This is a genomic window from Sphingobium sp. GW456-12-10-14-TSB1 (assembly GCF_059424385.1).
On the sequence record NZ_JBWKZI010000002.1, the window covers coordinates 225,719 to 283,249 of the forward strand.

Below are 57,531 nucleotides of genomic sequence, written 5' to 3' on the forward strand. Positions count from 1 at the left end.
CCGTCGACAACAGCCTCACAGGTGGATCCTGCACCCTCATCGATTTTCATATGACGCTGCGGGTCAAGGATGCCCAAAGGCTACAGCAGGTACTTCTGACTCGCTTTGGCGGTGACGACTGGGCGCAGATACGGATCGATGGCGAACTGGTCGGTTCAGGTCCCGATGGCTGGAGTGGAACCGGACCGCCACCGGGCAAATGCGAGAAGAAGAGCGCCTTCTATGTCGATCCCAATCTCGATCTCACAGGAAAGCTCACGCAAGGCGATCACGATATCTGGCTGCGTGTCGCGGTCGCCGATGGCGGCGAAGCTTATGCCGCAATCGAAGCGACGGTGGACGCGGGTTGCAAGACGAGCGAGCAGCTTGTCGACACCTGTTCGGGCTATGCTGCCAATGATAAATGCCGCCTCGACGACGAAGAGGTCGATGGCGTCGTCACCTATCGCAACGGCGTCAAGACCGGGCTTAGCCCCCTGCCCCAGACCCGGTTGATCGGCACCGGCGCCTGCGCGACGCAGGTCAGCCGCGCCTTCTTCGAGCGCCAGCGCCGCTACGCCTGCACGGTCGATTTAGGCGCTGCCCCGCAGCCCGATCTCTCGCGCGGCGCTTATATCATCGATCATTCGACCGAGACTTTGCTCGCTGACCGGGTGAAGCATGCCGATGGCAGCGAAAGCCTGACGACCCGCAATTTTTCCTTGCCGGTGTTGGGCACCGTCAATGCCTGCGAGCCGATCTGCAAGACCCGCAAGCCGCAGGCCAACGCAGCCGTCGCACCCGATGGCGTGACGGGCGCGAAGCAGACCGACCCCATAGGCTGGGATAGTTTCTATCACGCCTGCCAGGACAGCAATGTCTGCCCCGCGGGCGAGGGCGAGGAACTGGTCCAGGGCTGTGGCTGCATCGATGATTTCCCCGAAGCGGTGGTGATGATGCAGACGGTACGCCTGGGCGGCGCCGACATGGTCTGCACGAGTGCCGTGCGATGAGGCGCGGACGCATCTTGCTCTTAGGGATGATCCTTCTCGTTGGCGGTGTCCCGCTGATGCCCAGCGCCGCATTCGCCCAGCAGCTCTGCGCGGTCGATCGCAATGGCAATGGCGACGCGGCCGACGACGGCGAAACGGCAAGCTGTCACCTCACCGGCGCGGGCGGATGGATGTGCCCCATTGGCGAAACCCTTTGTGAGGCCGATGGGACAGGTGTCATGCATTGCCCGCTGGGCGATCAGCATGCCTGCGCGGTGCCCGCGAGCGGCGGCGCGCCAAGCTGCTCGGCCAATGCCTGTATCGACACTGGCGCCAATCCCATCGTCGAGGAGCCCGTGGTGGATGATCCGGGCGTCGAGGCCGACGGCGGCGTCGATGCCGATGGTACTTGCCTTGGCACGATCGAGATTTTTTCCGGTCGTGCGGCGCGTTGCCGCCCTGCCGGTCTCAGCACGACCTTCCAGAATTGCTGCAAGGACAAGGGGAAAATCGTGAAGGACGGCATGGGCGGTTCGATCTCGTCGATCACGACGAAGATCGCGGTCGCCAAGGGCGTCTTCACCGGCATGAAAGCAGCCTACACCGCCTTCAGGGCCGGCGCGACCGCAAGCCAGGCGGCGAGCGCGGGCGCCAATGCGATCATCGTCGGCATCGATCCCACATCGATCGCGATCAGCCTTGCGGTCAATGTCATGATCGATCTGCTGCTCCAGGGTTGCGACCAACAGGATATGGAAGTGGGCATGCTGCGCGGTTCGGGCATGTGCCATGAGGTCGGCAGCTATTGTTCATCGAGCATCCTTGGCATCTGCGTGCAGAAGGCTCGGGGCCATTGCTGCTTCAACACCAAGCTTGGCCGTATCATCCAGGAACAGGGTCGCCCGCAACTGAAGGCCTTTAGCGCCATTGGCTGGGGCACCGCCAAGCAGCCCTATTGCCGCGGTTTTACACCGGAAGAATTCCAGGCGCTCGATTTCAGCAAAATGGACCTCTCCGAATATTACACGGAAATCGAGGCGCGTGCCCAATCCGACATCCAGATCGATATGAAGGACAAGATCGATGCCCATATGCAGACGATCAATAACTAGGCGCGCCCTGCTTCTGGCCGGGATCGTGTTTGCGCCCGCATGGCTCCAGGCGAGCCAACCGCAGACCCCGGCCGGTCAGCCGACGAGCGATAATGCGCGGACGCGGATTGAGGACCAGGGCGACGCGGCGCTCGAACGCGTAAAGCGCGCTGTCGGCAAAACCAGGGCATCCGCGCCGCCTTCGCCCGTTCTGCCCGCCAAAACTGACGCAGCGGCGCAACGGCGAGCTTTTAAGGGGATGAGCCAGCACAAGCATGACCCGGCCATGGCGGACCGTGTGCAGTCCGATGTTGCGGCCGCACGCCAAGCGCTGGAGACCGAGCGAGCCGTTGCAAGTCACCGGATCGCCCAAGCGCTCGGCCTCGAACAACCCGAAGAGGCGGCATTGGCCGGGGTCATGTCAGCCAACGGTGGGAAGAACCGGGTCCCGGTCCTGTTCGTGTCATCGTCCATGCCGGTCGAAACTTTGCGCACCTATGCAGGGCAGCTTGAACGTGTTGGCGGCGTGATGGCCTTTCGCGGCATGCCAGGCGGGATGCGGCAGGTAGCGCCGATGGCGAAATTGTCTGCCGCGATCCTGCGTATCGATCAGGGCTGCGAAGGTCCGGCCTGCGCCATGCGCGACGTGCAGCTGATCGTCGATCCGCTGGTCTTCCGGCAACATCGCGTCACACAGGTACCCGCGCTGGCGATGATCCCTGGCGATCCGACCAAGCCCTATTGCGAGCGCGACGAGGCCAGCCCCCGCGCGGCGCATCTCGTGCTGGGCGACGCCGCCCTGTCCGGGCTCCTGGAGGAATATGGCCGCCTTGGCGGCAAGGCGGAGGTGCAGGATGCTCTTGCTCGCATGGCGCGCCGGTAACCGGGTCTGGCACGAACTTAAGGATCTGCCGCTGCGCGCCGCCGTTGCGCTGGGCGCGAGCGGTCTGGGGCAACCGGCGCGCCCGGGGCAGCTCTTCAAAGCCTATGGGATCGTCCTGCCGATTGGTCTCTTCGCCTGGTGGGCGATGCCGCAGATCACTCTGGTCATGACGCCCTCTATCGATGCCTGGGTTGTGCACCGCTCGCCCGGCCCGGTCCGCCGCGGCGACCTCGTCTCGTTCATGCTCTCCGACCCGGTCGCTGGCCCCGCACCTGTCGCTGTCACCAAATATGCCTTGTGCATGCCCGGCGACCGGATCGTCATGGTCGAGAAGCCCGCCACCCTGGGTACGGGCCGCAACGGTTTCTATCATTGCAATGGCCAGCTCATGGGCGTCGCCAAGCCTGTAGCGCGCAGCGGCAAGGCGCTCGACCACTGGCGGCCGCAAAGTCCGCGCATTCCCGATGGCATGATCTTCGTCGGCTCAAGCCATCCCGATGGATATGATAGCCGCTATTATGGCCCGGTCGCGATCGAGCGGCTTACCCGCATGGAGAAGCTGCTGTGAAGCGCCTCCTCCCGCTGGCCGCCCCGCTCCTGCTGCTGCCGGTCAGCTTCGCAGGTGCGCAGGCCACATCGTCCGGTACGGGCGATCGCGGGGCGCGCGGCTATTGGTGGTATGAGACGCCCAGATCCGACGTTGCGGAAAAGGCTCCAGATGATGCCGTCCCCAAACCCGTCATTCCGCCGATGGTTGAATTGGCCAGATGGGCGCCGCCCCGGATCGCCAAGCTGATCGAACAGCAGCGCGATTATGCCGCGACGGTGTTGACCATCGACGCGGTCGCGGATTTCTGGCGGCTGCAGGACTTCGCCCGGCGCAAGGCGCGCGCCTTTGCCGGCGTCACCCAGCTTGCCATGCTGACCCACCCCGAACTCAATGCCCGCGCCGCCAATCCGATGGTAGGCGAAGCCCGCGATGCGCTCGGCGCGCAAAAGGATCAGGTCCGCCGCCACTATCTGCGCGCGCATGCCGGCGAATTTGCGCTCGTCATGTTCGCCCGGGAGTCCTGCGGCTATTGCAAGGTGCAATGGCCGATCGTCCAGCGGTTCCAGGACGAAATGGGCTGGCAGGTCAGCCTCATGGATCTTGATAGGAGGCCTGACCTCAAACAGCGCTTCGGGGTCGAGGTGACGCCGACAACCATGATCGTTCGCCGCAACAGTCCCCAGCGCATGGTGATCGCCGCGGGGGTCGAAACCTATCCCAATCTCGCGCAGATGGCCTATCAGGCCGTGAGACTACTGAGCGGCGATATCCGGCCCGAACAATGGCTGACGGGAGCCGGCGAGGAAGATGGCTTCTTCGATGCGCTCGCCAACGGGCCGGTCTCTTCAACTGATCCGCGCGTGATCGGCGGCGACCTCATCGACGCCCGGGAGCCCAGGCCGTGACGCGCTTCGGGAAAGCCCGGTTCGCCTGGGTGCTGATGGCGGTCTGGGCGCAGATGCAATCAATGGCCGATGCGCTGCACACAGATCGGGATCTGGCGAGGCGAGCGGCCATTCATCCGGTCTCGACAGCTGCGGACATGCGGCTTTGGCTCGCGCGCGTGCCGGCCACGCGCGACTTTCCTGCCGATTTCGACGTCATGCTGCGTGGCCAGGCCGCGCTCTACACTATCGAGATGAGCACATCGCCAGGCTGCCTGCCCTGCGGCGATCTGTGGAGAAAGTTGTCCACGTTCCGCGCCCGCTACGGCTGGCAGGTTCGGGCGCTGGGGCAAGAGGAAGCCATGCTGCGTTCCGGGCGCCTGGGCCTGCCGTGGGTCGGAAACCCGGTCGCTTGGGCGCGCCCGCTTAGCGACCCTAACCGCATGGTGCCGATCGCGATCGGTACCGATCATGGCGCCAATATCGCACGCAATGCCTGGCTTGCCGCCCGGATGCTGACGGGCACCAGGGCAGCAGTCGGCGTGCGCGCCATGTCGAAATTTACCGGGATCGTCGGCGTGAGGGCGCCGACCTCCTCCAGCCGAAAGCGACGCTGATCATGGCGGGGCGGCGTCGCTTGTCCATTTTCATGAGGAAGCCTGCCATGGGACATCATCCACATCGTCTGATCCTTACGCTCTCCATCATTGTCGCCTCGTGCGGTCACGCCGCCCCTGCCTATGCGCAAGGCTGGGCCGAAAGCTGGTTCGATAATGTCACCTATACTTCGCCCGGCAGCTTCGAGGACCAGACCCGCGGCTATGTGACCGCAGGCGGCATGTCGGGCCGGGTCGATGTGCACGACGATTATCTCATGAGCCTGACCCTGCCCAAGGTGAAGGCGGGCTGCGGCGGCATCGACATGTTTTTAGGCGGCATGTCGTTTCTCGACCCCGACTATCTGGTCCAGAAGCTGGAAACGATTCTGCAGGCCGCGCCGGCCGTGGCTTTTCAATATCTGCTCGAAACCCTGGATGAGAAGATGGGCAACATCATCTCGAAGATGGAAGCCGCCACCAATTATCTCAATTCCATCCAGGTGAACGACTGCCGTCTCGCCAACCGCATGGTCCAGATCGCCAAAGGCGACGATAACATGTCGGGGATAGTCGAGGAGATGACCGGCTACAAGTCGATCCGCGAAGGCTATGCCAATAGCTGGCAGCAGAGCCGCGAGAAGATCCAGGCGAATAAGGGCAATCCGACCGAAGATCTGAAAGATGCCCTCGCCAACTGCCCGGCCGAGGTCACCGACATCTTCAAGACCGGCTCACTGCTCGCCCATGCCGCCGCGCGCGTCGGCGCGTCCGACTGGGCAGGCGTGATGCGGGCGCGCGTGGGCGACGTCTATATGCGCTGGGACGCTAACGACAAAGTGCCGCTTTTCTCGGCCATCCCCGCCTGCCCGCGCCAGGACACCGAAAGCGCCGATGATTTCCTGACCGGGCGCGTACCGACCCGGGCGCTCAACATTCCCGCGACCGTCTCGGACTGCTCGGTGAACGGCGCCGGGCGCGGCGCACTGGTGCTGGCGCGCGAGCGGATGGACGCGATCGCCGTCAAGATCCGGACACGCGCGGCGCTCACATCTGAGGAAAAGCAGTTTATCGCCAATGTGCGGACCTTGCCGGTCTATCGCCTGCTCGAATGGGGCGTGCGGCAGGGCCTCACCGACAGCGTGATCGCCGATACCGACGAACTGGTCGCCCTGACCCTTGCCTATCAGATGCTCAACGATCTCACCCGCTCTATCGACTTCGCGCTCCAGAACGCCGAGCGCGGCGCGACCATAGCTGGCGCGGCAGACGCGGAAAACACCAACATCTGCCAGACCCGCATTCTGACCAAGGGCATCGAGCAGCTCCGCGAGCTGCGCGATGAGGTGCTGCGCCAGCGCGCGCAGATGCGCCAGTCCTATATGGCTGCCATGAGCCAGGCGAACCTGTCGGCAAGCTATGCCGGGGTCGTGCGCCAGCGTGACCGCGATGCCCGCGACGCCGCGGGCGCCAACGCCAACCGCAACCGGTGAGGCGAGCCATGCGCCAACTCATTCGCCTGGCATGCGTCCTGTTCGGCCTGCTGAGTGCCTCACCCGCTCTGGCCATCGATGCGAGCTATCACACCTGGGACGGCTTCTCCGAAACCGTCGATGCGTTTCACCTGGTGGCGATGATCTTTGGTGATCCCCGCTATGAGACGCTGGTCGTCATCATCGCGGTGGCCGGCATCGCGTTCGGCGCGGTCATCGCCAGTATCCGGGGATCGGGCATGGGCCTGGTCGCCTTCGGGTTCCAGATGCTGGTCGGCATCGGCCTATTTGCAGGCATGATCGCCACGACCGGCACCGTCCATATCTATGACCGGGTACGCAATGCCTATCAGCCGGTCGGCGACGTTCCCAATCTCATCGTGCTGGTGGCTGGCGTCACCAATCTGATGGAACGGGCGCTGGCTGAAACCATCGATGACAACACCACCGATCCCAATGCCAAGCTGGAATTTGGCGCAGGCGGCCATGCGTTCGACCTGTTCCTCAACGCAGTGTCGCCGCGCAGCCCGATCGTCGATACCTTCCTCGACGCGAGCGTGAAGGATTATGTGCGCCAATGCTATCCAGTGGCGCGTGTGTCTCCGGCCTATGGCGTCGATGACGATCAGCTGTTCCGGACCTCGACCGACCTCCCTGCCTCCTTTGCGGCGATGGCGGGCCCTGCGACCTTCTCGACCGTCTTCACGCCGAGCGACAAAGCGGGAACGACGATGAGCTGCGATGCAGCCTGGGCGTATATCGCCGACCGCCTGTCGGATGCCACATTGTTCGATGCCTATAGCGACCAGGTCTGCGCGCGCACCGGGTTCGATGTGAACCAGGCGAGCCAGCGCGATCGCTGCCGCCAGCAGATCGATGCGCTGGGTGACATGATGCTCGGCCAATCCATGAGCCGGCAAAAATTCCTCACCAACATCCTGCTCGGCCAGACCGTCGGCGACGTCCTGTTCGAGGATTCACCGGCGGCGACCGCGCGGGTAATGGCGAACCGGGCGATCGAGTCCAACGGGCTTGCGACGCTTTCGACGGCCAATGAGTGGATGCCGACCATCCGGGCTTCGGTGTTCGCGATCATGCTGATGATGATGCCGATCGCGCTGCTGTTCATCCTGACGCCGATCAACCTGCGGGTCGCAAGCTTTGCGCTGGGCCTGTTCGTCTTCGTCGCGCTGTGGGGCGTGATCGATGCCGGCATCTACCAGCTGACCCTGGGCCGGGCGATGGACGTGTTGGCCGAACTGCGCGCGACCAACGTCGCGGCCGATAGCTGGATCCTTGCGCCATCGGCCGCGATGAAGGCGCTCGCTATCTTCGGCTCGTTCCGAACAGCAGCGGCGGGCTTGGCAGGCGCGTTCGTGTTCACTGTGTTCCGCTTCTCGGGCAATATGTTCACCGCCTTCACGTCGGGTATGCTGGGTGTCCAGGGCCAGGGCAGCATGGCGGCGGCAACCGTCGGGACAAGCGAGGGCTACGCCTCCGCGCTCGAAGCGCAAGCTTCGGCCGGTGGCACGATGGCGCGACGCTCCACATCAGCGGGGTTCGGCGATTTTGGCGAGCGCAGCAGTTTTGGGCTCGATCGCGCATTTTCTTCAGCCGGGTCGGTCATCGGAGAACATGGCGGCGGCGCGACCGGAACTGCGGCGTTCGGGCTTGGCCGGGCCGATGCCGCGCGGGAACTGGGCGGGCTCTCTCCTGCCCTTGCCGGGCGGGATTTGAACGATCCTGCCACGGCCAGTGCGATCCGGGCCAATGCGGCGACCTCGGCGATCCACAATTTTGCGCAGGGAGATGCGCTGCGCAAGCTTGGCACGAGCTATTTCGGCGAAGGCCAGGGCGGCGAACGCGCTTTTGCCGCGTTCGCGCAGAATATGGTGCAGTGGAAGGCGTTCGGCGACAGCCAAGCCTATGAGATGATGCAGTCGGGCGCGCAGCGGCATTTTGAACGCAGTGGCTATGATGCAAAGGATGCGGCGCTCAAGGCGTCGACCGTGATCGCCCAGGCCGGTGCTGATCCAACCTTCGCCAAGATCACGGCCAACGCCTTCGATCAGGAACAGATGCTGCGCAATGACCTGACTGCCGCGCAGACGCAGGCTGGCGCGATGGAAGGACGACGGGACTATGCCGGCGACAGGGTTGCGGCGGTCGAGCGCGGCAATGTCGCGACGGAACAGGCCCATCGCACCGGGCATAATCAGGGGCAGCGCGAGGCCGCAGGGATGCTCGGCCTTTCCGTCACCGAGACCAGCCGGCGCATCGGGTTCATCAATGCGCTTTCGGGTGAAGCGCGATCGACCGCGATTAGCCAGTTGTCGCGTTCGACCGGGCGCAACGAGGCCCAGGTGCTCCGCGCCCTGGAAAGCTATAATGCCGCCGTGCAGGTGGGAACCGCAGACGGCGCTACGGCCGAGGCGACCCGTGAAGGGACCAGCGTCTATGGCCGCACACGCGAAGCCGCCGGTTATGATTTTGCCGAGCGGTCGGGCAAGCTTGATGCCCAGCGCGAGATCGGTCCTGATGGCGTGCGCAGCTCCGCCCAGATCGGTGAGCAGCGGCGTCAGGCGGATAATGCCGGTTTTGCACAAGGCGCTGCTGCGGCTGGCGTGTCGGCGCGCGAAGCCGCGCGTCTGGATTCTTTCATCCGCGCGCTGGCGGGCACTGCCGGAAACCAAGTCGATATGGCGCAAGGCGGTGCGGAAGGCATCGCCGATCGCGCACGCAACGAGCGACTGACCGGCATCGTCGACAAGGAGCGGCTCACCCGCACCCAGGCTCTGTTGCGCACTCATGGCGTGGAGCTGTCGAAGCGCCAGATCGCGATGGATCAGAATGGCGACATCGGCCTCAACCTGACGCCGGAACTGGCCGCACAGTTGTGGCGCGGGGGACTCATCAACGAAAGCCAGCTTGGCGCGATCGCCAATGGCGGGCACGCCCGGTTCAGCTTTGCGCATAATGATCTGCTCGTCTCCAGCAGCACCGGGTTCAGCCAATCTGCGCGCAACGACACCAGTACGCGGTTCGAAGCCGGCAAGCAGGCGGGGCCTGACACGATCGAGCATTTCCTGGGCAGCGGCGCGCAAGGCCAGGCCGCCATGGCCGACTGGTTGCGCGGCGGGTTCGAGATGGATCGGCGGGGTGACTGGCGGCTGAAACCGCAAGTTGCCGATACACTGGAACGCGATGTCACCGCGATCATGGTTCAGACCGGGTGGCAACGGTCGCTCTCGAGGTCCGCGGAGCATTCGACAGCGGATAGCCAGAGCATCTCGGGTGATCTCACAGCTTCAGCATCTAGGGGAGTTGGTACCGGTGGTAGAGGCGGCGCAGAAAAAGACAGTGGCAAAGGTAGCGCCACAGGCTCGTTGAGCGGCAGAGTGAACGCTGACATTTCCGATAGAGGGATAGCGGCCGTCTCGGCCCGATCATCAATCGACGTCGTGAATTATGATGTTCGGGAGGCGATCGCGTCCGCAGAGAAAGCAGCCTCTCGCTCAGGGCGTCCAGAAGAGGCATTCGCCAGAGAACTGGGCGAACGGGTTCTCGGCAATGACGGGATTCGTAACCGGTATTTGCAGCAGGCCGATTCAGGACGGGGTACGGTCGATGTCACCGGTCCGGTCACCTCGATGGAGCAGTCGTCGATCCTCAGTTCGGGGCGGTTGCTTTTCGATCGCGACCACGGAATGGCGGACGGGGATGCCAGCTTCAAGGAGCGCCGGGATCCATGATGTCAGTCCTGAATCACGCCGATGTGTCGAAGATGCATATCGCCCGATCTCGGATCGGATGGATCGGTATAGGGATCCATGACAGGTCTTTGCGAAGCCGGTCCTGGCGTAATCACCCATTCTCCGCAAGCAACCTTGGCTTTCAAAAATCCATAGCCGAGAGCCGCCACGACCGTGATCGGATTGAAGACGAAAATGAGCAGCACCATGGTGTTGGCCACGGAGGTATTCGTCCGGTCATACGGGATGGTTATCATGATCTCGAGGCTAATCCAGTACAGCAGCGCCGTTGCCCAATAGAGCTTCGCATACCATGGTCGCCAAAACCAATCGGCGGCACGCGGCGATGGCGCGCGCGCCTCATCTGCCTGTTCGACGTGATCAAAATCCTGCATCTGCAGAGCCTTTCCATCTGGAAAAATAGCACAGGTTCATCCGACTGGAAACCGATCCGCCTCGATCACTGTGGACCAATCGCCCATGGCCACCGCAAGTATCTTGCCCCCTCCTTTCCTCCCCCCCTCCATCGGGCTTTGTTTTACGGTTCCAACAAATGGGCGTACTTCAAATCCTGGACCCAGCCGCGATGAAGAAGAAGCGGCCCAGTCGAGATGCACCTCCCAGTCTTTCTACCGAAGCGGATGCCGCCATCCTGCGACTTGCCCGCCTCCTGGGTCGTCAGATCGCGCGCGAACTTGATCAGGAGCGACAGCAGCGAGAGAAGCGCACGGACGTCCCGCCAAAATCGTGCGAATGAGGTTTGCCTGTCCAGCCCTTTCAACATCAGATGAACCATTTTCGGGCGAATGTTACGGCAAATATGCTGATACTCCTTGCTGGTGTCGGCGTATTTTTGCGCCGAACGGCGGTGCAATTGCGATCTTGCCCACGGAATGATTTTATCTGAAAATCACGGTCTTTCCGAAGGACGATCTTGTGCCTGCGTTTGCATTCTATCTTATCTTTAACGAGGGCGAGCCATCGATGAGGCTGGTTGACGTGCCAGATGTTGACGCTGCGAAAACATGGGCAATGAATGCGATCAGATATGAGTCATTGCACAGCATTCGCTTCTGGGACGGTGTTCGCATTATCGAGGTGAAACGCCCTGCGATGCGGCAACCCAGACAGAAGCCAAGCGATGCAGAGGAGCGCGGAAAGCGTATGATTGCCATGAAAGCCAAAGGCATGAAACAGCGCGAAATTGCCGCAGCATTTGGGATCAGCATCGGCCGGGTGCGCGATGTCATGTCACGTGAGGAGGTGCGTGCCCGGGAGGAAGCTATTCAAACCAACCGTGCCGCATTGTCAGGCCGGGCCAACAACGTGTTACGACATTTAGTCATCGAGCCGGAAGCGGACCCTGCCGAGCGCGACCGGCTACTTCCGAAGCGGGTTGCAACATTGACGCGGGGTAAAATAATGAATGTAGGCAATTCGGGCAAAGTCACTCTTGCCGAGATTGAGGCCTGGCTGTGGGAACGAGGCCTTTGTCTTAGCGCCGGCATTCTTCCGTGTATTCGGGGCCGGGTCAGTGGGTTGGGCCTGTTGCAGCGTGCCGCGAAATGGCACGACGATCTGGGTATGCCGCATCTTTGCGCGCAGGTTAAGGGTTTCAAATGGGAGTGGGGTGAATGCATATGTTGAGACTGTCCAGAATGTCCGCTTCGAGAGACAAAATCAGGGAAGCCGACATTTGGAGCGCTTGAGCAGACAACAATTCTGCGGCAGAAACGCGCCTGTTTCAGCCGCCCAAGCGCTGCTCGGCAAGGCCCGATAGCGGACGGTCTGTCTAAGATGACGCCAAGTGGTCGATCTTACCTTGAAAGCATCTCTCAATCTTAAGCGTTGCCCGCCACGTCCATCTCAACAACAATTCCGCACCATCCTTTTGCGGCAGTCATCTTTTCGGTCACGACGACGCCGCCAGCGACCTCTTGCTCGAGTGCGACACCTGTTGTCAGTGCCCGCCGCAATCCATCCGAGCCAGATCTGCTAAGAGGCCGTTTCGAAAGGGGTTGAGCAGCTGAGGCACATGTGATTCCGGGAGTTTGCAGACATCTCGGAGGCAGGTATGTGGACCCCAGCCACCCGCGCGCAGCATACGCGGGTCTCGAAGCGATACCAGACGGATTTGATCGACGCGGAGTGGCAGTTGATCGCAGTTTTTCTGCCGATGCCCGGTTCGACCGGACGACGGCGCGGATGGCCGATGCGTGAGATCGTGAACGCCATTTTCTATGTTCTGCGCGGCGGGATCGCATGGCGCTTGCTGCCGAAAGACTTTCCGCCATGGCAGACGGTCTATCGCTGGTTTGCCCGTTTGCGGGACGAGGCCGTGTTCGAGCGGATAAACCACGCGCTGGTGATGGCGGATCGTCAACGCGTGGGGCGCGAAGCCAGCCCGAGCGCGGCCATCATCGACAGCCAGAGCGTCAAAACTACGGAAAGCGGCGGCCCACGGGGCTACGACGCCGGCAAGAAGATCAAGGGCCGCAAGCGCCATGCCTTGGTCGATACCGATGGCAGGGCGCTGCTGGTCGAACCCCACACCGCCGATGTGCAGGATCGTGATGGCGGCGGCGCAGTGCTGCAAATCTCCCGCAGCCTGTTCCCGTTCATCGAGAAGGTCTGGGCCGATGGTGGCTACAACCATGAGCGCGTCACCCAGGCCACCAATATCAAGGTCGAGATCGTCAACAAGATCACCGGTCAGACCGGCTTTGTCGTCCTGCCACGACGCTGGGTCGTCGAACGCTTCTTCGCATGGATCAACCGAAATCGCCGCCTGGCCAAGGATGTCGAGGCTACGCTGAAATCCGCAGCGGCCTTCCTCTACGCCGCCGCCGCACTGCTCATGATCCGCAGACTGGCACGGTCAGCATGAGTTTCGAAACCGACTCTAAGGATAGTTCGAATGCTGCTCTTTGCCTCGTCGCCAAGGGAATCTCGATCGAGCTTGCCCATCCGCGCTAATAAGTTATCCGCCGCCTTGCGAGTAAGAACCGCGCGCGTCGCGTCTGAACCGCCGCGGCTGGGGTAAATGTCGCATTTGCAAAAATCCGCATCTCCAATGTCGATTTTCGTAAGCTTGTCGTGCAACTTCACCATTAGCGCGACCGTCCCTGCCATACGGATCACAGGTGCAACTCCGAGGCCAATCCTTGCCAGATCCTGCAGCGCCCTGCGTTGGAGATCCTGCGCATAAATCGGCCTTAGCGTTCCAACAAATTCGAGGCCGGCCACCGAGTCCCGCGTTTTCAGGTCCTTTAGCTGCCACTCAACACTATATTGTACGCCCTTGATGATAATAAATTCTGCAAGTGACGATTTAGGCGCGTCATACGGTAACAACTGACCTTTGACGGTCAAAATCTGCTGGGCGGCCATTTTCCCGTTTCCTCGAACAACTAAGTCGCAGTCCGGCGTGAGCAATGCCCAAAGCGTCGGAATACCCCTCTTGACGGGATCAATGTAAAGGTCGCCTAATCGCATTTCCTTGTTCGTTGCGGGCCGCGGATCGACTCGCGCGAGATGGTAGAGTTCCGCGATCTTGGTCGTTCTGTCCTTGTCATATGCACCGTCGATCAGCGCCGCATGTTTGTCGAGCTGCTCACGTGTGGGGCGCTTGATGACATCGGCTGCAGCGACACCGATTGCGCCTAGAAGGCATTCGCCGAAGAACCATTCAAGGTAATCGAAGAGGCTTAGCCCTTCTTGGTCCAACCGGAATCGGACAAGATAAGCAAACTCTTTGAGCGTGAGCTGCTCGATGTCGCTTTTCATCGCGAGCCTGCCTTTTTCTACGCTATCGAGCCAGAATTTGAGTGCGTCGTGCAGCTTTCCTCCGAATGGATGCGACTGAATGATGTCCAGCAGCACATCTGCCGAAGGGTCCGAAACCTCAATGCTCGCTGGCTTCTGCGGCGCCTCGTCGGCCGCCTTCGCGAGTTTGACGATCTCAGATTTCATAATGAAACCGAAGCGGCTTGCGAAGACCTTACCCTCGTCGCCTGATATACCACGACGGTAGTCTTCGGCTTGGGCGCGCACATTCTTGGACGACATCAGGATCACCGAAGGATGCCGCTTTGCCGCCGTTGACGGCTTCAGCAACTCTTCGAGACGCTGGATCGATGCGGATTTGGCTAATTTGCCTTCTTCCTCCGTCGGCTCCATGCCCGAGGTTATGTCGCCATCTAGATAGAAGTCCGCGAAGATCAGGTCTGGCAAGGGCGCCTCCGCATCGCCATGAGGCGTATTGCGGCCCACGAGCGACAATTTTACGTCCTTACAGCGACCAAGCATTTCCAGCAGCGGATCGACGTCTTGTAGATTGTTGCTCAGCCTTGTTGAGAATACCCCGTTGGGATCAAATCGCGGGTCTCGCGTCAGGATATACTGGCGATGCAGCTTCGAGACGACACTAATCAATTCGTCTTCGACATATTCGCCATTGTTCATTTGGGAAAGGGCGGATCGCAGCGAGTCTTCATCGACCCCCAGCTCGACAATTAGGTTCTTCCCATCGGCACTCTCGAGAAATTCATAAAGCGGACCATAATCGCCCTCATCGAGAGCAGGAACGTCGAAGGCGTCGTCTAGCAGCAAAATGTTCTTGATGCCGCTCGCCTTGATGGCGGTGATTATGCGCGTGTCTGCGATCATTTGTTGGTACCCATATCGAGGACGAACATACTGAGCCGCTCCTTGCGATGGCGGCCTACTTCTTTGTCGAGGTAGAGGGTCCAACCGTGATATTCCGCGAGTTCGCGCGAGATATAGAGCCCCAGACCCCGCCCCTGGCCCGGCGGCTTCGAACTAATGAAGGGCTGAAATATCGTCTCGGAGCGCTCTGGATCAACACCGGGACCGTTGTCCTCCACGGTTACCGCTTTCAGGTCTGGGTCTACCTCGATCCACAGTTCGGGGTTAAAGCCCGTCTGGTATTCATATTGCATCTTTAGCCAGTAGACAGCGTTGGCGACAAGATTTTCGATTATCTGGACCACCATGCCACGAACGGCCTTAATGATGAGTGGGCGTTCGGGATCGAAATGGACTTTGATCATGTGCCGCCGAAATTGCTCGTCATGCCCGGCAAGTACAAAGGCAATTACTTCATTTACATTGAAAGTGGATTTCGACTGGCGCTTCTCGCCCGTCATTTCGTCAAACGCAGAGACGCGCTTCTGGAGTGTCACCAGTTGATCCTCAAGCGAACGCATAGCGGCTTGCTTGTCTTGTGCGGCAGCAGACGCCAGAACGCGAAGCGTATGCCTGACCGCTCGATCAAGCTCGTGAAAAATAAACTCAGTCATCAGGCCAATGCCAGCCAGATGGAGGAACTTTTCTCGGTCGCTTTCTGAGCGAGCAACCGACTTGTCCAACGTCGCGACCATTGTCGAGCACTGATCCATCAGATCGCGCGCCTTGAGGCCTACCTCACGAGCCAACGGAAGCTGGTCGCCAGACAGGTTGCTCTGCAGATTTTTCAACGCATCGCCGAGTTCGTCATGCGTGCGACGAAACTGCTGAGCATTGGCAATCTCGTCGCGTTTTGAGGTCTTTTCCAGCGTATCGGCAGAGTTGATCAATTGACGCATGTCGATGTGAACCGCCACCATGAGCATCTTGCGCAAGGCAGCTTCCGCATCCGATTCGATGAGGCCTTGGCGATTCGTCTGCTCGCTCAGCGCCAAATGTGACGAATGGATCAAAACCTGGCCGATTACCTGGCCTCTGTTAAGCTTGAAGCCGGATTCGCCGAACGCGTTGCGATCCAGCGCCAACCAGTCATCGCCGGGCTCACCATAAGGTAGAACTCTGTAGCCGTGACGAAAAAGCATGGGACCACCGGCCCACTCGGTGATTAGGTTTCTGGTAGCCTGCTGCTTTTCTGTCAGGCCTTCGATCGCGTCAACGACGAGGCGATTATACCAATATATATCTGCTTCGAAAGGCCCGAGATCGATCAACGCTTGAGGACGGATCCGAATATTCTCGAAAGCCGCATGGCCCTTTTTTCCACGCTTTTTTGAATCGCGCTGAGCCATGGAGTAGATTTCGGCGCCACGATATGTCGCGGAGAGCGCCTTGTCGCGCATCCGGTAATGCGTCGAAACCTTGAGGACTGGCTCGCTCTGCCCATTCTCGCTCTTCTCGAACGAGAACCGGATCGTGCAGACCGCATGCGCTGCATCTAACAGCTTCTGCGGGACGGAAGGCACCAAGACGCGGCTGCCATTGTAACGGACGATCAGCTTATCCTGCGCGAGGCCAGTAAACGGATTTATCATCCTCGCAACGCGCCCACGGATCACATCGTCAAAACGGCCAGGCGTCCAGTCTGCATTGAGCATCGACACCTGCACGACAGTTCCCTGGTCGCTTGGCTTCCCCTTTTTTGGTCCCGCGACGGGATAGATATTGATTTCTTCGATCGGGACCTCGCGCTCGTGGGAGAACAGACCCCAATTTATTCGAAGCCGACCGATAAAAGGCTGTTCCGCAGTCTCGGAGGTAACAAGCAAACGGTCGCCTAGGCGCATCGTTGATAGGCGACCCACGCCCTTGTCGCCCAGAAACTGAGCACCCTCCATATTTTCAGCGCGGCGTGAGCGCGTTCCGATAGTAAGGAAGACCTTGTCTAGGTCCTCCAGCGACATGCCGCCGCCACGATCGGTGACCTTTATCCAGTTGTAGCGCGCATAACTGGCTATCAGCGCCACTCTGAAACGGTTCGCATCACCCTGGTATCGCTCGAGGCGAACCATGAACTCCGCAACTGCAGCACGCGGAGCGCTATCGATCAAGCCATCGCGCACGATTTCAAGCACGTCCTCTGGAGCAGCGCCTTCGTCCAATTCCTCTAACGCCAGAGCGTAACTGCTATGCCGCAGCACGATTTGCGCTTCGATCTCGATCTTTGGAGAATCGGCATCGACAGCATTCTTGATCAGCTCGTAAATTGCGACTTCATCCGAACTGATCAGTTCTTTGCCAAGTTCCAGGACTGTCCGAGCGGCAAACTTAAACGCCATTGATTATTGTCCACCCCAGCCGAGCCTTGCCTAAGAGCAAGATGCCGCATTCCCTAGTATCGGCCCCACTGCGATAATGAAGTCCGTAATCAGCCGCGTAAACCCCAAGGATGAGGTTTATCATTTGGCAAGGCAATCGCATCGATAAGCTCCTCCGATAAGGGACCGTCCGATCATAACGAGCAGATCAGACAGCCCTCCGGCTCGACGTCATCGACTTCGGCACCGGCAATCACTGCGGAAAGCGGCAGGTTTTCTCGGCGAGCTACGCGGTTCGCATTGGATTTCTCCCAGTTGCGCTCGATCGCCTCCATGCGCTCCGGACGCTCTAATTCTGCAAGCGACTCCCTGCTGCACCATGTGAAGCCGTCGCTGACTAGTGCGCTGCGCTCCTCATACCATTTGGCCTTCTCGAACAGGTCAGGATGCTTGCGCTTGAGTCGGACCCATTCGATCTTCTGCTGGTAGAAGCAGAAGTAGCAACCTGACCGCGAGCGGCCCCACTCCATGTAGGGCGGAAGGCCGAGACCGCTGTCCTCGAGTATCCGCATGATGTCGGCGCGGACGAGGCCGTCCTCCTGAAACGGGTAGACGGCAGTGATGTTTGGCTTGGTGCTGATGTAGCCGGTCCGGTTCTCGTCGGCGCGCAGGCCGACATAGTTGATCGTCGGATCGTCGCCGATGTAATTCTCGAATGGCTTCAGCTTCAGCATCTTCGTGCACCACCGCCGGTGGTTCGAAGGCAGCATGTCACCGTAAACCGCAAGCCAGTGTTCGAAAGTGTCCTCCGGGGTGGTCCGCGTAACGGGCTGCCCCAAGATGCTCTCCAGTCTCGCCATGTAGTCGTAGGTCTCGGGCAGTTCCTTGCCCGTGTCGTGGAAGATATATTCCATATCGCTGACGCGGTCGCGAAGATAGACGGCGAGCGCCGCGCTGTCCTTGCCGCCGGAGAGGCTGAGGATGTGACGAGTCTTCAACTGGCCGTCCTTGCATTCGGTTCGGGGACGACCTGGTCGTCATGCTGCATGCTCTCGAGCGACAGCAACGCGGCGACGGTGTCCAAGCTTAGGTTAGCATCCGCCGCCATCCGCTCGATGCTGTGGATCGCGATGACTTGGTCGGAGCTCAGCTCATCAAGATCGACGATGACCGATCGTTCCTCGCCGTCCGCGCGGGTCAAGGAGACGCGAACTGCCTTGCGCTTGGAAGCGTTCTCGCCAAAGGCGGCGGCCTCGACGCGCCGGAAGTGCGCAGCCAAGTCCGCGAGGCGCGATCGCCACATCTCGACGTCATGGTCGAGCCAGCGCGAGGGAGGTTTGCCGATAATGGCGCCGCCGAGAGCCTCAGTCCACGAGTCTTCGCCAAGCGCGCCGTCGGCCAGCCTGGTGGCGAACGTCCGCAGCTGCTGCTCGCGAATTCTGAAGACGAGCCCTGCGGCTCGGTCGATGATCGCGGCACGGTCCGGTGCGTCCAGCGCCGCGAGCGCCTCGATCCGCATTCCTTCAAGCAACTTGGGGTAGCAGCTGCGCAACTCCGTCACTGCGGCATCGAGTCGCTTCACGAACCGGGTCGCAAGCTCGCGATCGGGACGGGCATTCGGCGCGAACGGTTCACTGCCACAAGCAATTGGCAGCTCATCGAACACTAGGTCGATGGGACTCCGCGCCTGGGAAAGGACCTTTCTGACGTTGCGCGCCTCGATGCTCAGTGCAGATGAATGTTGGACGTGGAAAGGCAGCTCCACGCCAAATTTGATCAGCGGATCAACTACGGTCCTGATGCCACTTTCCACGGGTGGCTGACCGAGAAGGGCCGCGATCCGGTGGAAGACGTCGGCGCGGACCCCCTCGAGCGACACCCACTGGAGGGTGAAGTGTTCGGGCGATTTGAGCATGCGCATAAACGCGGCGCCGTCGAGCCTCGTGCAGTAGGTTCCGCGCTCGAACAACGCCACTCGATATCCCGCCGCGACTAGGTTTATGGCGAGAAGCAGCGAGCACAGGCCACGCCGGACACCAAAGGGTTTCGCTTCGATCTCGGCATAGAGGTCGATGAGCGCCACACGGTCGCCATCGTTCGCGAGCCGAGCCTGCATCGCGTCAAGCGCGGGACGTAGCCGCAATGGATCGGCGTCGAGGGGTGGAGGGGCTAAAGTCCAAACACCGCCCTCCTCGCGATGCACATTTCCTCGCCGCAGTAACGAGAGATAGAGCGCGCGCTCGGGAGGATTCTTGTTTGGCTTGAATCCCAGCTCGGGATCGAGCGGCCGATCGAACATAGAGTCTATCAGGCGCTGTCGCGCGCCGGCACCGGCCGTCGTCAGCGCGTGTCGGTTTACGAGTTCGTTCTCGACTTTCGGCGCCTCAGAGTAGACCGCGTCGCACAGCGTCGAGATGCGGACGTGGGCAGGATTCAGCAGCGGCTGCGCCTTGCCATTCCAGAACAGGTCCAGTGGATCGCTCGGAGCATGGCCTCGCAACCCCAGCGCCGATTCAATCGAGGCGCAAAGCTTCCTCTCCAGCTCAGCGACTGTTCGTTCGATCTCCGCGGCCGCGTAGGCGTCCTCTTTCAGTTCAGCTGCGTTTGCCACCACCCATCTGTGACGAAGCAGGTCGATCATCGGTTGACCAAAACTCACCATTCGTCGGGACAGCCGCAGCCAGCATCGTCGAATGCTCCGCGGTGACCTCTGCCGCCCATGCGCGCGCGATGCGCAGCTCATCGTCACTGCCGCAGATCACCGCAACCAGACCGCCGTCCGCATCGCCATGTCCGGCATACCCCGCGAGGGCGGAGGCATAGGTGCACCTAACCGCGAACCGCCGGTTGGTTCCTGTCGTCACCGAGTGCCGGCGCGCCAAGACGTGCGCGCGGATGGGCAGGGCCGACAGATGCCTGGGAAGTTCGCGCAGAACCTGCTTCGCATCGACCTCGCGCTCCGCGTCAGCCCAGATCGCCGAAAGGTCGACACGGCGGCTCGTCCATAGACGTAGCTCCAAGCGCCCTGGGCGTTGAAACAGCAGTCCTCCATCCGCCAGCCGACGGATTGCGCTCCCGACTTCGTCCGCAGAGAACGCCGGTACGAGGACGTCTCGAACGCTATCCATGGTCGCCGCTAGGTCGGGGGCATCGAGCAGATTCAGAACGCCGATGGTCTTGAGGACCGCGGTCTCGATCGGGTCTGCATCAGCCGCCCGTTCAAGGACCGCACCGATGCGATCCCACTCGCCCGTTCCTGCACGTGAGGTAAGACGATGACCGAAGGACGAGGCGACATAGTCGAAGAAATGGTGAATCCCGTAGAGGCCATCGACCACCGGCGTCGCTGCGGCGAACGCCCTGAGGCTGTTCGGCTCCTCGCTTGCGGCGAAACCGAACAGTGAGCGCTCGTTCTGGCCGAAGGTCGCGAAGAACCGCGCCATGACCGGGACAGCGGAGGGATGGACCGGCCAGCAGCCGGCTGCGGCGGCGCCGTTACGAGGTCCAAGCCAACCAAGTGCGCGGACGCGCCGGACGGCATCGTCGTGCGCCTTGCGGACCTTTGCTGGCAGTAAAGCTTCCTCGACGCCCAGCGCCGCGGACAGAAGGGCGGCCGTATGCGAGAGGGGATGGTCGAATACCAGTTCCTCGAAACGCTCGGCTACCTTCTGCCACTCGGTCCGTCGCGCGGCGCGCCAGTCCTCGCCGTAAGATTGGAAGCCCTTATGGAGGATGAGGATTACAGAGAGCGGCACGTCCCCAGAGCGAGAGGCCGCCTCGGCTAGCGCCTGCAGCTGGTAAACGTCGGCGCCATCGTCATCGCCCGTATTCTCAACGAACTTGCCCATCTCGTCGACGACAAGTAGCAGGCCATCGAACTGGCCTGTGGCGTGCAGCCTGTCGCGCAACTCAACGATCGCTGCGAAGGGATCCTCGACCGCTAGCACCTCCCCTGATGCTTTCGTGCCGAGTAGGCCCTTCGTGGCGACGGCCTTGCGGATTGAGGATGTCAGGGCAGACGCAAGCCCGTCACGCGACCCGGTAACGAGAAGCGGAAACATGCGGGGCGCGCCGCCAATGGACTCAGCAAGCTGGCACACCGGCATTGCTTGGTCGCTCAGCCGAGGGTCGAGTGCCTGGACTAGCGCCAGGGCCAGCGCAGACTTACCCACTCCAAAGTCGCCGATCACGCGCCAGGCCCTGCGGGTTGAGCGTTCCTGCAGTCCGGTGATGACTTCGGAGGCGACGCGCTCGAGCCAAGGCGTCAAGACGAACGAGCGTCCCGCAGCTGGATCGCTGACATCTCTTTCCAGCGCCACCGACCGGTAGAACATTCCGGGCTGGCCTAGGAAATCGCCGACGGTCGTCGCACGGCTCATGCGTAGATCTCCCGGAGTCTTGCATCCGGGTCGGGTGTGCGGACGGCCGTGACGCTTCCAGAATCGCCGGACGGCCGATAGCTCCACAGAGCATTTGTGCGGTCCAGATGGTCGCGCAGGTCGTCGGCTTCGAGTCTTAACGTTGCGCCTGGGGAGCCTTCCGCGTGCGCAATATCCCTGAATGAGACGACGGATTCCGCGCCGTGCCGTTCCTGCCAGAAGCTAGCGATCGCATAATCGACGACCGCGGCGCCGATCTCGGAGATGGGGATGCGCGATAGCGCGAACACAGGCTCGATCCGATCGACACCACCGCGTCGCCGGCCAAGCCTGGCGACAAGACCCAGATCTACGAGCGGCCCGTCGAGGGCGTCCTCCGGCGAGGCCGAGCTCAGTGAACCAAGATAGCTGTGAAGGAAGATGTCGCCGTGCTGGACCAAGGTCACGTCAGAATGCCCATATCCGAGCCGCTGACCCTCGAGACGCATCTCCGCGAGCAATTCAGAGCGAGTGAAGTCGGGTCGCATACGGCGGTATAGGATATGGCGCCACGCGAAGAGGGGGCTCTCTACCGGCGTGCTTAGCTGCCAGTGCAGAAGCCACTGTGTTTCGACCCGTTCGATGTAGGGATCGAGGCCATCTTCCGCGAACACGGCCTCACCGAACGGCAACAGCTTCCAAGTGCCGCCCCGCGCCGAGGCTACACCGAACGCATCGAGCCAGAACCGCAGGGATCGCACCATGTTCTTGCCGAGGCCCAGCTCGAGGATCGCTCGCTCGTCGTCCTGGAGTGCTGCGGGATCTCTCGCGATCAGACGCACCGCCTTGGGGAGCCACGCGAAGCGGCACGCGAACGTCTCATGCCCGCTGAAGCGGGGGCGGATGGCAACGGCGTTCATGCATATCTCCGGACGGATTCGGCAGAAGAGAGGGCCGCGGCGATAAGTGCTCCAGCCTCCTCGACCTCCTGCTCCGTGTTCATCTTACCCAAACCGATGCGCACCGCACCCTCCCTCGCCCAGTCGGAAAGACCCATTGCCATAAGGACATGCGAGGGCCCAGGCACGCCGGACTGGCAAGCCGCGCCGGTCGATACCGCTACACGACCCCACAGACGGCTGACGGCGACATCTCCTGGCACGTGAGGGGTTGAGACGTGCAGGCTCCCGGCCAGCCGTTGGCTGGGACTCCCGTTGATTCTTAGCCCCTTCAACGCATCGAGCAGGTGCGCCTGAAGTGCGTCGCGCATCAGCAGCAGGCGCGCTTCGTCGTCGCCGGACTCCTCCACTCGCAGTTGCGCAGCGAAGGCAAGCGCCGCCGCCGATGGCACGTCGGGGCTGCCGAATACGTCGTGGGCCAAGGCGGCTGACGAAGTTGCCAACGTGCCTATGAGTGCGCCGGCGCGACGGGGACCGTAGAGCTTGGCTCCGCTGACGACGACGAGATCGGCGGCGACGACGTGCTTCATGTTGATGCGCCCGGCGGCTTGACTGGCATCGATCAGGTGTCGCGCGCCGCTGCGCGAGACCAGCTCGCCGATGGCTTCAAGATCGGTGACGGTGCCGACCTCGTTGTTCACCGCCATGGTGCATAGGAGATCCACTCCATTGTTCAGAGCGCGCTCGATGGCTTCGACTTGGGGTGCCCCCACCCCGTCGACCGGAAGCACGGTCAGGTGAACGCGTCCATCCCGCTCAGCCCGGTGCAATGATGAGAGGAGAGCGGGGTGTTCGACCGCTGTCGCGGCGATCCGAGGGAGGCGTTTGCCGGCACGAGCGATCGTGTCTTCGATAGCGAGCCAGAGTGCTGGAGATGCGCCAGGGGTGAACGTGACGTCCGCGGCATCACTCCCAAGGGTGTGAAGCAGGGCCTCAGCGGCTTCGTCCAGCTCACGCTTCGCCTGCACACCCGCGGCGTGCTCCGAACTGTTCGCATTGCCCGGTGCTGAGAGCATGGCAAGGCCGTGACGCTCCACAACGCGCGGATCGATGGGTGTCGCGGCCATGTTGTCCAAGTAAATAATCAAGTTACGCCCGGCCCCATATCATGCTGGTTACGCTACACGACGGCGATTTGCAGGTCACGAGCTTATTGCATCGGCCAGGCCTTTTCCGCCATATGTGTTGCCAAGCCTGTCGCCTGCGGCTGTATTGACTTAATGCATGAAATAGCGACCACGCCTGACGGATCCAACGGGAGGGAAGCGAGGCACAATCCGGACTGGACCCGGGACGAGACGATCCTTCTGTTCAATCTCTATCTGCGTGCGTCGCGTACGGAGAATACCCATCCGGAGGTGATCGCGCTTTCGCTGGTCCTTCGGGCCGCCGACCAGTGCTAGGAGCACGCCATTACGCGTGCTATGGCTGTGGAGACGGCTTCCATTTCCGAGTGGTAAGTGTGACTTGTAATGAACGGTGCAGGGCTGTCAGCGTGACATACGTTGACAATTTGCCGCGTATACGCCATCTACAGACTTACATGAGTGAATTACTGGTCGGTTCGGATTGCGATTCGGGCTGTTTGTGGGTCGCTCTGCGGTACGTTACGGTCGGGTAACCGGTGTTAGGTGCGTATATGCGGAGATCGTACTGTGCAGGCGCAGGTTTGAAGCTCGTCTCAGTCCTTCGCGAAGGACTCTAAAACACCCCCTGCTAGACCAGCCGGTCGCAGGGCGTAGCGTTTAAATGGAGATCTCCACGTACGCTCGATTTCCCGCTCACTACATCCTGCAATATGTGGCCAATTGCACGTCCATTTACGTTCATTACGTCAAAATGGAACCCGGGGTCGCTCTTTACCCCGTAGACGTGATATGCATTGAGCAGATGGAAGCCGTCTTTGCGACTTTCTAGGCCGATCGTCTGAACAGTCTTGTGGAAATGATCCTGCTGAAAGCCGGTATCCGCATCGAGCATATAGGCGCCGGTAATACCGGGCTTTTTCGGATTGGCGAAATCGCTACGATAGAGCGCTACATGATAATCGGAGAGAATTTCTGCAAAGCGTGCGGGGTCAGCCTGTACTGCCTTAGCGATAGCGTGGCCGCCAACCCGCTGAAAATTACGATCAGGTGCTAGTGGCGCATAGAGCGATTTGACGCGCTGAGTTACGGCAGCCATCACGCCCTCAACGATGGGTTCAAAGTCATCGATCGCAGCCTTGAGATCCTTAGTCGCGGGGAGCTGGGGGCTAGCAAGGCGTAGAAACAGGACGCCGCGCCCGAGATGGTCGAATGCTTCGTCGAACATTTGGTCGGAGCAGATAAGGACGACAATCTGCGGGCGCGAGCGCGCACAGGCGCTGACGTTGGTTTTGGCGTGCTCGCAGGTGGCTCGACTTCGCTTGCCCTTACTCGCTTCCAGCGCACAAGGTTGGTCCAGCTTACGGCAGAAATTGGTCGCGCTGCCTTCGCCGAAGATTACGTTGTTGGCAGCGTGGACCAGCCCGCGCAAATACGCGGCGCGCTTCTGCGCTTTCACTGGATAGGTCCGGCCGATGATGCGCACAGATCCGGCCTGATAGGATTTCTGAAGCTCGGATGCTTGGCGCTCGACACCAGGATCGTCGAAGCCGCAAAGCAAGTAAAGCCGCTTTAGCGGGACCATCGAAGAGCGCCAGCCTAGCGAGCGTCGCGAAGATGCTTGAGCACGGCGACGGGGATTGACCAGCCAGCAGCTACTGCAGGCGGCAAAATATCGACAATCGCGAGCAATTGTTCGAGCTGGCCGGAGCCCCCGCGCGGATGCGCGACCGCGCGTACAGGCTTTGCTGCCATGATTAGCTTCGAAACCGGCGCACCAACATCGCTCGCCCACTGCTCCACGCGGCGCTGGACCTCGATGCCGTCGACCGGTGCGTCGGACGGCGCGCCTAGGACATAATTTTCGGCAATTTCGAGCCATTTGCCTAGCGCCGGCATCTCAGTAGCATCGGTGAAGCCAACTTTTTCGAGGTTCAGGAAGCGGCGCTTGCCATCGAGTGGACGAATGAACGCCGCCCAGACTGCACGGTGGAAGCGTAGCGGCGCTACGTCCGAAACAACATTCGTATCCGAACCGCCGGCGCCGAGCGGCGCGACGAAATAGACCCCGGCTGGGTCCTCGGTGATTACGAAGGTGTCTTGGCAATAGGCCTCGACAAAAGTGGCAAGGCGACGCCGGGTCTTTGGCAAAACAACCTTTTCGCAGTCTGCCAGGGCGTTCAGATGGCGTTCGAACGGTACGCCAACACGCTTGGCAAATTCTCCGCCGACGAAGGTCAAGCGTACGGGGGCTCCTTTGCGATCATCAAATGCAGCATCGACAAGCCCCGTCAGATATATCTTAATGCTATCGATTGAAGAAAGTTGTTCGGCTAGGTCGGATTCAGGGCTCGTCATCAGTGCACTAGTACAAGAAGATGGCCGATGCGCAAGGCGTGGCCCAGCTCAGTATTGTGGTCACTACGCATCATGAACGATTGTATCGAAGAAGCACAGTTAGTGATGAACCAATGTCAAGATTCAGCCCACGCCGCCGCCGGTGCGAATGTCCGCATTTAGGGGCACTGGTGCCAGACCAGTTGATGGAAACGGAATGATGGGTTCCGACGAGAATGGCGTTCACGCGCTAGCTGGCGAACGGCATAAGTTGATCGAATCCCGCCGGATTAGCAGAAGACGGACTGCACCAGCGTCGTAAATATATGTCGGCAGATAGCCGACTAAAGCCTACGGTAGCACGCCGCGAGGGTCGATTGATCACGATCTCCAAGCCCCGCCCATCGACGTTGGCCGACCGCAGGGCAGTATAGAATCGCGCTCCAATTTTGATCGTGGCCCAAGATTGGCAAGAATGGTCAAATCTGTAGACTGCCCCAAAGCTCATCTCTGGAGACTCCAAATGCCCCGCGTAGCGCTTTATGCCCGCTATTCCGACGATAAGCAGAGCCCTGCATCGATCGACGATCAGTTTTTGATATGCCGTGAACAGGCGGCGCGCGAAGGCTGGCGGATTGTCGCTAATTATAAAGATGCAGCGATCTCGGGCGCGAGCGTCATACTCCGTCCTGGCATCCAGTCACTTTTGCAGGATGCTCAGATGGGGCGCTTCGACATTCTGCTAGCCGAGGCGTTGGATCGGGTGTCGCGCGACCAGGCCGACGTCGCCACGCTTTACAAGAATCTCCAGTTCGCCGGTGTGAAGATCGTCACCCTGGCCGAGGGTGAAGTTTCTGAACTGCATGTCGGCCTCAAGGGCACTATGAACGCGCTGTTCCTCAAGGATCTTGCAAAGAAGACCCATCGCGGTCTGCGCGGCCGCGTCGAGAAGGGCAAATCCGGGGGCGGGCTTTGCTTTGGCTATGACGTCGTGCGGCGCTTCTCCAGCGAAGGCGAACCGGTCCACGGTGAGCGCAGCATCAATGCCGCCGAAGCTGAAGTCATTCGCCAGGTTTTCCGACAGTTCGCCAACGGGCTCAGCCCCCACGCAATTGCCTGCCGCCTGAATGACTCCGGGATTTCAGCACCAACGGGCAAGCTCTGGACATCGACCACGATCCGCGGCCACGCCAAGCGCGGCACCGGCCTGCTCAACAATGAACTCTATATCGGCAAGCTCGTCTGGAACCGGCTGCGCTATCTGAAGAACCCGCAAACCGGCAAGCGGGTCTCCCGCATCAATCCCAAATCCGAATGGATTGTGACCGAGGTTCCCGACCTGCGGATCGTGGATGAAGAACTCTGGCAGGCCGTGAAGGCGAGGCAAGAGAATATCGCGATCCAATATGTCGACGTCATCGAGGCAACACGCTCCGCCCATACAGCTCTTAATCGCACGCATCGCCCGAAAAGCCTGCTGTCCGGCCTGGTTTACTGCGGCTGCTGCGGCGGTCCTTATTCCCTTCGCGGGCAGGGGCGGTTTGCCTGTTCGAACCATGTTGATACGAAAAGCTGCGCGAACGGGCATAGCATCACGCGCGACAAGCTGGAAGCGCGCGTCCTTGATGGTCTGCGCGATCGGATGATGACCCCCGATGTCGCGGCAGAAGCCATTCGGACCTATGTCGAGGAGAGCAACCGGATCAACCACCAGCGCCGCGCGTCGGAAATCGCTGATCGAACCGACCTGCAGAAAGTCCTCAAGGCGATCAAGGGCCTTGTGACACTCGCAAAGGAAGGCAAGGGCACACGGGCGCTTGTCGATGAGATTTTGGAATTGGAAGCGCAGGAGGATGCGATCCGCGCCCGGCTCGCTGCGGCACCGGTGGATGTTCCAGACATCCATCCCAACATCTCCGAGATTTATCGGCGCAAGGTCGAGCGACTGACGCACGCACTATCGCAGCCGGAAGAGCGCCAGGAAGCCGCCGATGCGTTGCGGGCGCTGATCGAGCGCATCGACCTCACGCCCGGAGCGAAGCGCGGTGAGGTCAACGCCATGCTCTACGGCGAGTTTGGCCGGATCCTGGAGTGGATCGAACAGCGTCGGTTGGCCGAGAATGCACAAAGCCCCAACGCTTTGGCGTCGGGGCTTTGTGGAATGTCGGTTTCGGTGGTTGCGGGAGGGCGCAGTCCCCGTTGGTATAATTGGCCTCCTCCCCCGCCTTCCTTGCTTACAGCATTGAGAATTCCCATGAGTTGCCCGCACAACTCCGCGTAGACCTGCCCTCGGCCAGGGCCGGGCGAGATGATGATTTTCCCAACGATCGACCGAATATCCTGGGCCACCTCATCCCGCAGCGCTGGGTCTTTCAGAGCCTCAATCAGATATGCAACGCGCCGCCGGTATAGCTCGGCGACGTTCGGATGGATGTCCGGGACCACTACCGAATGTTCAACGTGTCGATGTTGCAGTTCATCACGCTGCTGTTCCAGATCGCTCAATCGGGCCTTCATGGATGGCTGATACATGCCATCCTCAATCGCAGAGAGAATCCCTGCGATCGCGCGTTCGACCTTGTCTAAATTGCGGCGGTCCAGTTCCGCCTGAGCGCGTTGCTCCCGGTTCGCGGAATTGATTTGCTCGATGTAGCTCGCCACGGCCCGCTTCACTGCGTCCGCAGAGACGAGCCGCTCCGATATTCCATGAAGCGCACGTTTCTCCAGCATCTCACGCCGGATCGTTCGATTGTTGCTGCAGATGCCCTTTCGGAAGTGGTTGTTGCAGCCATACCGATCATTCACGATGATGGTACAGTTTCCACCACAAACGCCGCACTCGATCATGCCTGAGAACAGGAAGACCGGCCGATGCAGGCTGCGAAGCCGTTTTCCTTTCGATGCTCGAATTCCATCCGCAACTGCCTTGTAGCGTTCGCCAATTTCTTCCGCGCGTTGACGCGCCGCCTGCCACAACTCGTCAGTCAGGATGCGCATTTCCGGCACGTCCTTCCTAATCCATTCGGATTCAGGGTTGGGCCTAGAGACCCGCTTTCCCGTCGATGGGTTCTTGATGAATCTCTGCCGATTCCAGACCAGCACGCCGATGTAGAGTTCATTGTGGAGGATGCCGGTCTTGCGCGCCGCATGTCCTCTTATGGTCGTATCGGACCACTGTTTGCCGAATGGGCCGGGGACGTTATCGTGATTTAGGTCGCACGCGATCGCGCGCGGGCTCTTGCCATTGGAGAACTCTCGGAAGATCCGTTGGACGACGAGAGCTTCCGCCTCGTTGATTGATCTCTCCCCGCGAACCAGTTCGCCGCTCGCATCGACCCTCTTCAGCACGTTATAGCCGTAACACAGACCGCCGCCCGATTTGCCCTTCTCGACCCGCCCCCTTAGCCCTCGGTGCGTTTTCTTCGCGAGATCCTTGAGAAAAAGGGCATTCATCGTACCCTTCAGTCCTACGTGCAGCTCCGATATCTCGCCTTCTGCGATGGTGATCAGTTTCACGCCAGCGAACTGAAAGTGCTTATACAGAGTCGCGACATCAGCCTGATCTCTGGATATGCGATCGAGCGCTTCGGCAAGGATCGTGTCGAATTTGCCGAGCTGTGCGTCCTGAAGCAGCGATTGAATCCCCGGCCTCAGAATTACGGAGGCGCCGGAGATCGCGGCATCCTGATAGGTGCCGATGATGCGCCATCCCTCCCGGACGGCCTGATCGCGGCAAATGGCGAACTGGTCGTCAATCGAGGTCTGACTTTGCATATCGGTCGAGTATCGGGCGTAAAGCACAGTGCGGGTCAAGATGCGTCTCCGGTCGTGGGTGCCGGCCTGGTGCGAAAGGCTGCATGCCAAGGATTTAGTGTTCGAATGTTCAACCCTATGCCCTCCTTGGCATTACGGGTGACGAGAATGAGACTGTTGGACGCTGCCGTCGCAGCAACGAGCGAAGCGATAACCGAATGAACGTCGTCATTTCCTGAGGCGCTCCATGCGTCTGCCGCCTCCGCATCGACCGACAGGAGCCTATCCTCGAAGCTGTGCTTTGCCTCGTCCAGCCAATCCTGGAAGCGGACTGCCCCTTCGGGATCAGCCTCGCGGAGATCCCGTGCCCGCCGACGCAGTTCTCCCAAGCTGAGAACACTGAGAAACAGCCTGTTTGATTCCGTTTCCTTCAGAAACCGCTCGACGTTAGGATGCATCGGCGTTCTCCGGGTTTCGAACAGCACGTCGGTACTCAGGAGGAAATTCTCATTCCCTTTCAACCCCTTCCCTCCCCTATCGTGCTGAATGTCGACGCAGGTGACGCAAGGTTCGCCTTGGGACCTCCCAACAACCAATCCTTAAAGTCCGGCCTTTGGGACGTCATGGCAGAATAGTCCGCAGCAGAGAGCAGCACCGCACGAGGTCGGCCATGGCGCGTGATCATTTGAGGTCCACGGGCCTGTGCCGTTTCAATCACTTCGCTGAGCTGGTCTTTCGCTTCTTGAAGCTGCCAGGCGCGCATATCCAAACCCTCTGCTATTTCGGCTAGAACTATAGCTCAATCATCTCTTTCTTCCAATGGGAGATCGCTTAATTCCGGCACGGCATTTGCGCGCCCTTTCCGCGCTATCTCCTCCCGAGCAAGGTGCCGGCCAATCGCGGCTGCTATGCGAAGAATCCGCTCGTCCAGCTCGCCCGCAGGGCTCCGCGATATCTGCGGCTCGCCGTTTGAATCGGTCATTGCGGCTTCCCCTCAGCAAGGGGAGATGAACCGTTTTCCCGTCGTTGAGGGACGGGTCTCGGCGGCTTGGGTGAAAATACATTCGTCCCGAACCTTGAAACCAGCCGCCGTGCAACGTTTTTGCGATAGCGTTCTTGCCGCCACGGTGTCGGGCTGTGATAGATGCCTACAGCCTGCCAATAACTCCCGCTTGTGCGCAACCCCGACAGGAACAACCACTTGGCGGCCTGCACGTTGAAACACGGATCGTTGATCAGCCAGGCGCGGACAAGGCCGGGATCTCGGTCGACCAGAACAGATAACCTGGCTACCCAGGAGCTGTTCACCTGGAGCGGCCCGAGGTCATGTGTTCCGTTGCTGTTCGGAACCTCGGCACCGATCCATCCGGCTTCCTGATCGCGGAGACCCCAAAGCGTCTTTTCAAGCCATGATCTGCCCGCCGATGCGAATTGAATACATCTGGCGATCTCACGTTCCGCGGCGGCAGACCCGATCGGAGGAGACGCCGTTGCAGCTGAGCCAGACAGGAAGAAGACGCCTGCTACGAGCGAAGGCAATGTATAGAGCCCCGACCGCCAGCGCGGGCGCACAAGGGGGACTCTCATATGCGCTTCCCCCTGACCAGGACGTGTTCACCGCGAACGAGGGCGAGAAGCTGATCTCCCGATATGATCTGGATATGGGGATGGCGAATGAGCAGCGTTCGGGTCGATGGTCCGGTTCGTCCAGTATGAATGAACAGCCCCGGCATACTCTTTGCTGCACATAGCTGCGCGAACGCTTCGACATGTTCGGGCCGTATCGTATCTGCATAGCGCTTGGCTTGGACAAGCCAGACCCAACCGCAGATTCTTACCTTCCCATCGATACCTCCGTCGCCGGTGTAGCGCCTGTTTCGGACGACTTCGATCGCGCGACGCTCAAAGCACTCTAGGAGCAGTTCCTCGAAAGCCAGGGGATCCATGCGGCGCAAGCGGGCGAAAATAACCGTTGGAGGTTGGGAGCGATCCCGTCCCTGCAATTGCCGGCACATGATGCGTGCCTGTCGACGTCGCCATCGATGCTTGACCGTGGTCCGCGAACCACGAAGGAACCAGACAAGGAGGACAATCCCGACGGCTGCAAACCATATGGCCCAATCAGCGATCATGGCCGCCTCCATGATCCTGGGACGGAGCGTGGGCAGGTTCGGCCGCCGGCTGGGGAACGGTCGCAGCAGCATGGCCGTCCTCCCGGTCATCGCCCCGATGGGCACTTCGGTCGAAAAGAGCTACAACCCACCGGTCCATGAAGGATGCAGCCGACTGCGCGCGCCCCGCGATGCGCTCAGCTAATCCTGTCGGCGGAGTACTCTCCGCAGATTCACGTCGCGCCGCCGGCTTGTCCTTACGCTCTTCGCGTTCGACACTTTGCTCGTCGCGAAGCTTGTCCCAGCGCTCGGCGTGGCGGGCCGACCGGCCCTTTAAGCTGTCCCGCTCGATCCGCCCCAACCCTTGGAGAGAAGATGTTTTCTCGCCCGTACGCTGCTTCAGCTTTTCGACCAGCTTCTCCCGGTTCTCCGTCCAGAGGCTGGCCCCGAAACTCGCGCGGGTGATCGCGGTGTAGAAGTTTTGCCCGGTGACGAGCGGCGAGTTGACGGGCGCCAGCACATAGACCCGGTCGTAGGTCTTGGACTGCGCCGAGTAGACGGTTTCGCCATAGCCATGGTCCCAGTTCTTGTGCTGGGAGAGATCGATCTCCTGGCTCCGCCCATCCCGATCCCATCGGATCGTGGCAACCGCACCGTCGAGACGTTCTACGGTGCCTCGCTCCGCATTCTTGATATCCAGTTCCTTGTTGACCAGACGCCACTGGATGCGGTCACCGGCGGCAAGGTCGCGTTGCTCCTCCTTGAACACATTGACCTGGGAGGCCCGCCCCAGACGGGGATCCCACTGGATCGTGCGGCCATGCTCATCAACCAGATTGACCGTCTGACGCCCTCGAGCGTCTCGTCCCACGCCAATCACCTTGTACTCGGCATCTCGGGCGATCCCGAGCCCGACATTGTCGCGGGAGAACACGACTACCTGACCGCGAGAGTAGAAGCGCGCGAAATGCTTCTCCTGGTCGGTCATGCCGGATGGCGACAGGATCGATAGCCTGGCTTCCTCGGCCGCGACCACTCCCTCCGTCTTGAGGGCTTCGCGTATCTTCGTATTGATGATGAGGCGGCTTGCATTGTCGAGGACGAGGATGTTGGTCTTTTCGCGCTGTTCAGGCGTCAAACGCACCCAATCGCCCACCAGCATTCCGGCCAGATTCTCGCCGCCCTCTCCCGTCGTGACCTTGTCCAGGGCGCCAATGGAGCCATTATAATTCTGGAGGCGTGCAAGACGGACGGCCTTAGTGATGCCATCGGCCTCGTGCCGTATCGGATCTTTGAGTTCCGCCTTGGGCATGCCAAAGCGCATCATCAACCAGAAGGGCTTGCCTTGTTCGATAGCCCCCGTCTGCCGGGTGTCGCCAAGCAAGATGAGACGAGCACCCGTGGCGCGACTGATCTCGAGCAGTCGGATTGCCTGGCGATTACCAAGCTGACCGGCTTCGTCGACCACCAGAACATGGCTATCGTCAAGCCTGGCCCCTCCCGAGGCGAGCAAACTGGCAACCGTGCGTGATTCGATATTGGCCTTTTGACCCAGCTCGCTGGCGGCCGATGAGGTGGGAGCCAACGCGATCAGGGTAGCACCCTCTCCCACTGCTTCACGCAATGCGCCGATGATCGTCGACTTGCCGGAGCCGGCAACACCATGCACGGCGACAACCCGGTGGTCGGTCGTTCCTATATGGAGAAGCGCCGTTCTCTGCTCGGGCTTGAGATTGCGGGCAATTCCGGCGTCGCGGAGCGCTTCAACCGATGCCAGAGGCCTAGCATCGTTAAGGGCAAGCGCCAAATGGTCCGACAAAGCTATTTCCAGGCGGGCCGTCTTCCGGGTCGTGCGCCCGCGCGTATGGATTTCGTCGCCGGTGCGATGCCGGGTTTCCAGCAGCTTCGCTCGCGCCTGATGCTCCTCGACCACGGGGCGAATATCGGAGAGGCGTACTTCCCCTACATGTGATGCCAATGCCGACTGCAACAACCGACCGAGATTGTTGACCGCCTCTTTGCCTTCCGACTGGCGCAGGCCGAACAGCATGGCTCGCGCCGCCGTCTGCGCTTCCACCTCGATACCGTGCTCACCGATTTTCTCTGCGTCGGCGCGCGCCTCCATCACCGCCTCGGCATGTTTGCCAAGCCGTCCGTCCCACCGCTGATGCAGCTCTTCGAGTGAGATTTTCTGCTTTGGTCCCCGGGTGGCATAGAAGGATTTCTGCCGTGCCGCCTGCCCGGTCAGGCCATGCTCTGCGGCATGGGCCTCGATCTGTTCGGCGCGTTGCGACATGTCTGTGATCAGGTCCTTGGGGACGCCCCTGATCTCGAACAGACCACGACGCGGGTCGAACTCGACATCGTAGCCGCGCTCCCGGAGGAGATGTGCCAGTTCATTGCGATACACCTGACCGGCCGCCATCTGCTCGGCGAACATCGCTCGCGTTTCCAGGCTGACCTTCTTCGCTCCATCCCGCTCGTCGGTGATGTTCATGACGACTACGTGCGTATGGAGATGGGGATCGAGCTCGCGAGAGGCATGCTCGGTGAAGCGTGCCCAGATCAGCCGGCCGGTCGTCTTCTCGGTGACCTCCCCATCGACGCGGTGCCGCATCGTGGCATGTTCCTCGAGGTAGGTGAGTGCGACACCGACTGCCTGCTCATGGGCCTCGATGATCCGTTCATCGCCGGCGACCAGCGCCATGATCGATACCGATTTGGGCGCGTTGACCGCGAAGTCCCACCCCGGATGATGTTGGATGTTGCCGTCTTTCCGGCGGCGGCCGAGTTGTTGATCACCAACCTTGCCGGCGAGAAGCTCCTTGAAAATGCCGGGATCGACCTTCCCTTCAAGGCCGAGTTCAGCGGCCACCTTACCACCCCATTCGGAATGCTCGTCGGCGCCTTTGGTGTAATAGTCGCCGACAGTATAATAGCGGGCGATGTTCGCGGGTTTTCCCTTGAGGCGGATGGGATTGATCATGCCGGCCTCGCGACGTTGCGGGCACCATCATGGCGCCCATGCTGGCTAAGACGGAACCCGGCGGGCTTGCCGAACAGTTCGAGTGGCGGTGAAGTGGGCGCCCGTTCATCGGCCCCATTTGATTGCGTCGATGGCGTGGATTTTGCACTTGGGACGCCACCCGATGTTCCCATCTCGTCTGATGGCGAAGGAAGCGGGAGTTCGGCCTCTTGCGCCTTCGGCTCCGTCCGGCGTCGTTTGGGTGCCCCCGCTTTTGGCCTGGCCGGCGTAGCCGGAGTTACCGAAGGTGGGGACGCAGGGGGGACCGCGACCGCGAGCCGAACGGGCGGTGTTCCACGCTCCTCGAACGCCTCAGCGACGGAGGCGACCTTGTTATAGCGGTCCTCGAACCGGACCACAGGCAGGCTGCGTCCGAAGCGCAGATAGCCGATGAGGTTGGGCAGATTGGTGACCTCGGTGTGCATTACCAGAGGTCGCGTCACCTGCATCCGCGAGAGGTTCACACCATCGCGCATATCGTTCACGCCGTAGGACATGCCCTCGTTGGCTTCGACCTGTTCGACCTGCCCCAGATTCTCGCTGACATGCTTTGCGGTCGGCGTGTCGTTGGCGCGCAGCGCCACCCAGGTCGAGCAGTAGCCGGTGATCGCGGCGGCATCCTGGATGCCATAGGTTGCTTCCAATTGCGGGTAGCTCTGGAACCCCAGGATGCCGCAGCCGCCATACTTCCGGGCGCGAGCAAGGAAGTCGCCGAGCGACGGCAGGCGCTGGAGCGTCGGCAACTCGTCGATCACGCAATAGAGGCGGCGGTTGCGATCCGGCGTCATGCTCATGATCGCGCTGATCGCGATATCAAGCCACACCGTGATCAGGGGACGGAGCGAAGGAAGCTGGTCCGCCTTTACAGTGATGAAGAGCCAGCTGTCGTCCTTCTCATTGGCGACCCAGTCGCGGATCGAGAAACCGTCTGCGGTGTCATCGAGATAGGCGAAGCTGCGCATCACTGAGGCGAGCTCGGCCTGGATGCCGGCGCTGGTGCGTTCCCCCTCCGTCGAGATGAATGCCGCCGCGTCTGTACCGACAGCGAACGCGGCGAGGTCCTTCAGCTTGGAGCGCAATAACGTGTCGAGCAGGATCGAGACCAGGGTGCGCTCCTGCCGGGCCAGCTTCCGTAAGACGGCAACCAGCGTGCCGCGCGCAGCCTTCGCCCAGAAGGGATCGCCGGCCTTGTCGGGAATCGTGGACTCGGCGATCTGATCGTAGTGATAGTCCCGCGGGACATCGACCCAGGGCGACCAGCAATCCGCCCGCGCATCGAGCGGATTGAGCAGAACGTCGATCCCCGGCCGATAGAATTTTTCGACGAAGGTTCCAGCCGTATCGTAAACGATGGCCCGCCGTTTCCGCTTCCGGATTCCGTCGAGCATCTTGACGATGATGTTGGTCTTGCCGGTGCCGGGGGCGCCGCAGATCAGGATGTGCTCGGGCTCGAACGCATCGGGGACATTGACACCGCCAATGTCGAAGCTCCCCTTGGCATGACGCCACAGGGCGCGACGAACCTGCCGCACGGTTCCGAACCGCGCGCCGCGCAGGAACTGGTTCGAGCCGAGTCCCCGTCCGGTGCGAGTGAAGTAGAACCAGGCCCACCCCAGCATGGCGAGGGCGAACAGGCCGGAGATTGCCGCTCCATGGAGCAGATAGGTCTCGAAGGCAGCGAGCGTCTTGTGGGCGACACCGGAATCGAGGAGCGCCTTCGGGCTGGTCCAGTACTGCTTGCCTGCCGGTGTCCTGAACAGGATCGGGGTGACGTTGCCGGGAACGGCATCCCCCATGACAGCGGCCTGGCCGAGCTTCACAAGAACGAAGCGCTCGTACTCGGACGACTTTTCGAGCGCGTACCAGATGATGCCGCCGATCCAGATCACCAGCCCCGCAAGAAAGGTCTGGTAGAAGACCTGGGTGGTCATGCGGACGTTGTGGACGATGGCCTGGCCGCCGCGGGTCCAGGAGCCGAGCGTGTCGTGACGAAAGATGCTCATGGCCGGTCCTGCTCGGGATCGAGCAGCCCCCTTTCGCGGAGGAGTCGGCGCGCTTCACCCAATCCCTTCTGGAGGATGTCAGGCGAGCGCTCGCCGACCGACGTGGCGAGAATCGCGAAGGCCTGGATGGCCGTCGCATGGAGCTCGTCGAAGCGGGCATGATAGCCCGAAGGATCGGTACCTTCGAAGCGTTCGAGTATGTCGCGACAATAGGTCGCGGCGCCGAGACCCGCATTGCGCGCCTGGACAGAAAGGCGCGCATAGAGGTCATCGTCTATGCGAATTGTGATGCGTGCCAAGCGGCGGACTCCTTGTCCGGCACGCCAGCAACGTGGTGAAGCAACCCTCTTATAGCCGAATTACGACGTGATCTCAACAATTTATCGAAACTGCCGCCGGCAGCCATTAAGTGCCAAGGCAGATCAATCGCTTAAGCGCGGAAACAATGCGGCCTGGCTGCCGCCGGCAGCCGATCGGTGCCAGATCGACAGCCATTCTGTGCCGGCTAAAAATGGCGGATATCCGCGCGATTCACGCCCGCAGCACCCGTGCGTGGGGTGCATTCTCCTCGCCTGCGGCGTGCGTCCCTCTTCCGCAGCGCTCGCCCGCTGCGCCCTGTCGATCCCGATCGACGCGGGTTTCCCCGTCAGGGGAGCCGCGTTCGATCGGTTGCGCTCCGTCGTCAGGAATGCGTTGCAAGCGGATGCTCCTTGGAAGATAGTCGGGGTTGGCGGGCAGACCTCCTTTCCAAGAAGGAGTCCAAGAATGCCCAAGATGACGGAACGGGAACGGCTCGCGAAGATCGAGGCCGACCAGCGCAATCTCGCGCAGGAAGCCGAGACGGTGCGGCGTGGATTGCGCGCGCATTATGGCAGGCTCGCGTCGGAGCTTGCGGTCGAGAGACTGAGCGAGCGCGAGTTTCGCGATGTGCTCGGCCAAGCGATCAGGATCGGCGGCGGCGCGGCGCTGGCTGCACTGAAGGCGCTTCCGGCCGCGACCGATGATCCGCCCGAACGGCGCGCACCGACGAAGGCCCGCGCTGCTGGTGGGATGAAGTCCGGCGCTACGCCGCCTCCCGGTTCGGATGCCGGAGACGGAAGCCAGGGGACGGTGCATCCTTAGCGGAAAGGGGAGCGACGTTGGCGGGCGGGACGCCCGCCAAAAGGAGCGGCGCGGGGGAAACCGCTCGGGTTTCCCCCGCTCGTGCGACAAGCACGACAAGGGACCGGCGGCGGTGTCCCGCGCCGGTCCCTTCTTGGGCTGGTGGTCCGGTCAGGCCGCTATGACGCGGCGCTTGCGTTTAATCGGCACATCGGGTTCCTGATCGGTTCGCATGAAAACATGGGTCGGGACGCGGTGGCCCTTCTCCGGGTTGAACAGGTCATAGAGGCTCGATTGTATGCCGGAGCCTTCGCATAGCAGCGCCTCGACGGGCATAAGCTCGGCAATGTCGCGATTGCGCTTGAAGCCCTTGCCCTTCCCGCGTCCATAGAGGCCGAACGCGATACAGATAACGCCGCGTTGCGCCGCCCATGCGGCTGCCGCTGCGTCCACCCCGGCGCGCTGTCCGGTCGTGACAAGCACCATGTTCGGGATGCGTGTCCTGATCTGGTCGAGGCGCCCCCAGATAATGCGCCAATCGTGCCAGTCCTGCGGGCCGGATACGACGACGACAGGGCCTTGCGGGTCGTATCGGTCGCGCCGCCGTTCGGATCGCGCGCGCAGGAAGTCGAGCGCGGAAATCTGGCTTGCGGTGGTGACGTGGGACGCGCGCGATCCCTTGGCAGGCGACCACGGGCGACCGGCATAGGCGCGATACATCGCGGCGGCATAGTCGCGCATGGCTTCCATCGCGCCGCGCTGTTCGGCCACCGACTGGCATTCAAGCTGGGTGTTTTCCAGTTCCTTGTTGAACACCTCGCCCGGTTCCAGACGGCGGGCCATGTCGCGCAGGGTGTCGGCAAGCCGATCCTCGCGGCTTTCCAGTTTGTTCGCCACGAAATGGAAGCTGTTGACGAAGCCCCAAGCGAGTTCCGGTGCGAGCGGGTCAAGCCGCGTGTCGGTCAGCAGGTCGAAGATGGCGGCGACGATGCCGCCGCATTCCGCCTGCGCCGCGATCGGATCGGGCATCGTGTGTTCGGCGGGTTCCTCGCCCGCGTCGATGATGGTGAGCGGCAAGGGGTCGCTGAAGGACGCCACGAAGTCGGGCGTTGCGGTCATTTCCGCATAGAGTTCCGGCAGGTCGGCAAAGCTGCTAACGCTGCGCAAGGCCGTTGGCTTGCTCATGGGAATGGCTCCTAGTGAGGGGATGACGGTTCAGGGTCCGGGGAAGCGTTCCAGCGCTCCCCCGGCCCGCCTTTGATGCGGCTTAGAAGGGCACCTCATCGTCAAGGCCGCGCCCGTTGCCGGTATATTCGCCGCCCGGTCCTGCGGTGCTGCCGCCGGAGAAGCCGCCGCCCGAACGCCCGCCGAAGCCGCCTTGCCGCTGGCCGCCATTGGCACGATTGCCGAAGCCGCCGCTCTGCGTGTCGCGCTCGCGTTCACGCCGCCACTGGACATCAAAGCCGTTCGTCTCGTCCCCGAAAAGGGCGATGGGCAGCGGCTCGCGGAAGCTGGGATCGTCGATCATGCCGGACAGGAAGAGTTCGTCATTGGACTTCATGCGGCGTTCCCAGACCACACCGATCTGGATTTCGTCGCCCGCCTCGTTCGTCTCGTAAATCTCATAGACGGGGGCGCTGTCGCTCTGCCGATCTTCGACGCGCTTCATGATAAGGTAAGGAAAGCGCATCCTGCGAGTGGCGATCTTGCCGACAATATCACCGACGCGCTCGTCAAACTTGAAGCTACCGATCTTCATGATTTCATCCTTTCTCTGTGCTGTGACCCGTTTCTCTTTCCGGCCACATCAAGACCCTACTCCCTCCCCTCCATTACTTCCATGTCATTGATTTCTTGACAGATTTCATCGTACTTGGTGAGCCCGAGCATCGAACGGCCGCGTCAGCGGCCCAACAGGCACAAAGACGCACCGGCCGCTTGCGGCCGGTTCTGCTTGAATGGAAAGGGAGCGTGGGCCGGCTCGATCGTCATCGCACCCGGAGCCGCCCTCGCAGGTCCGAAGGCGCAGGACCGGGGCGGGGATGCAACAGGCACGAGAGCCTAGCGTAGCTTGCTGAAAATGGGCCGGCGCTGCTGCGACAAGCGGACAAACATCGCCGGCCCATTTTCAGCTAGCGGAGCTTGGCTCTGCAACTCGTTGCATCCCCGCCCCGGTCCTGCAACGCGCGGATCCTGCGAGGGCGGCGAAGGGGGTGATGCGATCGGGCTGGCTCCACGATCCTCATCGCGCGACTAGCGCGATTCCTTAGGCGAAGCCTGCATTGCGATGGTCGTGCGGCTGGACTGTTCGGTTCAGGGGGAAGCGCTCCGCTCGCGCCGCACGCCCGCGGAAGGGATCGTTGCCGCGAAGCGGACAAGACCCCGCAGGGGGCTTGGTCGGAGCGAAGCGGAGATAGAGCCCGGTGCCCGCTTGCGGGCATCCGCCATACCGGCCACGGCCTGTCGGATCTTTGCGAACAGTTACAGCGGCTCAAGGATTTCGCCGCCGCCACGCCGGATTTCGAGGCAATCGCCGCAGAGCCTGAGCGACGGCACGCCCGGCATCGCTTCGGCGGCGTTCACGAGGCGATAGTCCTTGGCCGGGTCGCCGCATGCCGAGCAGACATCAGGCGATCCCATGCGCTGGATGGAGAGGCGGGCGATGGCGCCGAGCCGGGGCTCCACACGGTCCACGATCGAGAACCATAGGTCCGAATGCGGCGCGATCCGCTGAAGATGGGGAGCGACTTCTTCGGGATGGTGACGCTGAAGCCAGGCAAGAGCGACCTCGCGGCGCGTCTGGTCGCCGATAACGAGCTGCCGATAAAGAGCTACGAGTTGCGCGGTGGTGGCCCTGCCGTTGGCGTCCAGAGCGCGCTCATAATGGGCGAGATTGACGGCGAAGCGCAGGCCGCCTGTATGGAACTCGCAAATGGTGCTGAGGCAATATTCGAGGAGGCCGGCATCACGGGGCGATCCTGCGCTCGCCTCCATATGGTCGAGATCATAGTGCCATGGGTTGACCGCGAGGTCGGCTCGCCAGAGGTCGAGATAGCCGCTCTCGCGATAGACGCGGGCGATCTCCTCGTCCCATTCCGGATGGTCTTGCACGAGCCGGTCGAGGTCGTTGAAGTTCTCCACCGATGGATCGAGCTGCCGCGCGGCGGCCAATATCCGGTTCTGGATGTCCTGCATGCCGGCGATCGGATTGGGGCGCGCGGCCCATGCCGCCAACTCAGCGGGCGACACCGTCTCCGTCATGTCCGCAAGCTCCGCGAGAAGAGGGCTGCGCCGGATCTGCTCAGGCGTGCAATAGTCGGGGTCGGCCACGAGGTGGACGCCCGCGCTGGCGAAAGCACGCGCGACAAGGCGCGAGCAGAAGAGCTGTCGCGTCCTTGGCTTGGGCCCGGTCAGGACCGATCGCACGGCTTCGCTTTTGGAGTAGCGCGTGCCGATCTCGGAGCGTGCGAAATCGATGATGGTGCCGAGCTGAACCTCTGTCAGGGACTGGCGGAGGCGCAAGACAGCGACATGATCGTCCGGTCCGTAAAGTTCGCGCTGGATGTTGTGCGCCTGCACGCCGTCATTGGTAGAGTCGATGATGGAGCCGTGCTGGACGCAGATCATCGCGTGGGAGACCTGACCTTTGCTCGCGATGCGGATGGCCTTGCTCACCTTGCCGCTGGACGCGGTGAGGATGATGTCGCCCGGCATGAGCCGTTCGACCTTGATGCGGCGGATCTCTTCGTCAGGCATGGCGCACCGTCAGCGCAGGTTGTTGAAATCGAGCGTTCGAGCGAGAGCGCTGCGAACCATAGCGCTTTATGCGATGTTGAAGAGGCCGGATTATTGGCTGACAGGGCCGATCCAGAGAATCTCGAGAACGCTGGGTCCGCGTTGCCATGCCTCGACTTGCACCATATTGCCTTCGTGAACGCACATATCTTCGAGCGTATCAAGACGCCAGACCGGCCCGTCCTCGATTTCGAGGAGTGGACCTCGTTCACTGATACGGACGATTCCGCGCAGACGGAGCGGCGGCCTGCTTTCGGTCATCCGAAAATACTTTCGGACTGGCCTGGATATGCGTCGAGATATAGGAGAAAAGTTGAACCGGACATAATCCGTCCATGGCACGACAGACGTGGCGGTTGCAATCTTGTTCGAATTATGTTCTTCCAGCCATGGAGGTGCACGCTATGATCCGCGACTATCTCGCCGGCTATGATTTCAACCTGCCGCTGAACGATGCTGCGGTCGATCCCGAGCTGCCGCTGGTGCGCCGGCGGCTGGCAAGCCTCGCGGCGAGCGAGGGTCTCGATGGCGGCTATTATGAAGCGCAGGAACTGGCCGAGGCGTTTCTGGACGCGGCGCGCGAGGCGAATGAAGAGATCGAGGATGACGACAGCCCGGCGCGTCGGCGGCTGCGCGACATCCTCGAGCGCGACCTCGACTATCAGCGCGAGATGTTCGAGGAAGTTTGCGAGTTGCCGCTCGCCGATGCGGCCGCGCATCTTTGTTGGCTCACCGATCTCATGAAGCGGCGCGTCGACATGGCGCGGCCGATTGCCGATATTCTCGGTCAGACGGGCCAGTAGCCGGAAGGTGATGGAGGGGGCGGTCGCCGCCCGGCGAAGCTGCCTCTTTCCCGCGTGCCGCACAACGAGGCCTATCGGCGTCTGGCCGGGTCGCGCATTGATCGGCGTGCTTGTGAAACTGCCCGCCAGAGATCGCATCCGGCGCCTTATGATCTCTCGATCGGCGATGGTTTTCGCGCCGGATTCTCGGGGAGGTCAGGCGGCAAGGCCGGGCGGCGCCAGATGTCCCTGTTGCCGTCCGCATGGACCACGGCAAGACCCCGCGCATCGAGTTCAGCCTGAACGCAGCACACAAGATCGCCGGTCTCACCGAAGGCGGGCCGTTCGTAGACATAGAGATCGAACAGCGCCCGGCCATTCGCAAGCTCGTGGCGGTCTCGCATCCGCGACCAGGGATGTGTCGTGTTGAGGTCGGTGTCGGCCCAGTCGGGATCGTCACTGATCAGGAGGATATTGAGGGCCGTCCGGCCCGTCGCGAGATGGAAGCGTTCGGCGATCTCGATCGTGTAACGCGAGGCGGCCCTCTCGCGGCGCGCGCTCTGCTCGGCGACGGTTCGTAGCTGCCGGATATCATCGGCGGACAGACGGACGGTTCCGGTCATCTGCGAGTCTCCTGCCGTGAGCGTCGAGCTGGCTATGCGAGGCGCGCGAAGCGTTCGCCTGCGGCCGTGAATCTGTAGCCGTTGGCGCCGATGTCTTGATCGACCGCCTCGTCGGAGCTGAGATAGTCATACTCCGCGCCGAGACGACGATAGAGCCAGCAGGCGAGATCGCGCAGCGCTTGCATGATCGCTTCTTCGGCGTCGGCGGTCATGTCCTGGGCGGTTCCCTCCCGCTCGACCGTGATCACCATGCTGTGTTCGTGATAGTAGCGCCCGCGAGGACGGATGTCGGCGCTGAGCTGGTAGAAGTTGCGGCGTTGCGCTGCCCGCAGGGCGTCAGCGATCCGGTGAAGCTCGAGGTCGATGGGCGCATGGTCCCGTATCCGGCGATGGGCGCCCTTGGCATAGGAATAGGTGCCGTCATAGCAAGCGCCATCGCCCTGGTTCCAGAAGCCGCTGAAATAGATGCGCGGCTTGCTGCGCGTGCCTCCACCGAAGAGGCGCACGATGTCGGTCCTGAGCACGACCCCGAGAATGTCGCAGACCTCTTCGAAGTCGTCGAACGTGACGTCGTGCCAATCGTGGTCGAGGCAGGTTTCGCGATACCAGTTTCGGGCGTTCGCCTTCGCGCTCTCGGGCAGTTCGTCGAGACGATAGGTCTCGATTTTCATGAATTCGGGCATGGTCTGGATCCTTGCGGAATGCGGCCGAGGCCAGCGGGGGCGCTCGGCGGTCGGGTGCCGCGAGCACAAGTTCGCACATCGCTGGGGAGCCCCGCGTTCGCTCGCTGGTCAGCCGGGGCGGCGCACGTCAGGAGTGGGGCCGGTCCTGATGGCGGGCGATGATCCTGCGCGCGAGCGGCTCGATCTCGTCCCGGTCGGCGGTCATCGTGCAATCACCGGACAGCACCACGAGGTCGTCCAGGGCCGCGCTGCCCTTGCTGATGAAGATCCGCCAGACATTGCGCCGGACCTCGCCCTGCTCGCGGGGCCTGGTGTCGGGGTGGAACATATCCGCCCACTGGCGCCGATCCGGATCGTCGGAGATATCGGTCCAGTCACCCAGCATGCCCCAGACAGCATAGCCGTCGATCCGGGCGTGATGCTCGCGAGCTGCGCGGCGTTCGGCCTCTCGCTTGGGTGCCTCTCGCCTGGCCTTGGCCTCGGCCTGTTTCCACTGGACCGATACTAGGCCGCGTTCGAGGCCCTGGATGACATCGGCCGCCACGGCTTCCTGGCGTTGGGGCAGGATATAATGATGCCGGGCGGCGGCGATCTGCTCGGCACCATATTGCGCGAGCTTGAGCAAGGCCTGCAATTCGGTCTTCGACAGCGTGACCCGCAGTCCGCTCGCCATTGCATGGGTTTTCATGTCCGGCGCTCCTTGGGCCAGGGTCTGAGACCGGCGAGCGGAAGCTTGTGCTCGCGCGCGTTGTGGTGGTTGCTTTCGGAAAAGAAGCCCCAATGGCCGGTGGATGAGTATCGCCGAAAGAAGAGCTTCTCGCCCTCCTCCGTTCGGATCCACATGCCGGGTTCTACCAGATATTGATCGGCGCCATCCATTGGATTGCCCTCATGACGATTGTTGGTGGAGAAGCCCGCGCCGATCTCGCCGACGGCTGCGCGCGAGAAGATCGCCGACGGTCCCGCAATGTCGGACATCGGCTATCGAACGAATCGTGTGCAGGCGACGTGGGCCGCAGGTGCGGAGTCCACCGTCGACGCGCCATCGGTCGACCGACTGGAGCGTTGCGATCAGGCGACGCGCAGGACCAGATTTTCGTCGTTGGCCGGACGCGCTTCCGTCACGCGAAACGGCTGGACGGGATCGCCGGTGCGGATGACAAACTGGTTGCGGCCGGTGGCGGTCCAGCGCTGGATCGCGCAGGCGTAAGCGTTCGGAAAGCCTGCGAGACGTCCCCTGAGCGGAGAAAGAGGGACCATGATATCCTCCATGGGAGATTTGCGGTGAGGGATGCCGCGAGGGAAGACTGGTCTCGGAATAGCCCCAGGTGCGGGGACCACTCCTGACCATCGCGCCCAACGCGAGGTTCTATAGCGGAGAGTGGATTGCCGCGGAGCGGTAATGCCGAGAATGCGGGATTCTGCGACCGAAACGACATTCAGTTCGCACCGCCTCGATGCGAGCGCCGACTCGCTACGCAAGCACGGCGTCGGGCTTGTTTCAATCTAGGAAAGCGGCTTCCACGGTAATCTGAAATGCGGCGTCATCGTCCAGCACAAGATATACCTGCGTTCCCGTCTCGACATCGCAACTGGCAATGCTGTCGATGTTGGCGCGGGTGCCGTGAACGGGTGAGATCACATGGTATGGCCGGTCGCCGCTGCCATCGCCGCTCTCATCGCATTTCGCAATATGGGTTTCGAGCAATTCGCAGATCATTGCGGCGACTGTGCAGGCGCGTGTCGGATTGTGAGTCGCATGCGCAATATGATCGAAGGCGTCGTGCAGGATCGGCGTCAGCGCGTCGTTGATCTGGACAAGGAGGCCCGACCGGCCGTGGCCTCCAAGCATGTTCAGCCATTGGTCGGGGATAAGGTTGTTGACGGCATGGGTGGCATCATCGAGCAGGGTATCAAATTGGTCATCCGTCATGCGCGTCCTCCTGGGCGATTGACCGGCGAGACTTGGTCTCGGCCTGGCCGGTCAGGGGAAAAGGCTGTTGGTGGGCATCATGCGCGCTTTAGCTGACCGGAAATCGTTCCGGCCGGTTCGGCAACAGCGAATGTTCCGGTAATCTGGTTTCAGAGATCAGGCGCGGTTCTTCCATCTGGCGTGGAAGTAGACCCGGATCGGGATATCCGCTGCCGCCGCCGCGACGGCATCTTCGAGCCCGGTTCGCCAGCCAATGGGAATCTCGATCATGATGTTGGTGCCGCGAAGACCGGCATCGGGTTCAAATGTGATGGGCGCGTCGCCACTCCAGGCCTTGGGCGGTATTGTTGCGCTCCATCCGGGTTCAGTTTCGTCCGGACCGGAACGGACGATCGTATGGCGTCCCGCGAGGCTGGAAAGCGCGACCTGGTCGGCATTTTCCGACTGCGCAGCCTCTTCGCGCCACCCGAACGCATCGAGCGCCAGCAAGGCTCGCGGACTGTCGATCCCAGAGCCGTTATCATAGACGGATAGGGTTGGACGCCCCTCATAGTCGAACGTCTCGACGTGGATCTCATAGGCGTCGGCCTGGCAAGCGATACAGAACAGTTCGTCCAGAATCTCGGGGAGCGAGCCTGGACGCATATTTGCCGACGCAATCCGGTGCGGGGTGTCGACAATGCAGGCGGGTGTAGGAAAAGGCATGAGAACCTCCTTGTTGGCAGCGAAACCCTCGTCGCAACCACTCCCGCCCCCTTCCCTCCATGGCAGTCTTTGGTCAGCCGCCGGTCGTGTCGCCGGTCGGAAGCGATTTACGGCCGTTTGCCGATCCGGCCGCGGGCACTTTCGATCCAGTTCTGCGGGCATTGTGATGGTCGAGAAACTCCTGCGACCATTGGAAGACGGTTTCCGTATCGGGCGCGACCGTCTCAAGCGCGTCACCATAATCGGGATGGTGCGCGCCCTTGGCGCAGTTGCGCATGAAGATGAGGGCGCCGGCGCACATCGCGCGTGCGTCAGTTCCGTCACCGGGAATAGTCTTGTGGCAAGGAAGCGGCGGACCATCGAACAGGATCTGCTGTGTGAAGTCTCCGGGGCGATAGCCGCCGAGCCATCCGGCGGGATGATCGCGGCGCCACGGGCACTCGTCGCAGGGCCGCTTGAGGACGGGTTTCATAAATGCAGCCCCTGCACTTCAGCGGAACTGTCCTCGATCAGGATGCCCGGCGGGCTTTCGCCAGGATCGAAGATCATGCGCAGACAGTCGCCGATATCGGGCTCGTTGCGAGCGCCGCAAAGGGCCACGAATTCGGCAATAAGCTCGTCGGCCAATCCTGTCGGCTGGGTATCATCATGGACCTTGTGGTCCAGGTGCGACAGGGCATAGGATCTGTGAGCGTGATCCCACATGGCTTGGGGATCGAGGACCTCGACATGGAGTGTCACGCTGGTGGTGATCGCGTCCGCCATGATCACGCTCCCGCCCGCAAGGTCTGTAGGGTCTCCTCCATCAGCCAGTGCGTCGAGCCGCCAAAGATCTCGGTCTCGGTGACGACAAAATAGCCGCCGCCGAACCCATCCGGTCGGACCCGGTCGGTCACAACGGCCCATTCGAAGCCGAATGGCAGAGCCGACTTGCAGACCTTCTGGATGAGGGATGCGAGCGCGGAAACATCCGCCTCCTGGCCGTGGATGAACGCGACCTGTCCTTTGCCGTCACGGCTGTCGTGTACCGTCAGTTCGGCGTCGAAGCTGGGAAAGTCGGGGTCCGACCAGAGGCTGAGGAATGCTGCGAACGGGTCTTCCTCTTCGGGCTGCACCGGGAAGATCGTCTTGAATGCGCTGCTGCGGGATGCATAATATGTCTTCGCGGCGTCAAGCTCGTTCGCCTCGGGGATGCTGGCAAACCCAGCGGAAATTTCCGCGGCGGTTACGAAACATTCTTCGAGTATCGCGGTCTCGTCGGGTGTCACCGGCAGGTTGAACGCCGTTTCCAGATAGGTGTTGGACATCTTGTGTCTCCCTGTTGTCGAAATCGTGAGGGGAAATGGGCCGCGCGCGAGGCCGGCTGGCGCCACGGGCGTTGCCGGCTGGGGAGCGTCACCGTCTGATAGGATGCACGCTGAGGGCACCCGCCCGAACCAGGTCGCCCGTGGCGCTTGAGATGACGGTTCCGGGGCGGGTGCCTGGCACAGCGTCGCGGCGAGCGCGAACGATCCGGCTTTGCGGCGTATACATGTGGGCCTGGTCCTGCATGATCGCCAATCGACCCGTGCAGGACAGATGTCAGGCGACGGTGAGTTCCGGCGCGTCGGGGTCGACGAAGGCGGCTTCCACCTTGTGATTCACGGCGTGCATGGTGATCGCCCGATCCTTGGGGATCAGCCAGGAGACATGTTCGCGCATGGCCTCACGGACCCGCTCGATGATCGCGGCATCCTCGCCGAGCAGGAGCATGTTGGCGGCAAAGCGTGCCTGCATTTCGAAAGCAGCCTGCTGGGTCTCATAGCTGTCGGCATCGCTGTCTTCGCTCGGCCAGAAGCAGGCATCTTCCAAGAGCGTGGCGAGCTGGAGGGGCGTGATCGCGCAGTCGGCGGTGAGGAAGATGGAGACCTCTTCGAGACCGCTCCAGCACTCGCCGGGAACGATGAGGACGTCCGTGGGCAATCCAAGGATCTCCGCGGGCTGGTCGGCACCGCCTGCTCTTTGCACGGCAAGTTCGAGGGTGATCGCATCGACCCGCCCGGAGACAATGGAGGGCGGCAGTTGGGCACCGTCCGTATAGTCGAAGATGTCGTCCGGTTCTCGCTCGATCCGGAAGGAGCAGCCGAGCATCCGCGGCAGGGCATCGTACCAGCTATAGCCCACGAATTCGCCTTTGGGATGAACCGGGCGTGCGCGGAGCAGATGTCCCGAAGCGATGGCGCGGCCGGCGCATTGCTCGATATGGGGTTCATCCGACGGCATCAGGATCATCGGCTCGCCGGCCACCCGTTCGCCGAGGAAGATGCTGTCCATCTCTGCGGTGCGCGGCGCCCAGGCCGAAAGCCATGGCGCGGCTTCGGGCAGGACGATCCCCAATGACTTCGCTCTCAGCCATTGGGCATGGGAAAGCCGATGGTGGCCTTCGCAGGCGATGGTGCGATAGATTGCCGCCTCGCAGGCTTCGCGAAGGGCATCGAGCGCGGCGTTCTGGACGACCTCCTTGCGCGCCGGCAGCACAAGCTGGAGGGTCGGTGCATCGACGATATCGACTTTTGCATACCATCCGCGGCTGCCGTCGGTATCGCATATATGCGGAAGGCTGCACGGCACGGTCAGTCCGTGAAAGTTGATCCGGGGCTTTTCGCGATGCGGACTGCGCTCGTCGACGAAGATGCCGATCTTGCAGCCGTTCCACTCCTCGGTCCGCGTCGCTTCGGCAAGGAAGCTTTCGCGAGGCAACCGGTTTCCATCGAAGGAGATCGGCACCGGGCAGAAGCGCGCGGCGTCCTTCACCGCCTGATCGAGGGCGCTGGCCCAGCTTTCGGGCAGGTCGATCTCGATTTCGGTGCCCTTGGCGAGCGAGGACGGGACAAGGTCGAGCAGCTTGCCACTTTCCCACGCGTCGGGCGTGATGGTCACCTGCCAGGCCGCGCCAAGCTCGGCCGCATGAGAGCGAACGGTGACGTGACGGCCCGCCAGGCTGAACACGCCCATGCCTGCCGGATCCTCGGAGCGGGCAACGGCCTCGCTCCATCCGGAATCGCCGAGCGTCAGGAACTTGGCCGGCTCGGCAATGCCGCGCCCATCATCACGAATGAGGAGCACAGGGCGATCGTTCTTTTCGATCTTCGCGATTTCGATATGGGTCGCGCCGGCGCGCCTGCTGTTCTGGATCGTCTCGGTGAGGCAGTCCGACACGGTTCCATTGAAGAATCTTCCGATCTTGGTGATGAGGGACTGGCCGACTGTGGTCTTGATCGTGGCAGGAAAGGTCATGGAGGTCTCCGCATTGGCCGCGACATCCTCGTCGCAACCGTTCCCGGCTCCCTCCCCTCCGTCCGGGCTGGCTTCCTCGCTGAACCGGCTAATCCGATGCCGGGCGATGGGGTGGAAGGGATCGGACCAGTCGACATGGCGGATGATCCAGTCGGGAACGAAATCCCAGTCGAAGCACCCCAGATAGTCGTCGGCGATGCTGCTCCAGTCCGCATCAACGATATCGGTCCAGCCAATGACGGTGGAGCGTATGGCGGCGGCGCCGATTGCTTCGAACGCCGCGCGTATCTGCAATGCGCGCTCGATATCGCCGGGGAGCGAGGCGGGATTGTCGCGCAAGTCCATCACCGCTTCCCAGAGACAGGCCGCGGTTTCGAGCGCGAAGGTGCAATGGGAATCGTGCATGGCGCACGTCCTTTCGCTTGGGAGAGGGGTCAGGCGGCGATCCGGGCCGAACCGACAAGGTCGAGGTCCAGAACCACGTTCGCTCTATGGGCGGCCGGCAACGTGTCTGGGCCGCGTCGGCCTCGGCGGGATTCGGATGGTAGGGAGGCGAGGCGAATGCGGATGATCTTGGTCCGCACCCTGGCCGCTGAAAAAGTATCGATGGGCAGTTCTTCGAGCGTCTCCATTCCGTCCGCCCGGAAGGTGACTGGCACGAGCGCGACCAGCGTCGGCGCTTCGCCATGCCCGTTTGGTCCCAGGAGATCGCGGGCGGCCGCTACATGCTTGTCAGCGTCGCTGAACGGCGGGTTCATGATGACGCGGGGAAACTCGACCTTGCCGCGCACCTCCGCCGCATATTCGAGAAAGCAGCGATTGATGATGGTCCCGAACCGGTGAAGCTGGGCGGACAGTGCGATATGCCGTTCGACCTGCACCAGCTCATAGCGGCTATGTCCGCTTTCGATGAGGGCGCGGGAAAGGTTGCCGGTTCCCGCGCTGGGTTCGAGGGTCAGATAATCGCCGACCGCGCCGAGATAGCGCACCATCCGTGCCGCGACATCGGGCGGCGTCACATGGCATTCGGTGGATTTGTCGACGGCGAGGATGTCGGATGCGGGCGCAATCTCCGCCTTGGCGAAATTGCGGCGCGACCTCACCGCAAGGTAAAGCGGTTTGGCGGGCCGTGTGTAAACGCTCGACTTCATGCCGCCATCTCCTCGTTCGCGGCGTCTCGCGCGCGCTCTTCGAGGGCTTCGAGGTCGATCGGCAGAGGCTTTGCCGGCTTGTCGGTGATCACGACGACTGAGTCGGGTTTGTAGAACTCGGCACCGATCGTCGAGATGCGGATACGCGCAACCGGTTCGCCGGAGCGCACGCGTTCCTGTCTCTGCCATTCCATCCGGACGCGCCGGCCATCGGCGTCGATCTCGATCGTCTTGAACGGGGAATAGTCCCCTTTCGAATTCTGGGAATAGATGGCCTGGGTCGTCGGGTAGACCGCCCCGGACTTGGCCACGCCATGCTTGCTCTTGCACGATGCGACCACGCGTAGGTTCCATATCGTCTGGAGCCGCTCGGCCTGCTCGCGAGACGGGTTGATCAGCGGCACTGCGTCCGGTTTGGCCGAACCGCGGCGCGATGCCTTGACGGGAACGGTGTAACCGCTGGCCTGCATCAGGTCGCGCCAGCCATCCTCGCTCAAGGTAAGCGAGCTATCCGGGGCGATATGCGCGGGAAGCGGGACCGGGCTTTCGAGGCGCAGGTTCCCCGGGTACGGAATGGTGCATTTGGGACTTTCCGCGCCGTGCTCGCGGGCGAATGCCTGGATGACGACCGGCGTCAGCTCGCCCTCATAGCGTTGGACGTTGCCCAGCATGGAGCGCTCGAACGCAAGCCGGTTCAGGACGTGCTCGATCCAGCGGCGGCGGATGGGACCGTTGACGGCGAGAGTTGCCCCTTCAATGCACGATTGCCGGGCATCGGCCGGCGTGATCTCGCCCTTGTCCACCTTGTAGTAGAGATCATAGTTCGACCAGGTCTTGCGCGGATCCATGTTACCGAGCGCATGGCGAATCTGGTCGTCCGTCGTGAATTCGTCCCAGATCGCAAGCGCCGCATAGGCCGTATTGATCCCGCGCTGGAGGTCGCGCAGCTCGGCCAGCAGGGTCTTGATCCGGTTCGCGCGGGTGCGCGGATCGTTCTTCATATTGGCGAAGCGCTCGACGCCGGTGGACCGATAGAGCCAGTAGGTCGCAGCCTTGGCGGCCTCGTTCGAAGCGGTCATGGCCGAATGCATGCGCTCCTGGGTCTTGCGCGCGCCGCGCTCGCTATGATGGCCGATAAGGATGGGCTGTCCCATATGGAACGCCTGGGAGAGCTGCTCGGCGCGGCGGGCGAAGACGTTGGCTTGCGCATGGCGCTTGTGGGCCAGGCCATCGAGCCGTTCGGCCTTGATGGCGGCGCGCTCGGCCAGCGTCATCTCCTCGGCTTCGATTTCGCCGGCGAGTTCGACGGCCAGGTCCTCGCGCTGCGGCGTCCATTTGGGAGCGACGAATAGCTCCTGTTTCGGGGCCCAGACGAACCCCGCCTCCTTGACCCGGGCATAGGTCTCGGCATCAAGCCGCGAAGACGCATAGAGGCGGATCTTGTTGTCCTCGGGGCTATATGTTGCGGTGAAGCTGGTCATTGTTCGTCCTTTCAGGAGTGGCGGGTCGGCATGTGCCGGGGCGAGTGGGGGCGTCGCGCCGGTGAGTGATCGGCGCGGATCGGGGATTGGCGGTGTTCGCGATTGCCTGGCGGCGGGCAGGCGATGATGTGTTTGCGCGCGCCGGAACGTCAGTCGGCGCTAGGAAAGCCGGAGCATCTTCTCATCGGGCGTTTCGATATGGACATAGCGCCTGCCGCCACTGCGGCGCTTGCGAATGCGGCCGTCGACATACGCATGCGCCCAGCGATCGGCTTCCGCCGCGCGGGCGCCGGAGGCGCATTCGTCGGCCTGCTCGAGAAGTGTATAGGCAAGCGCATATTGCTCCCGTTCCGGCAGCGCGAGGAGAGCCTCGGCGATCGGCAAGGCGCTTTCATAGAATTCGAGAACATGGCGTCCGCCGCCATGGTGCATCAGGATTGCGAGGCGGCCCTTGCCGCCGATACCCGTCGGCCGGGCGATCCGCACATCGTGTGATGCATAGGTGACCGAGACGCGGGAGGTTTCGGATTCGCCGCGATGAAAGACGCGGTCGTCCCGGTTTGGAAGGGGGTGAGCGAGGACGTCATAGCCATCGAAGCTCTCGACCCTGCGGATCAGATTGTGTCCGATAACGGTCATGGCAATGGTTCTCCGGTTCGGAATGAAGACGGACAGGCTGCGGCGTCAGGCGGCGTAACGGCCGGGCGCGCGGTTCAGTCCGAGATTGAGGTCGGTGAGCACGCCGAGATCAGGCTCGAGGCGATCGAAGGCGCCGGTCAGGTCGTCCATGTCGGTCCAGGCGAAAGCGTCGCCCGGGTCACAATCGAGCTGGAAGACGATGGGCGGCGAGGCCGCAGTCATCTCGGGAAAGATGGCCCTGATGATCAGCGTCTCGACGCGGCGCGCGAGGGCTCCGATGCGGGAGGCGAGGTCGCCGCGCTCACTATGGGGCATCTCGAAATAGCGCTCGGGCGCCAGCAGCGGGGCGATACGAACGCAGGTGAAGGATCCGATATTCCTGGGCCCGACAACTGTGCCGGAAAGCGCGCGGCGTTCGGGTGTGACATTATCGGCGGGCACCAGGGCGCGATAGACATAGTGCGGGAGCCTCCCCGCGATGCGGGAACGGGTGACGATGATTTCCATGGCGTGTTTCCTTCAGGCGGCCAGTCGAGCTGCAGCATCCGATTGGGGAAGGTTGAGGTCGCGACGGATGCGGGCGGCAAATCGAGCCGGTCGGACCAGTTCTTCGACCGATGCCCAATTGTTACGATCGCCGACATGGTCCTGGCGGCCGGCGACCTTGCGGAACATCACCTCGCGGCCACGATCCCTGAGATCGAGGCTGAGCTGTACGTAGATGCTCGTGCCGTGAAGGGTGACCGAGCCGCTCACCGCGATCCCGCCGCGGTTCGAGCGGATATCATACGTGTCGCTGGCCAGGCCGAGCGCGTCGGCAAGCGCACGCAACGCCATTCGTCCGTCGCTATGGAACAGCTTCTTCGCGCGTTCGTCATAGGCGACGCCCTTGTGGGCCAGTGGGATGAGTGCCGGCTTGCGACGAAGGTCGGCGATGGCGTCCATGCAGGCGCGGCGAAGCTCGGCATCGGAGTCTCCGATTTCCGAGGCGATGGCGCCGAGATGGCGGGCGAGCAGGATGACGGCCGGATCGCGGTCTTGCGGTCGTCCGGCATTGCGGCAGTCGTCTATCGCGGCGTTGAGCGCGTAGAGGGCGTTTGGCAGAGTGCGAAGCGCCGAAGGGTCGAGCGCCTGCTGGTGCCGAAAGGCCAGGTCATAGGACATGGGGAGGTCTCCTGGAGTTCGGGCGCATCTTCACGCCCGCCCCAATCCCTCCCCCTTCCCTCCCGTCGGGCGGTCACCATTCGAAACATGGCAGCCGGTCAGTCGTGGACGCATCGCGGTCCAGGATCAAATAGTCGCACCCCTTCTCTTGCGCGAACGACAGCGTATCGGTGAGGTCGTCGGGGATCGCTGAGCGATCGCCGAAGGAGGACGGAACGGTGCAGATGAGCCAGCCATAATGGGTGTCGGCAATGCTGACGGGGCGGTCCGAGGGGTCGCGCGTCATCCATTCGTCGATCGTCAGGGTCGTTGGCCACGAGATATGGCGTGACGACAAAGCGAGATAGTTGCCGATCTCGAGGCGCTCTGGATCGTATCCGATGTCCGGTTCGATCCAGTCCATGCGGCTGACCAGTCGGTCTTCCGGGTGACGATTGAAATAATCGCGCACCACAAGGGAGGCGTCGAGGCTGGCGGGATCGCGGTCGTCGTTGATCTCGCCCCATTGCGAGCGGCAGAACACCGCGACTTGGTCCAACAGACCCTTGTGGCTGACGGCGGCCGCGACGCTGGTCCCATGGCCATGTCCGATCAGGGCGAGGTAGACGGGAACGGGCCAGGGAACGGGCGTCTGCTGGATCCGTCCGACAGCTGCTTCGAGATCGGCAATGAGATCGGATATGCCGGCGGAGGCGGCGTGGGGCGCGAGGGCGGCTTTGGCACGCGCCAGCAACGCCAAATGTGCGGATCGCGTATAGTCGGCCATGTGGTCGGTCCTTCCTGATAGGCATGGAGTCGGGAGGCACTGCATTGCTGTGCGCCGGCAGGGTGTGGTGGCGACGGCACCGGTATCGGCACCGATTGCTGCGAGTTTCCGTTATGGGGATGCGGGTGCGCCCGATCAGGCCGCAGAGAGAGCCGGGTGCGGCAGCAACTCGCCTTGATGTCCGCCAAACTCGGTTAGGGGTGCGTTGTCGTTCCCAGGGTCGAACTCGCCCTTGGTGCTTGCCAACTCGGCCTCGAGGTCAGCCAGCTCCTGGAGTTTTTCCTCCAGCAAGGCAGTGTCGGAGAAGTCCTGACCCAGGCGCGCCTCGAACGCCGGGAGACGCCGTTCGGCAGCTTCGAGGCTTGCCCTGAGATTGGCGAGCTCCGTGTCGAGATCGCGAATGGACGTCTCGAGCCGGCCGACCACCGTGCCCGGTCGTGTCTTTTCGGTGATTTCGAAGCCGCGATGTTCGCCGTGGTGCTGGATGACGGCGGCGCTCGAGATACACCGCTGGCCTTCGTCATCTCTCGCCTCGCTGCCCGAGATCTCCAGCTCGAAACCGTTGAAGGTTCCGAGCAGCCAGCGAGCGGGCGTGCCGCGCATGCGCATCTGGTCAGCCAGGCGGAGGATATGCTCCCCGATCGCCTTGCGATCGGTGATCGTCCTGCCGTCTGTCTCGAAAATGACCTTGTCGTCGTCGGTGGGGATGCGTTGCGCAATGTCGGATTCCAGCAACGCGATCTGCCGACGGCCGCTCTCGATTTCATCGGTCGTTCGCCGGATCGTCCTGCGGATGTTGAACTGGTCGTCGATATGAGCGTCGCGTAGCCGCAGGAGCCGTGCCACTTCGGCATCGAGCCCGGCCTTCTTCATCAGGCGGTCGTCGCCGGACGCGAGCGCCTTCGCCAGCGCGAACTGATTGACGTTGGAGCCGACATCCTCGATCCGGCGGATGGAGCGATCGCCAGACATGGCCATGGCGATGAAGCGCGCCTTGCGCTCGAGCATCTGCCAGTTGGTCGCATCCATCGAGCCGCTCGTGGCATAGCCGTAGAGCTCGATCTCATCGTTCTGGTTGCCCTGACGCTCGATCCGGCCTTCGCGCTGCTCGATATCGGATGGCAGCCAGGGAACGTCCAGGTGGTGCAGGGCAATCAGCCGCTGCTGGGCGTTGACGCCGGTTCCCATGGTGGCAGTCGAGCCGAGGACGAAGCGCTTTCGTCCCTGGTTGAGGTCGTTGAACAGGCGCTGCTTCGCGCTGTTCTTCTTGTAGTGCTGCATGAACGCGATCTGGTCGGCTGGGACGCCCATCTCGACCAATCGATCGCGGATCCAGACATAAGCCGAAAAGCCGCGGGTTTCGAGCGCGGCCTCGGTGCCGAGATCCGAGAAGATCATCTGCACGGCACCCGGCAGCGGATAGGGCTTGCCGGTTTCCGGGTCGGTGTAGCGATTGTCGGCCGTCTCCTTCCAGATGCGATAGGCATTCTCGATCAGGAGATTGAGCTTGTTGCCCTCATCGTTGCCCGTCCCTGGGTCAACGAAGCGCAGATCGATGGCGGAGTGCCTGCCGTCGGTGATCACCGACAAGAGAATGTCGTCGCCCTTCTGCGGCCGCCCGCTGCGGTTCTCGATGGCCTTGATGCGGCCGGCCAGCACTCGCTGATAGGCTTTGAAAGGCGCGCCGGACTTTGCGACGATGATCTTGCGTTTCCCGCCCTTGATGGTCGGAAGGCGGACATATTGGCGAAGATCGTCCTTGAGCACGACGTCCGCCACGCTGCGATACATCGCCATGAGGTCGGCGACGTTCACGAATTCGCAGAAGCGGGTGACGGGCTTGTAGCTGCCGCTCGGCTGCAGTTCGAGCTCGGTGCGGGTGTCTCCGAAGTTCGCCGCCCAGGCGTCGAACTCGTGCATGCCTTTTGCCTGGAGCTCGTCGGGCTGCATGAACCGCTGGAGCGTGTACATTTCGCCAAGCGTGTTGGTGATAGGCGTGCCGGAGGAGAGGATCAGTTCGCGTCCGGGGTTGATGCCGGCCAGATAGCGGGTCTTCACATAGAGGTCCCAGGCGCGCTGCGAACCCGCCGGATCGACGCCCTTCAGGTCGCCGAGGTTCGTCGCAAAGGTCAGCTTGCGGAACTGCTGGGCCTCGTCGACAAGGATCTGGTCGATGCCGATCTCGCCGATATGCACGAGATCGTCCTTGCGGGCCTGCAGATTTTCGAGCCGCTGCTTGAGACCTTCCTTGAGGCGCTCGACGCGCTTGCGCGAAACGCGATCCTCGTTGTCGATGCCCGTGATCAGCACTTCGTAGCTCGCGAGCTGATCTTCAATCAGGTTCTTCTCGAACGCGGTCGGCGTCGGGATGAACTTGAACGCATGATGCGTGATGATGATCGCGTCCCAGTTGCCGGTGGCCGCGCGTGCCAGGAACCGCTGGCGCTTTTCCCTCACGAAGTTCGTGTCGTCGGCAACGAGGATCCGTGCCGTGGGATAGAGCATCAGGAATTCGCGTGCGATCTGTGCGAGGCAGTGATTGGGCACCGCGATCATCGG

Annotated in this window: 53 protein-coding genes and 1 pseudogene (2 of these 54 only partly in view); 13 read left to right on the forward strand and 41 right to left on the reverse strand. The window is 61.9% G+C overall.

Annotated features, from left to right (window positions below; all coding sequences use genetic code 11):
• The 8 genes from AC07X9_RS18250 to AC07X9_RS18285 form a co-directional block, all read left to right on the forward strand.
• Nucleotides 1-992 carry the 3' portion of a hypothetical protein gene (locus tag AC07X9_RS18250; protein WP_086486266.1) on the forward strand. 940 nt of this gene lie to the left of the window's left edge, so only the last 992 of its 1,932 coding nucleotides appear in the window; its start codon lies off the left edge, out of view; the stop codon is at nt 990-992.
• Nucleotides 989-2,083, forward strand: coding sequence for a conjugal transfer protein TraN (traN, locus tag AC07X9_RS18255; RefSeq protein ID WP_086486265.1), 1,095 nt, complete (start codon nt 989-991; stop codon nt 2,081-2,083). The genes AC07X9_RS18250 and traN overlap by 4 nt, the downstream gene beginning before the upstream one ends.
• Before the next feature lie 265 nt (nt 2,084-2,348).
• The gene (locus AC07X9_RS18260; RefSeq protein ID WP_495197993.1) at nt 2,349-2,945 is read left to right on the forward strand and encodes a type-F conjugative transfer system pilin assembly protein TrbC; all 597 of its coding nucleotides are present in this window, start codon (nt 2,349-2,351) and stop codon (nt 2,943-2,945) included.
• Complete coding sequence (locus tag AC07X9_RS18265) at nt 2,917-3,513, forward strand: S26 family signal peptidase (protein ID WP_086486263.1); 597 nt, start codon at nt 2,917-2,919, stop codon at nt 3,511-3,513. The genes AC07X9_RS18260 and AC07X9_RS18265 overlap by 29 nt, the downstream gene beginning before the upstream one ends.
• Complete coding sequence (locus tag AC07X9_RS18270; protein WP_086486262.1) at nt 3,510-4,400, forward strand: conjugal transfer protein TraF; 891 nt, start codon at nt 3,510-3,512, stop codon at nt 4,398-4,400. The genes AC07X9_RS18265 and AC07X9_RS18270 overlap by 4 nt, the downstream gene beginning before the upstream one ends.
• 35 nt (nt 4,401-4,435) lie before the next feature.
• The gene (locus tag AC07X9_RS18275) at nt 4,436-4,996 is read left to right on the forward strand and encodes a hypothetical protein (RefSeq protein WP_086486437.1); all 561 of its coding nucleotides are present in this window, start codon (nt 4,436-4,438) and stop codon (nt 4,994-4,996) included.
• Between the two features lie 47 nt (nt 4,997-5,043).
• Nucleotides 5,044-6,468 (forward strand): conjugal transfer protein TraH, encoded by a 1,425-nt coding sequence (locus tag AC07X9_RS18280; protein ID WP_086486261.1) that lies wholly within the window; start codon nt 5,044-5,046, stop codon nt 6,466-6,468.
• Between the two features lie 8 nt (nt 6,469-6,476).
• A complete protein-coding gene (locus tag AC07X9_RS18285; RefSeq protein ID WP_086486260.1) occupies nt 6,477-10,220 on the forward strand; it encodes a conjugal transfer protein TraG N-terminal domain-containing protein in 3,744 nt (1,247 codons plus the stop codon).
• A gap of 2 nt (nt 10,221-10,222) precedes the next feature.
• Here the strand turns inward: AC07X9_RS18285 and AC07X9_RS18290 are convergent, their stop codons facing one another.
• On the reverse strand, nt 10,223-10,615 hold the full coding sequence (locus AC07X9_RS18290; protein WP_086486259.1) for a hypothetical protein: 393 nt from the start codon (nt 10,613-10,615) through the stop codon (nt 10,223-10,225).
• A 143-nt stretch (nt 10,616-10,758) separates the two neighbouring features.
• Nucleotides 10,759-11,094, reverse strand: a complete 336-nt coding sequence (locus AC07X9_RS18295) for a hypothetical protein (RefSeq protein ID WP_086486258.1) — start codon at nt 11,092-11,094, stop codon at nt 10,759-10,761.
• A 110-nt stretch (nt 11,095-11,204) separates the two neighbouring features.
• On the opposite strand from AC07X9_RS18295, the gene AC07X9_RS18300 reads away from it, so the two are divergent.
• Both AC07X9_RS18300 and AC07X9_RS18305 read left to right on the forward strand, forming a co-directional pair.
• Nucleotides 11,205-11,867, forward strand: coding sequence for a hypothetical protein (locus AC07X9_RS18300; RefSeq protein WP_086486257.1), 663 nt, complete (start codon nt 11,205-11,207; stop codon nt 11,865-11,867).
• 427 nt (nt 11,868-12,294) lie between these two features.
• Nucleotides 12,295-13,107: an IS5 family transposase gene (locus tag AC07X9_RS18305; protein ID WP_086485423.1), complete on the forward strand. Its 813-nt coding sequence runs from the start codon at nt 12,295-12,297 to the stop codon at nt 13,105-13,107.
• Here the strand turns inward: AC07X9_RS18305 and AC07X9_RS18310 are convergent.
• The 9 genes from AC07X9_RS18310 to AC07X9_RS18350 form a co-directional block, all read right to left on the reverse strand.
• Nucleotides 13,056-14,888, reverse strand: a complete 1,833-nt coding sequence (locus AC07X9_RS18310; RefSeq protein WP_086486256.1) for a hypothetical protein — start codon at nt 14,886-14,888, stop codon at nt 13,056-13,058. The genes AC07X9_RS18305 and AC07X9_RS18310 overlap by 52 nt on opposite strands.
• A complete protein-coding gene (locus AC07X9_RS18315; RefSeq protein WP_086486255.1) occupies nt 14,885-17,263 on the reverse strand; it encodes a sensor histidine kinase in 2,379 nt (792 codons plus the stop codon). Before AC07X9_RS18315 ends, AC07X9_RS18310 begins: the two co-directional genes overlap by 4 nt.
• Before the next feature lie 173 nt (nt 17,264-17,436).
• Nucleotides 17,437-18,240: a phosphoadenosine phosphosulfate reductase family protein gene (locus AC07X9_RS18320; RefSeq protein WP_086486254.1), complete on the reverse strand. Its 804-nt coding sequence runs from the start codon at nt 18,238-18,240 to the stop codon at nt 17,437-17,439.
• Nucleotides 18,237-19,883, reverse strand: a complete 1,647-nt coding sequence (locus tag AC07X9_RS18325; RefSeq protein WP_086486253.1) for a hypothetical protein — start codon at nt 19,881-19,883, stop codon at nt 18,237-18,239. The genes AC07X9_RS18320 and AC07X9_RS18325 overlap by 4 nt, the downstream gene beginning before the upstream one ends.
• Nucleotides 19,837-21,621, reverse strand: a complete 1,785-nt coding sequence (locus AC07X9_RS18330) for an ATP-binding protein (protein WP_140159635.1) — start codon at nt 21,619-21,621, stop codon at nt 19,837-19,839. Before AC07X9_RS18330 ends, AC07X9_RS18325 begins: the two co-directional genes overlap by 47 nt.
• Nucleotides 21,618-22,520 (reverse strand): DUF4007 family protein, encoded by a 903-nt coding sequence (locus tag AC07X9_RS18335; protein WP_086486251.1) that lies wholly within the window; start codon nt 22,518-22,520, stop codon nt 21,618-21,620. The genes AC07X9_RS18330 and AC07X9_RS18335 overlap by 4 nt, the downstream gene beginning before the upstream one ends.
• On the reverse strand, nt 22,517-23,647 hold the full coding sequence (locus tag AC07X9_RS18340) for a cysteine desulfurase family protein (RefSeq protein WP_086486250.1): 1,131 nt from the start codon (nt 23,645-23,647) through the stop codon (nt 22,517-22,519). The genes AC07X9_RS18335 and AC07X9_RS18340 overlap by 4 nt, the downstream gene beginning before the upstream one ends.
• A gap of 628 nt (nt 23,648-24,275) precedes the next feature.
• Nucleotides 24,276-25,229: a hypothetical protein gene (locus AC07X9_RS18345; protein ID WP_086486248.1), complete on the reverse strand. Its 954-nt coding sequence runs from the start codon at nt 25,227-25,229 to the stop codon at nt 24,276-24,278.
• A 14-nt stretch (nt 25,230-25,243) separates the two neighbouring features.
• Nucleotides 25,244-26,002 (reverse strand): hypothetical protein, encoded by a 759-nt coding sequence (locus tag AC07X9_RS18350; protein WP_086486247.1) that lies wholly within the window; start codon nt 26,000-26,002, stop codon nt 25,244-25,246.
• A 502-nt stretch (nt 26,003-26,504) separates the two neighbouring features.
• Between AC07X9_RS18350 and AC07X9_RS18355 the strand changes: the two genes are divergently transcribed.
• Entirely contained in the window at nt 26,505-28,262 is a 1,758-nt protein-coding gene (locus tag AC07X9_RS18355; RefSeq protein ID WP_086486246.1) for a recombinase family protein, read from the forward strand.
• A gap of 440 nt (nt 28,263-28,702) precedes the next feature.
• Here the strand turns inward: AC07X9_RS18355 and AC07X9_RS18360 are convergent.
• The 8 genes and pseudogenes from AC07X9_RS18360 to AC07X9_RS18395 form a co-directional block, all read right to left on the reverse strand.
• Nucleotides 28,703-29,782: pseudogene (locus AC07X9_RS18360) on the reverse strand (recombinase family protein); the annotation flags it as partial.
• Nucleotides 29,783-29,790: 8 nt separating this feature from the next.
• Nucleotides 29,791-30,255 (reverse strand): PIN domain-containing protein, encoded by a 465-nt coding sequence (locus tag AC07X9_RS18365; protein ID WP_086486245.1) that lies wholly within the window; start codon nt 30,253-30,255, stop codon nt 29,791-29,793.
• Complete coding sequence (locus tag AC07X9_RS18370) at nt 30,252-30,497, reverse strand: type II toxin-antitoxin system Phd/YefM family antitoxin (protein ID WP_086486436.1); 246 nt, start codon at nt 30,495-30,497, stop codon at nt 30,252-30,254. Before AC07X9_RS18370 ends, AC07X9_RS18365 begins: the two co-directional genes overlap by 4 nt.
• 820 nt (nt 30,498-31,317) lie before the next feature.
• Nucleotides 31,318-31,866 (reverse strand): restriction endonuclease, encoded by a 549-nt coding sequence (locus AC07X9_RS18375; protein ID WP_086486435.1) that lies wholly within the window; start codon nt 31,864-31,866, stop codon nt 31,318-31,320.
• Nucleotides 31,856-34,831 (reverse strand): MobF family relaxase, encoded by a 2,976-nt coding sequence (gene mobF, locus AC07X9_RS18380; RefSeq protein ID WP_086486244.1) that lies wholly within the window; start codon nt 34,829-34,831, stop codon nt 31,856-31,858. The genes AC07X9_RS18375 and mobF overlap by 11 nt, the downstream gene beginning before the upstream one ends.
• Nucleotides 34,828-36,873 (reverse strand): type IV secretion system DNA-binding domain-containing protein, encoded by a 2,046-nt coding sequence (locus tag AC07X9_RS18385; protein WP_086486243.1) that lies wholly within the window; start codon nt 36,871-36,873, stop codon nt 34,828-34,830. Before AC07X9_RS18385 ends, mobF begins: the two co-directional genes overlap by 4 nt.
• Nucleotides 36,870-37,172: a hypothetical protein gene (locus AC07X9_RS18390; protein WP_086486242.1), complete on the reverse strand. Its 303-nt coding sequence runs from the start codon at nt 37,170-37,172 to the stop codon at nt 36,870-36,872. Before AC07X9_RS18390 ends, AC07X9_RS18385 begins: the two co-directional genes overlap by 4 nt.
• A 232-nt stretch (nt 37,173-37,404) precedes the next feature.
• Nucleotides 37,405-37,572 (reverse strand): hypothetical protein, encoded by a 168-nt coding sequence (locus tag AC07X9_RS18395; RefSeq protein ID WP_176342157.1) that lies wholly within the window; start codon nt 37,570-37,572, stop codon nt 37,405-37,407.
• Nucleotides 37,573-37,638: 66 nt separating this feature from the next.
• Here AC07X9_RS18395 and AC07X9_RS18400 point away from each other — a divergent pair, with 66 nt between their 5' ends.
• Nucleotides 37,639-37,995, forward strand: coding sequence for a hypothetical protein (locus AC07X9_RS18400; protein ID WP_254908140.1), 357 nt, complete (start codon nt 37,639-37,641; stop codon nt 37,993-37,995).
• 150 nt (nt 37,996-38,145) lie between these two features.
• Here the strand turns inward: AC07X9_RS18400 and AC07X9_RS18405 are convergent, their stop codons facing one another.
• The 4 genes from AC07X9_RS18405 to AC07X9_RS18420 form a co-directional block, all read right to left on the reverse strand.
• On the reverse strand, nt 38,146-39,159 hold the full coding sequence (locus AC07X9_RS18405) for a DUF2493 domain-containing protein (RefSeq protein WP_086486241.1): 1,014 nt from the start codon (nt 39,157-39,159) through the stop codon (nt 38,146-38,148).
• Between the two features lie 82 nt (nt 39,160-39,241).
• Entirely contained in the window at nt 39,242-39,733 is a 492-nt protein-coding gene (locus tag AC07X9_RS18410; protein WP_086486240.1) for a DUF736 domain-containing protein, read from the reverse strand.
• A gap of 722 nt (nt 39,734-40,455) precedes the next feature.
• Nucleotides 40,456-41,730, reverse strand: coding sequence for a YiiX/YebB-like N1pC/P60 family cysteine hydrolase (locus AC07X9_RS18415; protein WP_086486239.1), 1,275 nt, complete (start codon nt 41,728-41,730; stop codon nt 40,456-40,458).
• A 90-nt stretch (nt 41,731-41,820) separates the two neighbouring features.
• The gene (locus AC07X9_RS18420) at nt 41,821-42,030 is read right to left on the reverse strand and encodes a DUF5818 domain-containing protein (RefSeq protein ID WP_086486238.1); all 210 of its coding nucleotides are present in this window, start codon (nt 42,028-42,030) and stop codon (nt 41,821-41,823) included.
• Between the two features lie 143 nt (nt 42,031-42,173).
• On the opposite strand from AC07X9_RS18420, the gene AC07X9_RS18425 reads away from it, so the two are divergent.
• Complete coding sequence (locus AC07X9_RS18425) at nt 42,174-42,572, forward strand: hypothetical protein (protein ID WP_086486237.1); 399 nt, start codon at nt 42,174-42,176, stop codon at nt 42,570-42,572.
• 146 nt (nt 42,573-42,718) lie between these two features.
• On the opposite strand, the gene AC07X9_RS18430 is transcribed toward AC07X9_RS18425, so the two are convergent.
• The 18 genes from AC07X9_RS18430 to AC07X9_RS18515 all read right to left on the reverse strand — a co-directional run.
• The gene (locus AC07X9_RS18430) at nt 42,719-43,174 is read right to left on the reverse strand and encodes a hypothetical protein (protein ID WP_086486236.1); all 456 of its coding nucleotides are present in this window, start codon (nt 43,172-43,174) and stop codon (nt 42,719-42,721) included.
• Between the two features lie 32 nt (nt 43,175-43,206).
• Nucleotides 43,207-43,857: a DUF8835 domain-containing pootine gene (locus AC07X9_RS18435; protein ID WP_086486235.1), complete on the reverse strand. Its 651-nt coding sequence runs from the start codon at nt 43,855-43,857 to the stop codon at nt 43,207-43,209.
• 127 nt (nt 43,858-43,984) lie between these two features.
• On the reverse strand, nt 43,985-44,545 hold the full coding sequence (locus AC07X9_RS18440; protein WP_086486234.1) for a hypothetical protein: 561 nt from the start codon (nt 44,543-44,545) through the stop codon (nt 43,985-43,987).
• On the reverse strand, nt 44,542-44,835 hold the full coding sequence (locus AC07X9_RS18445) for a hypothetical protein (RefSeq protein WP_086486233.1): 294 nt from the start codon (nt 44,833-44,835) through the stop codon (nt 44,542-44,544). The genes AC07X9_RS18440 and AC07X9_RS18445 overlap by 4 nt, the downstream gene beginning before the upstream one ends.
• 93 nt (nt 44,836-44,928) lie before the next feature.
• On the reverse strand, nt 44,929-45,117 hold the full coding sequence (locus tag AC07X9_RS18450; protein WP_086486434.1) for a hypothetical protein: 189 nt from the start codon (nt 45,115-45,117) through the stop codon (nt 44,929-44,931).
• A gap of 241 nt (nt 45,118-45,358) precedes the next feature.
• Complete coding sequence (locus AC07X9_RS18455) at nt 45,359-45,790, reverse strand: hypothetical protein (RefSeq protein ID WP_086486232.1); 432 nt, start codon at nt 45,788-45,790, stop codon at nt 45,359-45,361.
• Nucleotides 45,791-45,946: 156 nt separating this feature from the next.
• Nucleotides 45,947-46,495 (reverse strand): ATP-binding protein, encoded by a 549-nt coding sequence (locus AC07X9_RS18460; protein WP_140159632.1) that lies wholly within the window; start codon nt 46,493-46,495, stop codon nt 45,947-45,949.
• Between the two features lie 73 nt (nt 46,496-46,568).
• Nucleotides 46,569-46,967, reverse strand: coding sequence for a hypothetical protein (locus AC07X9_RS18465; RefSeq protein WP_086486230.1), 399 nt, complete (start codon nt 46,965-46,967; stop codon nt 46,569-46,571).
• Complete coding sequence (locus AC07X9_RS18470; RefSeq protein WP_086486229.1) at nt 46,964-47,260, reverse strand: hypothetical protein; 297 nt, start codon at nt 47,258-47,260, stop codon at nt 46,964-46,966. The genes AC07X9_RS18465 and AC07X9_RS18470 overlap by 4 nt, the downstream gene beginning before the upstream one ends.
• Nucleotides 47,261-47,262: 2 nt before the next feature.
• The gene (locus tag AC07X9_RS18475; protein WP_086486228.1) at nt 47,263-47,802 is read right to left on the reverse strand and encodes a hypothetical protein; all 540 of its coding nucleotides are present in this window, start codon (nt 47,800-47,802) and stop codon (nt 47,263-47,265) included.
• 274 nt (nt 47,803-48,076) lie between these two features.
• Nucleotides 48,077-50,176 (reverse strand): sensor histidine kinase, encoded by a 2,100-nt coding sequence (locus AC07X9_RS18480; protein ID WP_254908139.1) that lies wholly within the window; start codon nt 50,174-50,176, stop codon nt 48,077-48,079.
• Nucleotides 50,177-50,205: 29 nt separating this feature from the next.
• Complete coding sequence (locus tag AC07X9_RS18485) at nt 50,206-50,922, reverse strand: methyltransferase type 11 (protein WP_176342156.1); 717 nt, start codon at nt 50,920-50,922, stop codon at nt 50,206-50,208.
• Nucleotides 50,919-52,403, reverse strand: a complete 1,485-nt coding sequence (locus tag AC07X9_RS18490; RefSeq protein WP_086486227.1) for a DUF3560 domain-containing protein — start codon at nt 52,401-52,403, stop codon at nt 50,919-50,921. Before AC07X9_RS18490 ends, AC07X9_RS18485 begins: the two co-directional genes overlap by 4 nt.
• Before the next feature lie 159 nt (nt 52,404-52,562).
• Entirely contained in the window at nt 52,563-53,042 is a 480-nt protein-coding gene (locus AC07X9_RS18495; RefSeq protein ID WP_086486226.1) for a hypothetical protein, read from the reverse strand.
• 45 nt (nt 53,043-53,087) lie between these two features.
• Complete coding sequence (locus AC07X9_RS18500) at nt 53,088-53,549, reverse strand: hypothetical protein (RefSeq protein ID WP_086486225.1); 462 nt, start codon at nt 53,547-53,549, stop codon at nt 53,088-53,090.
• A gap of 12 nt (nt 53,550-53,561) precedes the next feature.
• Nucleotides 53,562-54,206: a hypothetical protein gene (locus tag AC07X9_RS18505; protein WP_086486224.1), complete on the reverse strand. Its 645-nt coding sequence runs from the start codon at nt 54,204-54,206 to the stop codon at nt 53,562-53,564.
• A 73-nt stretch (nt 54,207-54,279) separates the two neighbouring features.
• Nucleotides 54,280-54,972, reverse strand: coding sequence for a DUF5983 family protein (locus tag AC07X9_RS18510; RefSeq protein ID WP_086486223.1), 693 nt, complete (start codon nt 54,970-54,972; stop codon nt 54,280-54,282).
• Nucleotides 54,973-55,107: 135 nt separating this feature from the next.
• Nucleotides 55,108-57,531, reverse strand: partial view of a helicase-like domain-containing protein gene (locus tag AC07X9_RS18515; protein WP_254908138.1) — the 3' end only. It continues 2,736 nt past the right edge of the window; only the last 2,424 of its 5,160 coding nucleotides appear in the window; the start codon falls outside the window, past its right edge; the stop codon is at nt 55,108-55,110.

Bases quoted from the DNA above. Each gene is read 5' to 3' on its own strand.
- AC07X9_RS18305 (WP_086485423.1), top strand. From the start codon at position 12,295: ATGTGGACCCCAGCCACCCGCGCGCAGCATACGCGGGTCTCGAAGCGA.
- AC07X9_RS18260 (WP_495197993.1), top strand. From the start codon at position 2,349: ATGGCGGACCGTGTGCAGTCCGATGTTGCGGCCGCACGCCAAGCGCTG.
- mobF (WP_086486244.1), bottom strand. From the start codon at position 34,831: ATGATCAATCCCATCCGCCTCAAGGGAAAACCCGCGAACATCGCCCGC.
- AC07X9_RS18405 (WP_086486241.1), bottom strand. From the start codon at position 39,159: ATGAGCAAGCCAACGGCCTTGCGCAGCGTTAGCAGCTTTGCCGACCTG.
- AC07X9_RS18335 (WP_086486251.1), bottom strand. From the start codon at position 22,520: ATGAACGCCGTTGCCATCCGCCCCCGCTTCAGCGGGCATGAGACGTTC.
- AC07X9_RS18330 (WP_140159635.1), bottom strand. From the start codon at position 21,621: ATGAGCCGTGCGACGACCGTCGGCGATTTCCTAGGCCAGCCCGGAATG.
- AC07X9_RS18355 (WP_086486246.1), top strand. From the start codon at position 26,505: ATGCCCCGCGTAGCGCTTTATGCCCGCTATTCCGACGATAAGCAGAGC.
- AC07X9_RS18410 (WP_086486240.1), bottom strand. From the start codon at position 39,733: ATGAAGATCGGTAGCTTCAAGTTTGACGAGCGCGTCGGTGATATTGTC.
- AC07X9_RS18465 (WP_086486230.1), bottom strand. From the start codon at position 46,967: ATGAAACCCGTCCTCAAGCGGCCCTGCGACGAGTGCCCGTGGCGCCGC.
- AC07X9_RS18425 (WP_086486237.1), top strand. From the start codon at position 42,174: ATGATCCGCGACTATCTCGCCGGCTATGATTTCAACCTGCCGCTGAAC.
- AC07X9_RS18300 (WP_086486257.1), top strand. From the start codon at position 11,205: ATGAGGCTGGTTGACGTGCCAGATGTTGACGCTGCGAAAACATGGGCA.
- AC07X9_RS18510 (WP_086486223.1), bottom strand. From the start codon at position 54,972: ATGGCCGACTATACGCGATCCGCACATTTGGCGTTGCTGGCGCGTGCC.
- AC07X9_RS18415 (WP_086486239.1), bottom strand. From the start codon at position 41,730: ATGCCTGACGAAGAGATCCGCCGCATCAAGGTCGAACGGCTCATGCCG.
- AC07X9_RS18310 (WP_086486256.1), bottom strand. From the start codon at position 14,888: ATGATCGCAGACACGCGCATAATCACCGCCATCAAGGCGAGCGGCATC.
- AC07X9_RS18315 (WP_086486255.1), bottom strand. From the start codon at position 17,263: ATGGCGTTTAAGTTTGCCGCTCGGACAGTCCTGGAACTTGGCAAAGAA.
- AC07X9_RS18490 (WP_086486227.1), bottom strand. From the start codon at position 52,403: ATGACCAGCTTCACCGCAACATATAGCCCCGAGGACAACAAGATCCGC.
- AC07X9_RS18450 (WP_086486434.1), bottom strand. From the start codon at position 45,117: ATGGTCCCTCTTTCTCCGCTCAGGGGACGTCTCGCAGGCTTTCCGAAC.
- AC07X9_RS18370 (WP_086486436.1), bottom strand. From the start codon at position 30,497: ATGCGCGCCTGGCAGCTTCAAGAAGCGAAAGACCAGCTCAGCGAAGTG.
- AC07X9_RS18435 (WP_086486235.1), bottom strand. From the start codon at position 43,857: ATGCCCGAATTCATGAAAATCGAGACCTATCGTCTCGACGAACTGCCC.
- AC07X9_RS18400 (WP_254908140.1), top strand. From the start codon at position 37,639: ATGCCCAAGATGACGGAACGGGAACGGCTCGCGAAGATCGAGGCCGAC.
- AC07X9_RS18375 (WP_086486435.1), bottom strand. From the start codon at position 31,866: ATGATCGCTGATTGGGCCATATGGTTTGCAGCCGTCGGGATTGTCCTC.
- AC07X9_RS18285 (WP_086486260.1), top strand. From the start codon at position 6,477: ATGCGCCAACTCATTCGCCTGGCATGCGTCCTGTTCGGCCTGCTGAGT.
- AC07X9_RS18290 (WP_086486259.1), bottom strand. From the start codon at position 10,615: ATGCAGGATTTTGATCACGTCGAACAGGCAGATGAGGCGCGCGCGCCA.
- AC07X9_RS18345 (WP_086486248.1), bottom strand. From the start codon at position 25,229: ATGGTCCCGCTAAAGCGGCTTTACTTGCTTTGCGGCTTCGACGATCCT.
- AC07X9_RS18470 (WP_086486229.1), bottom strand. From the start codon at position 47,260: ATGGCGGACGCGATCACCACCAGCGTGACACTCCATGTCGAGGTCCTC.
- AC07X9_RS18430 (WP_086486236.1), bottom strand. From the start codon at position 43,174: ATGACCGGAACCGTCCGTCTGTCCGCCGATGATATCCGGCAGCTACGA.
- AC07X9_RS18475 (WP_086486228.1), bottom strand. From the start codon at position 47,802: ATGTCCAACACCTATCTGGAAACGGCGTTCAACCTGCCGGTGACACCC.
- AC07X9_RS18350 (WP_086486247.1), bottom strand. From the start codon at position 26,002: ATGACGAGCCCTGAATCCGACCTAGCCGAACAACTTTCTTCAATCGAT.
- AC07X9_RS18265 (WP_086486263.1), top strand. From the start codon at position 2,917: ATGCTCTTGCTCGCATGGCGCGCCGGTAACCGGGTCTGGCACGAACTT.
- AC07X9_RS18500 (WP_086486225.1), bottom strand. From the start codon at position 53,549: ATGGAAATCATCGTCACCCGTTCCCGCATCGCGGGGAGGCTCCCGCAC.
- AC07X9_RS18420 (WP_086486238.1), bottom strand. From the start codon at position 42,030: ATGACCGAAAGCAGGCCGCCGCTCCGTCTGCGCGGAATCGTCCGTATC.
- AC07X9_RS18455 (WP_086486232.1), bottom strand. From the start codon at position 45,790: ATGACGGATGACCAATTTGATACCCTGCTCGATGATGCCACCCATGCC.
- AC07X9_RS18505 (WP_086486224.1), bottom strand. From the start codon at position 54,206: ATGTCCTATGACCTGGCCTTTCGGCACCAGCAGGCGCTCGACCCTTCG.
- AC07X9_RS18480 (WP_254908139.1), bottom strand. From the start codon at position 50,176: ATGCACGATTCCCATTGCACCTTCGCGCTCGAAACCGCGGCCTGTCTC.
- AC07X9_RS18460 (WP_140159632.1), bottom strand. From the start codon at position 46,495: ATGCCTTTTCCTACACCCGCCTGCATTGTCGACACCCCGCACCGGATT.
- AC07X9_RS18385 (WP_086486243.1), bottom strand. From the start codon at position 36,873: ATGAGCATCTTTCGTCACGACACGCTCGGCTCCTGGACCCGCGGCGGC.
- AC07X9_RS18495 (WP_086486226.1), bottom strand. From the start codon at position 53,042: ATGACCGTTATCGGACACAATCTGATCCGCAGGGTCGAGAGCTTCGAT.
- traN (WP_086486265.1), top strand. From the start codon at position 989: ATGAGGCGCGGACGCATCTTGCTCTTAGGGATGATCCTTCTCGTTGGC.
- AC07X9_RS18280 (WP_086486261.1), top strand. From the start codon at position 5,044: ATGGGACATCATCCACATCGTCTGATCCTTACGCTCTCCATCATTGTC.
- AC07X9_RS18485 (WP_176342156.1), bottom strand. From the start codon at position 50,922: ATGAAGTCGAGCGTTTACACACGGCCCGCCAAACCGCTTTACCTTGCG.
- AC07X9_RS18275 (WP_086486437.1), top strand. From the start codon at position 4,436: ATGGCGGTCTGGGCGCAGATGCAATCAATGGCCGATGCGCTGCACACA.
- AC07X9_RS18325 (WP_086486253.1), bottom strand. From the start codon at position 19,883: ATGATCGACCTGCTTCGTCACAGATGGGTGGTGGCAAACGCAGCTGAA.
- AC07X9_RS18445 (WP_086486233.1), bottom strand. From the start codon at position 44,835: ATGTCCGACATTGCGGGACCGTCGGCGATCTTCTCGCGCGCAGCCGTC.
- AC07X9_RS18440 (WP_086486234.1), bottom strand. From the start codon at position 44,545: ATGAAAACCCATGCAATGGCGAGCGGACTGCGGGTCACGCTGTCGAAG.